We start from the raw sequence: 53,047 nt of genomic DNA, 5'->3' as shown, positions 1-53,047 counted from the left end.
TCCTTCGTCGTTGTGGCGTGAACAACCCCAGTGTCGACCCCGGCACCGGGGAGCCCACGAGGAGCGGAGGCCCCGCCCCTTCATCGCATCAGCGGTGACCGCCGGCGGAGGACGGGCGGCCCGGGCCGGCGGCGGGCTCGCCACCGCCGGAAGCGCTGTGGGCCGCGGCTGACTGCGAGCCCCACAGGACGCACGGTACGGTGGGCGAGCCGTCGGATCGTCAGATCGGGGCGTCAGATCACGACGGCGTTCTCGGCCCGCGGGCCCGTCCACCCCCGCGCGACGTCGAACTGGACCCACCGGCCCTCGACGGGCTCACGGGAGCCCTGCGCGACGATGTCCGAGTGGCGCGCGAAGACGTCGGCGCCGCCGTCCTGTGCGATGAGGCGAAGCCCTTCTCGGCCTTGAACCACTTCTCGCTACCCGTGGCCGTCGCCCTCCCTTAGGCCAGGTGGACGGGCCCGCGGGCCGGGCAGCGCGCCGAGCCTTCGCCCTGGTCGCCCGTCCGAGGGAAGCCGGATGCGACACATGGAAAACGCGCCGCAGGACGAGCCGGCCGGCAGTCATAGATCCACGGGAACAAAATCCCAATCCACGGGATCCAAATCCACGGGAACCGAACCCGCAACCGCGGCCAGCAGTGGCACGGTAAATCCGCGGAGCACGGAGAACGGGAATCCCTCCGGAAATCGGCCACCCCGTCGGGGCCGCCCGGGGGCCCGCCCACGGAGCTCGGGGGCCTACCGGGGCCGGACCGGGGCAGTCCCCCGATCACCGAGACCGCGTCGCTTCCGAGCGGGAGCACCCACCGCCACCGCCTCCCACCGCCCGCCGACCTGGCGCCGCACCGGGCCGGCCCGCCTCCATGCCAACCGCCACCGGCCTGACTACTGACGGGTCGCCTCGAAGGCGGCCAGGGCCTCCTCGGCGGTGACCGGGGCGAACGGCTCGAGGGCGGCGACCTCGAAGCGGGACAGGCGCAGGTACCGCTCGTCGGTCTCGGTCAGGGTCCAGCTGTGCTCGGTGCGGGCGGTCATCGGCTGACCGTTCTTGGCGATGCCCTGCCAGGCGAAGCCCATGGCGAGCTGGTAGGTCCGGCCCCGGCCGGGGGTCACGACCAGGTCGAGCACGTTGTGGTTGCTGATGTCGACCAGGCCGCAGGCGCCGTCGTACCAGGCCGAGACCTCCTCGAAGGTGTGCAGCACCCGGCCGTCGGAGAGAGTCATCGCCAGGTCGTCGGTGATGAGTTCGCGAAGCGGCTCGGCGTCCGGGGCCGGCCGCTCCAGCAGCGAGAGCCAGCAGCGAGAGCCAGTAGTGCAGGAAGGCGCGCACCCCGTTCCCGCCGTGGGCGTCGGCGAACGGCGCCTCGTGCCGCGAGAGCACCTGCTCGCCGAAGGTGCTGATGCGCGGCAGCCACTCGTCCGCGTCGTGCACCAGCTCGAAGTCGTAGCGGATCACGGCGGCACCGTGCAGGCTCGGGCCGCGGGTCTCGAAGTCGTGGGTGACGACGGCGCTCGCGACGGTGTCGCCGGTCCGGGTCAGCTCGAGGCTGCGCAGGTGGTGGGCGTTGGCCTGGCCCGGGTAGGCCCGCGACAGGCCGTCCAGGTACGCCTGGCGGCCGCTGACGTCCGGCAGGCCGCTCTCGGGCGCGCGGCGCAGGGTGAACTCGGGGGTGAGCAGCTCGACGTGGTGGGCGAGCGGCTTGGGCTCGGTCTCGTAGCAGGTGTACCAGCGGTGCACGACGGTCCGCACGCGGTTGCGGTAGGAGGCCTCGGTGAGGGCGGTGCGTAGCCGGTCGAGGGCGGTGGTCTCGGACATGGGCGGCGCTTTCGGTGCGGAGGAAGCGGGCGGATGTCCATTGCGTGTACACACATACGATAGTTAGTGCGTGCGCACACACGCACCTCGGTGCGGGGAGCGGCTCGAGTCGGGCCGACCTCGACCACCCGGCGAGAGCCGTGAACGGAACCCGGGAGCGTCGGCACCGGCCGCGCCCCGTCGGCGGATGCCTCGCCAGCACCGGCCGGACCACCGACAACTGACCTGCGACCAGGCCGACGTCACGCGTTCGAGTTCAACAGTGCGGCAGTGATTGGGGAGTGCCGGGCATGGGACGATTGGTGCCGGGCATGGGACGATTGCACCATGAAGGTGATCGACTTCGTCCTCAATGTGATCTGGTTGGTTCTCTGCGGCATCTGGATGGCCATTGGTTATGCCATCGCGGGAATTGTGTGCTGCGTGCTTATTATTACCATCCCGTTTGGCGTGGCGAGTTTCAGGATTTCGGGCTACGTGCTGTGGCCGTTCGGGCGGACCACCGTGGCACGGCCGGACGCGGGCGTGCCGTCGCTGATCGGCAACGTCATCTGGTTCGTCTTCGCGGGGTGGTGGTTGGCGCTCGCGCACATCGCCACCAGCATCCCGTTGTTCGTCTCCATCGTCGGAATCCCGTTCGGGTGGGCGAATCTGAAGCTGATCCCGGTCTCGCTGATGCCGCTGGGCCGGGAGATCGTCCCCAGTGATCGGGGGTTCGCCGGCCGCTGAGCACGGCCGGCGGCACCGGACGACGTGCCGGCGGCGTGCCATGACGGCGCGTCAATCGTCGAGGGTGGCGCGGACCTCGGCGGCGAGGGCGAGGGGATCGCCGGTCGGGGTGGTGGGGTAGGGACCGGTGCGGTGGGCCCAGGCGTCGTCGTGGGCGAACCAGTCGATCGGAGCCGGGGGCGTGCCGGTGGTCAGGGCCGCGTCCAGGGTGGCGAAGTAGGCGGCCCAGCGCGGTGCGTACAGGTCGCGGACCAGGCCGGACCACTCGCGGTTGGCGTAGTCGTGCACCCCGGCCTCGCTGGGGGTGCGGCCGGCCCAGGTGGTCAGGATCGAGCGGGCGTCGTACTCCAACTGGTCGCGCTCGGCCGGGGTGGCGCCCCAGGAGCGGGCGGCGGCCAGCCAGGGGCCGAGCAGGAAGCGCGGGTCGGCCGAGACCAGCCGGTCCAGCAGCGCCTCGTCCGCGTTCCACCGCGCCACCAGGGCGCGGAAGCCGGCCAGGTCGCGGGCGCCGTACGCGGTGGCGATCGCGGGCAGCAGCACCCGGCTCCGGTTGGTCAGCGCCTGCCGGGCGACGTCCACCAGGTCGTAGCGGTAAGCGTCGGTGGCCCGCAGCTCGGCGGGGGCCCGGAGCAGCTCGTCCAGCGCGTCGCGCACGGTGGCCGGGTCGTAGCGCAGGACGGGCGGGCTCCAGCTGGCGGCGGAGGTCGCGGTCAGGCTCGGCCGGGCGGTGAAGAGGCTGTCCTGCGGCTCGCTCCAGGCGCCGGACGGCAGGCTGTACGGCCCGCGGCGGAGCAGCTCCCAGGCGGCGGCGGTGTGCGGGTCGGCGCCGCCGTAGCGGCGGGCGGCATACCGGGCGAACCAGTCGGCGGGGTCCAGCCCGCCGGGCTGCCAGGCGAGTTCGGTGAACAGCTCGAAGCCGGCCGGATTGCCCCCGGTGCCCTCCGGCAGGTAGGCGAGGCCGGCCAGCCGGCTGCCGGGCCGGCCCAGCCACTGCGGGAACCGGGCCGCCCACACCCCGGCGTTGGCGCCCAGACTGGTGTGCCCGCCGAAGTTGTCGATCGCGCCGAAGGCGTACGGGGTACCGTCCCACTGGCGCTCACGGTCGAGCGTGTCGTAGCGGTCGGACAGGCCGTCCAGGACCAGCAGCCGGCTGCGGTCGACGGCTGCCAGCAGGGCGGGCGCGGGGTTGTCCTGCCAGCCGAGGATCGCCCAGACCGCGCCCCGGTGGGCGGTCTCCAGCGCATCCTGCACGGCGCGGGCCGCCGCGCCCAGGTCGACGCCCTGCTCCCGGCCGCCCTCGTGCAGCGGGTCCATCTTGTAGACCGTGCTGTCGCCGAACGCGGCCCGCTGGGCGGCGTAGTACGCGGCGGCCAGCCGACCGAAGACCGGGCCGGCCGGGTCCAGCCAGTCGGGGCGGTGGAAGCCGACCCAGTCGCCCTGCGGGATGGTCCGGGCGCCGGGGTTCCGGGCGGCGAACCCGGGCGGCACGGTGCCGTAGAAGCCGGGCAGCACCGGGGTCATGCCGAGCGCGCGGAGCCGGTCGGCGACCTGGCGGCCGAGCGCGGCCCGGGCGCGCAGCAGTTGTTCGGAGACCGGGCCGCCGAAGCCGCTCAAGTTCTGCAGCAGCCACCAGCTCTGGTGCGCCGGCGCCGGGATCCAGGAGCGCAGCTCGTTGGGGCGGTAGCCGAAGCCCTGGAGCGCCCGGTAGTACGGGTACTCGGCGCCGACCTGGACGAAGACCTCGTTGACGCCGTGCAGCGCGAGCAGGTCGATCTCGTGCTGGTAGGCGGCGAGGTCGCGGTAGGCGCCGGAGTAGCCGGCGTCGGTGTCGTTGAGCGCGTAGCGGTGCGGCACCGCGGCCGAACGGGTGATGGTCCCGGGCACCGCGGGCAGGGTGGCCGGCAGTCGTCCGGTGCTCTGACCGGGCCAGCCGAGGTCCACCCCGGCGACGTGCGCCAGGTACCAGCCCACGCCGGTCAGCAGGGTGGCCGGCGTGGTGCCGGTCACCCGGACCGCGCCCGCCGGGCCGGAGAGCGTGAAGAAGTCCGCACCGGTCGGCCCGGCGGCGGCCGGGACGAGGGTGAACTGCGCGGCACGGTCGGGCAGCAGCCGGGCCAGGCTCGCCGCGGCCGGGGCGACGTCGAAGGCGGCGTCCGCCCGCGCCGGGGTGGCCAGGCTCGCACCGAGCAGGGCGGCCAGGGCCACCGGGACGAGGGCGGCGGGTCGGAGCGGACGGCGGTGCGGCATGCCGCCCACCCTGCCGCCCGCCGCGCCGGGGCGGCTCCGGCGCGCGGCGGGCTTCACCTCGCTGTACCAGAGCCGCCCCCCGATCAGCGGACAGACCGATCAGTGGACGGACCGATCAGCAGCTCAGCCGATGGTCAGCAGGATCGGGTTGGTGAGCGCCGCCATCGGACCCCAGGGCAGGTCCGGGCCCATGGTGTTGCCCTGACCGGGAGTGCCGTCGCTCCTCGGGTGGCGCACCTCGGCCCGTACGTAACCGGCCAGCGAGGCGGTGGTGCGCCAGACCACCGTTCCGCTGCCACCGGCCGGCAACGACTCCTGGTGCAGCTGCCCCTCGTCGGCGACGAACCGCACGGTGCCGTTCGGCACTCCGGAGACCACCAGCCGGACGTCCACCGGCGCGTCGGCCGGGACGGTCAGCCGCTCACCGATGCCGGCCTGCCGGCCGTTCCCGGCGGCGGTGAACTCCAGCCGCACGGTGGCGGATTCGGCGATCCAACTCCGCCCGGCGCGCAGCCAGGCGACGATCTGGTCCCGCGTCAGGTCGTCGGCCGGCACCACGTTGTGCGGCAGCCCGATCACCTGCGGCACGCTGTGCGCGTCACTGTTGCCCAACGCCGGCAGCCAGGGTCGGCCGTGGCGCAGGTCCTCGGCCAGCCGGGAGTCCCAACTGTCCACCGCCGACTCGTCGTCGTGGGTCCACGGGCCGTTCCAGACCTCGACCGCGTCAGCGCCCTGGTAGCCGAACTCCCACTGGCAGGCGACGTACGGGCAGTACGGGTGGGCCGGCACCACCAGGCCGCCGCCGCCCTGTACTTGGCGGACGAAGCGCGGGTAGGCGTCGTCCCGGGCGCGGTAGCGCCAGTCGATCCAGTCGCCGGGCGGCAGGCCGAGCGCCAGCCAGTGGCCGTTGCGGGTGGTGACCTCCTCACCGGTGATGATCAGCAGGTCGGGGCCGGCGAGCGGGCCCCAGATCCCGTGCGAGGCGGGGGTGTTGTGGTCGGTGGAGACCATGAAGTCCAGCCCGGCGGCCCGGGCGCCGGCGGCCACCTCGGCCGGCAGCCGACGGCCGTCCGAGTAGACGGTGTGCAGATGGCAGTCGCCGCGGTACCAGGACCGGCCCCGGCCACGGGCCCGGTCCGGCGGGCAGTGCGGGGTGAACTCCGGCCCTGGGTCGCCGAACCGCAGGGTCACCTGGACCCGGTAGTCGAACGGCGGTCGCGGCGCCCAGCGCCGAGCCGGCCCGCAGCAGGGTCCGACGGTCCAGCAGCGGGGTCGGCTCGGGTAACTCGTCGGATGGGTGGTGCAGGCAGTCCTCGTTCGCGCACATGGCGACCTCCCGCTCGGCGCGGCGGCCGGCGCCCGGGCGGCACCGGCCCTCGCGACAGGCCTTCCCACGGGAGGCGACCCCGCGGTGAACCGCGGGCGAGCCGCACCCGCACGGGGCCCCTCGGGCGGGTGACGGCGTCAGGCCGGACCGACGCCCAGGTGGGCCAGCTCCGGAACGGTCCGGGTCGGCAGGAACTCGGTGACCTGGTAGCTCGCCGCGCCGGCCTCGGCGAACGGGTCGGTGGCCAGGATCGCCTCCAGCGTCGCGCGGTCGGCGGCCTGGGCCAGGAGCACCCCGCCGACCCGCGGCACCTGGCGGCCCGAGGCGAGGATCACCCCCGCGGCGTACTGCTCGTCGAGCCAGCCGATGTGCTCGGGCAGCAGCAGGTCGATCTCGTCCAGCGGAACGGTGTAGGTCAGGGTCACGACGAACATGTCAGGAGGTCTCCGGGAACTCCGGCCTGGTGGGGCCAACCGAACGGGACCGGACGGCCGGGGTCACCGGCGGCCCGCCATCCGCTCCAGGCGGGCGATCCGCTCGGCCATCGGCGGGTGGGTGGAGAAGAGTCGGGTGCCCGCCTCACCACGGCGGAACGGGCTGGCGATCATCATATGACTGGCCGTCTGCAACTGCGGCTCGGGTGGCAACGGCAGCCGCTGGGTGCCGTCCTCGAGCTTGCGCAGCGCGCTGGCCAGGGCGAGCGGATCCCCGGTGATCCGCGCGCCGTCGGCGTCCGCCTGGTACTCCCGGGAGCGGCTGACGGCCAGCTGGATGAGCGTGGCGGCGAGCGGGCCCAGGATCATGATGGCAAGCATGCCGAAGAGCCCGGGTCCGTCGTCGTCCTCGTTGCGGCCGAACGGGATCAGCCAGGCGAAGTTCACCAGGAACATGATCACCGAGGCCAGCGCTCCGGCCACCGACGAGATCAGGATGTCGCGGTTGTAGACATGGCTCAGCTCATGGCCGATGACGCCGCGCAGCTCGCGCTCGTCCAGCAGCTGCAGGATGCCGTCGGTGCAGCAGACCGCGGCGTTGCGCGGGTTGCGGCCGGTCGCGAAGGCGTTGGGCGCGGGCGTCGGGGAGAGGTAGAGCCGGGGCATCGGCTGCCGGGCCGAGGTGGAGAGCTCGCGGACGATCCGGTAGAGCCAGGGCGCCTCGATCTCGCTGACCGGGCGGGCCCGCATGGCCCGCAGCGCCAGCTTGTCGCTGTTCCAGTAGGCGTAGCCGTTGGTGGCGAGTGCGACCACCAGGGCGACCAGCAGCCCGGTCCGGCCGAAGAAGCTGCCGATCACGAGGATCAGTGCCGACAGCCCACCGAGGAGTACGGCGGTCCTCAAACCGTTGTGCTGGCGGTGCACGGCAGCCCCTCCAAGTGGTGCGGTGGGAAGCCCTCTGCTCACATCCCTCTGTCCTGGTCAACGGTGGGATGCCGGGTCCTGGTTCCCTTGTCGCACGCGGCCGGGCGACCCGCAGCCCGGCGCGGAGGCGTCCGGGCTCAGAACAGGCTGCCGCTCACCACCCGCAGGACCAGCTGCGGGGCGACCGAGAGCACCACCGCCACGGCCGCGGTGAGCGCCAACGTGCCGCTCAGCGAGACCGGCAGCCGTCCCGTGGTGACCGGCGTCGCCTCGGCGGTCGGCTGCTCCGCCGGGGTGAAGAGCTTCGCCAACCACAGCAGGTAGTAGTACAGCGCGATCACCACATTGACGGCCATGACCACGGCCAACCAGCCCAGTCCGGCGTCCACCGCGGCCCGGAAGACCACCACCTTGCCGAACAGGCCCACCACGCCCGGCGGCAGCCCGGCCAGGCAGAGCAGGAAGAAGGCCAGCGCCAGCGCCGCCCAGCGGTCCCGGGCGAAGAGCCCCCGGTAGTCGTCCAGCCGGTTGGCCGCGCTGGTCCGGCCGACCAGCGCGGCGACCCCGAACGCCCCCAGGTTGACCAGCCCGTAGATCAGCGCGTACGCGACGGTGGCGCCGAGCGGGTGGTCCGTCCCGGCGTACCCGGCCGCCGCCAGCGGCACCAGCAGGTAGCCCGCCTGGGCGACCGAGGACCAGGCGAGCAGCCGGACCGCGCCCTGCGCCGAGTCGGACCGCTGCCGCAGCGCGGCCACGTTGCCGGCCGTCATGGTGACCGCCGCCAGCACCGCCAGCAGCAGGCCCCAGGTGTGCCCGTACGGACGGAACGCCAGGTTGGTGATCAGCGCCAGCCCCGCGAAACCCGCCGCCTTGCCGACCACCGACAGGTAGCCGGCCACCGGCAGCGGCGCGCCGGTGTAGGTGTCCGGCACCCAGAAGTGGAACGGCACCGCGGCGACCTTGAAGGCGAAGCCGACCAGGGTCAGCATGGCGCCCGCCTCCGCCAGCGGCTTCAGCTGCCCGGGGACGTGCCCGAGCCCGTCGGCGATCGCGGACAGGTGCAGGCTGCCGGTGGCCGCGTAGACGAAGCTGACGCCGAGCAGCATCACCGCGGTCGCGGTGACCGAGGAGAGGAAGAACTTCAGCGCCGCCTCGCCGCCGCGCCCGTCCCGCTTCAGGGCGACCAGCGCGAACGAGGGCAGCGAGACCACCTCCAGCGCCACCACCAGGGTGGCCAGGTCCCGCGAGGCGGGCAGCAGCGCGGCCCCGGTGGCGCTGCTGAGCAGCAGGAACCAGTACTCCCCCGAGGGCAGCCGCTGCTCGTCCACGGTGTGCACCGACAGCAGCGCGGCGATCAGCGCGCCGCCGAGCGCCAGCAGCTGGAAGACCAGCGCGAAGTGGTCGGCGACGTAGCTGCAGCCCGCGGTGCCGGTCGGGCCGGGCACGCCGGGCACGCAGAAGGTGGCCCGGGTCCGGCCGGTCAGCGGCAGCAGGGCGAGCAGCGCCAGCACCAGCCCGGCCGCGGTGAGCGGGCCGAGCAGCCGCTTGCGGGCGGCCGGCAGGAACAGGTCGGCGACCAGCACCACCAGCGCGGCCAGCGCGGCGATCAGCGGCGGGGCGATCGCCACCCAGTCGACCGACTGGATCAGCGAGCCCTGGTGCGCGGCGGCGAGGAGGGTGGTGGAGTTCACGGCGGGCTGCCCCAGGAGTTGGTGGCCAAGGGTCATGGACGTCATCGGTCAGCCGCTCCCCAGCAGGCTGCGCACGGCCGGGTCGGACAGGCCCAGCAGCAGGGCCGGCCAGAGCCCGGCCAGCAGGGTCAGCGCGGCCAGCGGGGTCCAGCTGACCGCCTCGTAGCCGCGCAGGTCGGCGACCTCGGGGACGGCGGTCGGCTCGGTCGGATCGCCCATGCAGACCCGGCGGACCATGACCAGCAGATAGGCCGCGGTCAGCAGGGTGCCCAGGCCCGCGCAGACCATGAAGGTGAGGAAGGCCGGCCGGGAGAGCCCGGCGGCCGGGTCGAACGCGCCGAACATCGCCAGCACCTCGCCCCAGAAGCCGGCCAGCCCGGGCAGCCCCAGGCTGGCGACCGCGGCGAAGGCGAGCAGCGCGCCGAACCGCGGCGCCCGCCCGTACAGCGCGCCGCCGCTGCGGCCGGCCAGGGTGTCCAGGTCGGCCGTCCCGTACCGGTCCTTGAGCGCGCCGACCAGGAAGAAGAGCAGGCCGGTGACCAGACCGTGGGCGATGTTGGCGAACAGCGCGCCGTTCACCCCGACCGGGGTCAGCGAGGCGATGCCCAGCAGCACGAAGCCCATGTGGCCGACCGAGGAGTAGGCGATCAGGCGCTTGAGGTCGCCCCCGCCGCCCGGCCGGGCCAGCGCCAGGCAGGCCAGTGAGCCGTACAGGATGCCGACCGCGGCGAGCGCGCCGAGGTAGGGCGCGAGGGTCGCGGCGCCGCCCGGGACCACCGGCAGCAGCACCCGGACCAGCCCGTACGTGCCCATCTTCAGCAGCACGCCGGCCAGCAGCACCGAGCCGACGGTCGGGGCCGAGGTGTGCGCGTCCGGCAGCCAGCTGTGCAGCGGCCAGGCCGGCGCCTTGACCGCCAGGCCCAGGCCGATCGCCAGCGCGGCCAGCACCTGGGTGGTGTGCGACAGGCCGTGGCCGTGCGCGGCGGCCAGCGCGGTCATGTCGAAGGTGCCCGCCTTCAGGCCGACCAGCAGGAAGCCGAGCAGCATCAGCGCCGAGCCGAGCAGCGTGTAGAGGATGAACCGGTTGGCCGAGGCCACCCGGGCACCGCTCCCCCAGCGGGCGATCAGGAAGTACATCGGGATCAGCACGATCTCGAAGGCCAGGAAGAAGAGCAGCAGGTCGAGCACCGTGAAGGTGGCCAGCATGCCGACTTCCAGCAGCAGGAAGAGACCGGTGAAGGTCCGGGCCGAGGGGGCGTCCGGACCGCCCGGCCGGCGCCGCAGCGAGTAGACCGCGCAGAGGAAGGTCAGCAGCGCGGTGAGCACCACCAGCGGCAGCGAGATGCCGTCCACTCCGAGGTGGAAGCGGACCCCGATGGCCGGGATCCAGGAGACGTCGGTGACCGCCTGCATCCGGGACGGGCGGGCGTGGTCGAAGCCGGCCGCCAGCACCACGGCCAGCACCAGCACCAGGCCGGTGACCAGCGCGTTGAAGCCCAGCGCGCGACGCTCCTGGGTCTCCCGGTCCGGCCCGAACGCGGTGGCCGGGGCGAGCGTGACGGCGGCGCCGAGCAGCGGCAGCAGCAGCAGGGCGATGAGGACCGCGTTCATCGGGGACTCCCTGGGCTTGCTGCGGTGGACGGACGGACGGGACGGCGGTTCGGCGGGCGGGTCATGTGCCGACCGCCACGAAGACCGCGAGCAGGACGACGCCGGCCAGCAGCGCGCTCAGATAGGTCTGCGCGTTGCCGGTCTGGCCGCGCCGGACCAGCCAGCCGAGCACCCTGGCCGCGCCGCCGGAGGCCTGCACGTAGCCCTCGACCACCTCGCGGTCCAGGAACGTCACCAGCTGCGCGGCGCCGGCGACGGGCCGGACGAAGAGCAGGTGGTAGAGCCGGTCGACGGCGAAGCCGTGCTGCGCCGGGCGGTAGAGCGGGCCGAGCAACAGCCGGCCGGGGTCGGTGGTCACCGTGGCTCCGGCGGCGGCCCGGGCGGTGGCCGAGCGGCGGACGGCGTACGTGACCAGCCCGCCGGCCAGCGCCAGGCCGGTGCCGGCCAGCGCGGTGGCGAGCGAGGGCCGCAGCGAACCGCCGTCCAGCAGCGCGGGCAGCCAGTCGGGGCGCAGGCCGGCAACGCCGAAGCCGATGGTCGGCACCGCCAGCACCCAGAGCGGCCAGCGCATGGCGTGCGGCTCGGCCTGCCCGGCGGCGACCTCGTCGAGCTCGGGCGAGTAGGGCGCGCCCGGCTCGGCGGCGACCTCCACGGTGGGCCGCGCGGCGGTCCGGGCCGGGAACGCGAGCAGCCAGAGCCGGGTCGCGTAGGCCGCGGTGAGCAGCGCGGTGAGGCCGGCCGCGATCAGCACCGTCCAGCCGGCCGCGACCGGCACCGCGCCGGCCGGGCCGACGCCGTTGGTCAGGGCGTCGTGCCGAGCCGCGTGCTCGGCCGCACCGAAGACCGCCTCCTTGCTGAAGAAGCCGGAGAACGGCGGCAGGCCGGCCAGCGCGACCAGGCCGATGCCGAGCGTCCAGCGGGCGTCCGGCACCCGGTCGCGCAGGCCGGGCAACCGGGACATCGCGGAGAGCGAGTTGGTGTGCGCGGCGTGGATCAGCACGCCGGCCGAGAGGAACAGCAGCGCCTTGAACGCGCCGTGGCTGACCAGGTGGAACACCGCCGCCTCGCGGTCGCCGCAGGCCAGCGCGCCGGCCATGTAGCCGAGCTGACCGACGGTGGAGTAGGCGAGCACCCGCTTGATGTCGTCCTGGGCCAGCGCGCAGAGCGCCGAGCCGATCATGGTGACCGCCGCCATGACGGCGAGCACCATCAGCGCGGCGCCGGAGAGCAGGAAGACCGGGAGCAGCCGGGCCACCAGGTAGATGCCGGCCGCGACCATGGTGGCGGCGTGGATCAGCGCGGAGACCGGGGTCGGGCCGGCCATCGCGTCCGGGAGCCAGGTGTGCAGCGGGAACTGGGCGCTCTTGCCGGCCACCCCGGCCAGCAGCAGCAGCGCGATCAGCGTCGGGTGGGCCAGCTGCCCGTGCGCCGCGGCGGCCAGCACGCCGCTGATCCGGAACGTCCCGGCGTCCTTGCCCAGCAGGAAGAGGCCGAACAGGAACGGCACGTCGCCGAGCTTGGTGACCAGGAAGGCCTTCAGCGAGGCGGCCCGGGCGTCCGCGGTCTCCCAGTGGTGGCCGACCAGGAAGTACGAGCAGATGCCCATGATCTCCCAGCCGACCAGCAGCACGATCAGGTCGCCCGAGTAGACCACCAGGAACATCGCGGCGGTGAAGAGCGAGACCAGCGCCGCGTACGACGGGTAGCGCGGGTCCTCGCGCAGGTAGGCGGTCGAGTAGACCTGCACGCAGGTGGCGACCAGGCCGACCAGCACCGCGATCAGCGTGCTGTAGCCGTCCAGGTAGAGGCCGAGCGAGAGGTCCGGACCGCCGGTCGGGGCGAGCCGGGTGGCCGCGTCCAGGGTGTGGCCGGTGCCCAGCTGCAGCGCGGTGGCCAGTGCCAGCACGGCCGCCGCGGCGACCGGCAGGATGGCCAGCGGACGGGCGAAGCCGGGCGCCCGGCGGCCGGTGGCCAGGATGGCGGCGGCGCCGAGCGCGGGCAGCGCCGGGACCAGCGCGGGGAGCGCGATGTTCACGAGACGTCCTGGCCCTTCGACGCTGCGGCGGGTTCCGGATCCAACGCCGGGACCTCCGCGGCCCGGTCGCCGAGCGCGGTGATCCGGTCGACGTCGGCCGTGCCGCGGGCCCGGAAGAGCAGCAGCACGATGGCCAGCCCGAGGCCGATCTCGGCGGCGGCGATGGTGATGGCGAAGAGGGTGAGCACCTGGCCGGCGTGCAGCGAGTCGCGCAGCCAGGCGTCGAAGGCGACCAGGTTGAGGTTGACCGCGTTGAGCATCAGCTCGACGGACATCAGGACGAGGACGGCGTTGCGCCGGGCGAGCACGCCGTAGACGCCGATGCTGAACAGCAGCGCGGCGAGGACGGCGGGGTAGGCGAGATGCATCGGCGGTCAGCTCTCCTGCTTCCGAGGCTGCGGCTGGCTGCCGGGGCGGGGGGCGACGATCGGACGGCTGGTCCGCAGCCGGCCGGGGCGGGGCCCGGAGGTGTCGGACTTCCCGGTCCGGGAGAGCACGATCGCGCCGACCAGGGCGGCCAGCAGCAGCACCGAGAGCGCCTCGAACGGCAGCACCCAGGTCCGGAACAGGGCGACCCCGGTCGCCTGGGCGCTGCCGCCGCCCGCGCCCAGGTCGATCCAGGACGTCCGGAAGGCGTCCACCACCACGGTGACCAACGTCCCGGCGGCGGCCAGCGCCACACCGAGGGCGACCCAGCGGTTGCCCGAGTCGGCGTCCGGCGAGCGCCCGATCGGCGCCTTGGTGAGCATCAGTCCGAACAGCACCAGGACGACCACCGAGCCCAGGTAGATCAGCACCTGGACCCAGGCCACGAACTCGGCGGTGAGCAGCAGGAACTCGACGGCCAGCCCGCCCAGCGCGACCACCAGCCAGAGCGCGGCGTGCACCAGCTGGCGGGTGGTCACCGAGATCAGCGCCGAGCCCAGCACGGCCAGGCCGACCAGGACGAAGACGATCTCGACGCCGGTCGGTGAGAGGAATCCCCGGCTCGCGGGCGCGAGCGAGCCGGTGGCGAGCAGCAGCGCGCTCACGCGGCGTCACCTCCGGCGGCGGCGGCCAGCTTGTCGGCGGCCTTGCGGGCGACCGCGATCTCCTTGGGCTCCTCGGCGGCGGGGTCCAGCGCCGGCGGCGCCGGGACGGTCCACATCCACTCGCGGAGCTTCTCCCGTTCGTGGGTCAGCTCCAGGATGTCGGTCTCCGCGTACTCGAACTCGGGCGACCAGAAGAGCGCGTCGAACGGGCACACCTCGATGCAGATCCCGCAGTACATGCAGAGCGAGAAGTCGATGGCGAACCGGTCCAGCACGTTGCGGGTGCGGGCCCGGGCGTTCGGGTCGACCGCCGGGAGGGTCTCCTTGTGCGAGTCGATGTAGATGCACCAGTCCGGGCACTCGCGCGCGCAGAGCATGCAGACCGTGCAGTTCTCCTCCAGCAGCCCGATCACGCCGCGGCTGCGCGGGGGCAGCAGCGGTTGCGCGTCCGGGTACTGCGCGGTGACGGACTTCCTGGTCATCGTCCGCAGGGTGACGGCGAGGCCCTTGGCCAGGCCGGAGCCGGGGAGGTTCACTGGGAGATCGCCACCTTGATGATGCCGGTCAGGGCGAGCTGGAGGAGCGCGAGCGGGATCAGGCCGGTCCAGGCGAAGCGCATCAGCTGGTCCTCGCGCAACCGCGGGTAGGTGACCCGCAGCCAGATCACCAGGAACGCCAGGGCGAAGGTCTTCAGCAGCATCCAGAGCCAGCCCAGGCTCGCCGCCATCGGACCGTGCCAGCCGCCGAGGAAGAGCACCGAGGTCAGCGCGCAAAGCACCAGGATCCCGGCGTACTCGGAGAGCAGGAAGAACGCGAAGCGCAGGCCGGTGTACTCGGTGTACGCACCGAAGATGATCTCGGAGTCGGCCACCGGCATGTCGAACGGCGGGCGCTGCAACTCGGCCAGGCCGGCGGTGAAGAAGACGAAACCGCCGATCAGCTGCCACGGGACCCACCACCAGTGGAACTCGTTCAGCAGGCCGGGCAGCGAGAGGGTGCCGGCCGCCATCGCCACCGAGGCGCCGGCCAGCAGCATCGGCAGCTCGTACGACATCAGCTGGGCCGCCGTGCGCAGGCCGCCGAGCAGCGAGAACTTGTTGGCCGAGGCCCAACCGGCCATCAGCGAGCCGAGCACGCCAATGCCCATCACGGCGAGCACGAAGAAGATCCCGGCGTCGATCGACTGGCCGACGAAGCCGTGCGGGCCGACCGGGATGGCCAGCAGCACCAGCAGGTACGGGAGCAGGGCGACGGCGGGGGCAAGCTGGAAGACCCGGCGGTCGGCACCGGCCGGGACGACGTCCTCCTTCTGGGCGAACTTGACGCCGTCGGCGACCAGCTGGGCCCAGCCGTGGAAGCCGCCCGCGTACATCGGGCCGAGCCGGCCCTGCATGTGGGCCATCACCTTGTGCTCGGTCTGACCGATGACCAGCGGGAGGGTGAGCATGACAACGAGCGCGGCGACGCAGCGCAGCAGCATGTCGAGCAGGTTCACGCGCTGTCTCCGTCCTGGGGGGTGGTGGGCTTCTGGTCGTCGGACTCGCTCGCGGGCGCGGGGGAGGTCGGTTCGGCCGATCTCCCGGGCGCGGGGGCCTCTGCCGGCGTGTGCCACGGGGCATCCGAGCTCCGGGCCCGACGCGGCCGTTCCACCGCCGGCTCCGCCGCCTCGGCCGGGGCCGTGGCGGTCCCGCCGGCGGGCGCGGTCGCCGCCTGGCTGGCCGAACCCTCCGTGATGCTCCGGGTCCGCCGCGGCCGGTCCGCCCGCACCGCGGGCCCACCCTCCGCGCCGGCCGCCGCACCCGCCCGGGGCGTCCGGGCGCCGCGGGCCGGCCGCTCCGCCACCGGCGGCAGGGTGCCCTTCAGCGGACCCCACTCGTTCGGGTCCGGCACCCCGGCCGGCTGCATCTTGCGCCGGGCCGGCCCGTCCCCGTGGTCGCTCTCGCCCGGCTCCTTGGCGCCCGGCCACGCCTTGGCGACCCGCGCCGCGAGCACGAACTCCTTGCGCAGCGGGTGCCCCTCGAAACCCTCGGGCAGCAGCAGCGGCACCAGGTGCGGGTGGCCGGTGAAGCCGATCCCGAACATCTCGTGGGTCTCCCGCTCGTGCCAGCCCGCCCCGGGGTAGACGCCCGCCGCGGTCGGCAGCACGGCGGCGTCCCGCGGCACCCGGGTGCGCAGCAGCAGGTGCCGCACGCCGCCCGGGCCCTCGCCGACGCCGGCCAGGTGGGCGCAGACCGCGAAGCCCCCGGCGAGCTCGTCCACCGCGCTCAGCCAGTCGAAGTAGGCCAGCCCCAGCCCGTCCCGGGCCGCGGTGAGCGCCTCGATCCAGTGCTCGGCCGGCACGTCGACGGTCAGCAGCCGGTACGCCTCGGTGGCGGTCGCCCAGGGGCCGATCGCCGCGGCCGCGCCCTCGGGCGTCAGCACGCCGGGTCCGGTGCTCGGTGGAGTGCTCACTGGACGCCTCCCGGACCGGGCACCAGCGGCCGGCGCAGCGCACCGACGGACGGGCCGGCGGGCTGCGCCGCGTACCGCTCGGGCAGCGACTCGGCCGCGATCTTCTCCTGCAGCTTGAGGATCCCCTGGAGCAGCGCCTCCGGCCGCGGCGGGCAGCCGGGCACGTAGACGTCGACCGGGATGATCTGGTCCACGCCCTTGGTGACGGCGTAGGAGTCCCAGTACGGGCCGCCCGAGTTCGAGCAGGCGCCGAAGGAGATGACGTACTTCGGCTCCGGCATCTGCTCGTAGAGCCGCTTGACGGCCGGGGCCATCTTGTCGGTCACGGTCCCCGAGACGATCATCAGATCGGCCTGCCGGGGGCCGGGGGCGAACGGGATCACGCCCATCCGGATGAAGTCGTGCTTGGCCATCGAGGCGGCGATGAACTCGATCGCGCAGCAGGCCAGCCCGAAGTTGAAGCACCACAGGCTGTACCGGCGCCCCCAGTTCAGCACCACCTTGACCGGATCCGGCGCGAACCGGGCCAGCGGCCCGATCCGGCGCGGTTCCAGCGCGCCGGGGCCGGGGCGGGCGGCGTCGGGCATGCCCAGCGGGATCGGCCCCGAGGCCCCGGGCGTACCGTGCGAGTGGGTCACGTCCATTCCAGAACGCCCTTCTTCCAGGCGTAGAGCAGCCCGACCGCGAGGAAACCGAGGAAGACGAACATCTCCACCAGCGTCCCCGCGCCGTACCCCGCGGCGGCGAACACGGTCGCCCACGGGAAGAGGTAGATCGCGTCGACCGCGAAGATCACGTAGAGGAAGGCGTAGACGTAGTAGCGGATCTGGGTGTGCGCCCAGTCCTCACCGACCGGGTCCACGCCGCACTCGTAGCTGAGCAGCTTCTCCGGCGACCAGACCACCGGCCGCAGCAGCCGGTTGGCCGTGAAGGCCACCGCGACGAACAGCACACCGACCACCGCGAGCAGCCCGACCGCCGCGTAGGCGTCGAAGTAGCCGCCACCCGCCGCGGGATCGGCCGCGAGGGCAGCGATCACGGGCCCCTCCATGCGTTCGCCTCCAGATCGGCCGCGCCGTGTCCCGGGCCTGCGCACCGGCCTGGTTCACCGCGGGTCTTTACACATCCATAACCTCGTCTATGGCGTGAGTCTAAGTCCCCGGCCGCTCCGCACCGGAACCCCGCCCGCTCCGCAAGACGGCCGGTGGACACCCCCGCGGTCCCGGAGCCGGTGCCGGGCCCCCTGCGGAGGTGGGGTTAACCCCCGCCGAAGACGGGACCCTACCCCAGTGCGCGAGGCCGGGCCGAGCGGTCAAGCTGGTGCCCCACCCCTGGTAGCGACGAGGACGGACGGCAGGCATGAGGCCCTTCGGCGAGGCACCCCCCGGCGGCCCCGCGGCCGCGCGGCAGCAGACGGCCGAGCCGCCGTACGGCGCCCGGCTGTGGCGCCAGGTGCGCCATCTGCTGCTGAACCTGCCGGTCGGCATCCTCTCCTTCGTCTTCACCGTGACCGGCCTCGCGGTCGGGGCCGCCCTCGCGGTGACGGTGGTCGGGCTGCCGCTGTTCGCCGCCGGGCTGGCCGGCTCGCGCGCCCTCGGCAGGCTGGCCCGGGTCCGGGCGCGGGCCTCGCTGGGGGCCCGGGTGGCCGATCCGGAGCCGTTGCGGCCGGCCCGGCCGGGCGTGGTGGCCTGGGTTATCGCCTCGCTGACCGACGGGCTGAACTGGCGCTCGGCGCTGTTCTCCGTGCTGATGCTGCCCTGGGGTGTCATCAGCTTCTCGGTCGTGCTGGTCTTCCTGGTCATCGGCTGGCCGGCGCTGCCCTGGGTGGCGCGCTGGCTGGGGGCGGTGAACCGGCTGTTGGTGGAGCAGCTGCTCGGGCCGAGCCGGCTCTCCGAGCGGGTCCGCGAGCTGGAGGACGACCGTGGTGCGGTGGTCGACACGGCCGCCGCCGACCTGCGGCGGATCGAGCGCGATCTGCACGACGGCGCCCAGGCCCGGCTGGTCGCCCTGGCCATGGACCTCGGCCTGGCCAAGGAGAAGCTGCTGGACACCGAGCTGACCGGCGAGCAGGCCGCCGCCGCCGAGATGGTCGGTGCCGCGCACGGCGAGGTCAAGCTGGCCCTGCAGGAGCTGCGCGATCTCGCCCGGGGCATCCACCCGGCCGTGCTGACGGACCGTGGGCTGGACGCGGCGCTCTCCTCGGTGGCGGCCCGCTGCACGGTGCCCGGCGGGGTGAGCGTCAGCGTGGAGCTGCGCGGCCCCGACGGCACGGTGGAGCGGCCGGACTCCGCGGTCGAGGGGATCGCCTACTTCACCGTCAGTGAGTTGCTCACCAACACCGCGAAGCACGCCGGCGCCACCAGCGCCACGGTCGAGGTCTGGCGCTCGGCGGACCGGCTGATGCTCCAGGTCGGCGACGACGGCCGGGGCGGCGCGGTCGGGCCGGACGGCGAGTTCCGGCCAGGCGGCGGGCTGGCCGGCCTGGCCGAGCGGGTGCGCGCGGTGGACGGCGTCTTCCTGGTGGAGAGCCCCGCCGGCGGCCCGACCACGGTGACGGTCGAGCTGCCCTGGCGCACCCGTGCCCCGCGCGGCGCCGCCCATTGAGCCGAGCCGGCGGACGGCGGACGGTCAGGAGCTGCCGAGCGTCCCGAGGGTGACCTCGGCGGTCTGGCCCTGCCCGTTGCGGGTGTAGTTGACACTGACCTTGTTGCCGGGCTGCAGCGAGGCCAGCGCGGTGCTCAGCGAGCTCAGCGTGGTGATCGGGGTGCTGCCGAGCTGGGTGATCACGTCGCCCGCCTGGAGCCCGGCCGAGGCCGCCGGCCCGCCCGAGGTGGTGCTGACGACCACCACTCCGGCCGGCTTGAAGTCACTGCCGATGAAGGTCCGGGCGACGATCCCGAGCGCCGCCCGGCCCGAGTTGGTGACCTTGCCCTGCTTGATCAGCTGGTCGGCGATGTTGGTGATGGTGACGCTCGGGATGGCGAAGCCGATCCCCGGGGCCGCGCCGCCGCCCAGCTCGGGCTCGGTGGCGGCCAGGGTGTTGATGCCGATCACCTGGCTGGCCAGGTTGACCAGGGCGCCACCGCTGTTGCCGGGGTTGATCGCGGCCGAGGTCTGCACCATGTTCCCGATGGTGGCGCCGGGCGAGCCGCCGCCCTGCGGCTCCGAGACGGTCCGGCCGACGGCCGAGACGATGCCCTCGCTCACGCTGCTGGACAACCCCAGCGGGCTGCCCATGGCCAGGGTGATCTGGCCGACCTCGACCTTGTCGCTGTCCCCGAACGCCGCCGGCCGCAGCCCGCTCGGCGGGCTGCTCAGCTTGACCACCGCGAGGTCGTCGTCCGGGTAGCTGCCGACCAGCGTGGCGTCCAGCGTCTTGGTGCTGTTGGCCAGGGTCACCTGGAAGCTGCTGGCGTTGCCCACCACGTGCGCGTTGGTGACGATGTCGCCCTTGTCGTCGTAGACGATCCCGGAGCCGAGCCCGGAGCCGGTGGTGATCTGCACCACCGAGGGCAGCACGTTGCCGATGACCCGTTGGTAGTCGTTCTGCAGCTGGTCGCTGACCGCTGGTCCGCCGGAGTCGGCGGCCGCGGGCGTGGCGCTGGTCGACGCGGAAGAGGACGAGGTCGAGGACGCGGTGCGGGTGCAGCCGCTCACCACCAGCACCGCCGCCAGCACCGCCGCGGCCGGCAGGGCGGCCCGGCCGGCGCGCGGCCGGCACCCGGCCGGTGGCCCCCCGAGCGGCCCCCCGGGCAGTCCCTCGGCGGCCTTCGGACCGGTCGGGCGGGGGCCGGCCGGGATCGGGCGGGTGTGGTCCTTCGTGGGGTGCACCTGAGCTGCCTCCGGTTCCGTGCGAGCGGACGGCCACGGCGCCCGGCAGGCCGAACGGGCGCGCGAACGCGCCACAGCGGGACACCAGGCCAAGTTTTGCCAGCATTCCACCCGTATGTCCGTTTGGACGGCAATGGCACGCCGACGGGCGGCGGACCCGGAAGGGAGTGCCTTCCCGGTCCGCCGCCCGTCGTCCGGTCCGGCGTCCGGGCCGCCGGCCGGTCCGTCAGCGGCGCTCGGGCACCGCCGTGCCGTAGGCCGCGTCCAGTGCGTATACGCAGCGGTCCTTGCTGCTGGCGAAGACCCGCCCGCCGACCGCGACCGGAGACCCGGTCAGCTCGCCCTTGGTGCCCAGCTCCCAGCGGAGCCGACCGGTCGCCAGGTCCACCGTGTGCAGCGAGTGGTCCCGGCTGCCCAGGTGCACCAGGCCGTCGGCGGCGGCCGGCGTACCGACGATCTCGCCGCGCGCCGCGTACCGCCACAGCTCGCGCCCGGCCCCCGTCTCGAAGGCGTAGAGCGTCTCGCCGCTGGCGATCAGCGCGGTGCCCCCGGAGACCACCACCGGCTCGGCGCCCTGCCGGCTGGCCGTCCGCGCCTGCCAGCGGACCCGGCCGGTCGCGCCGTCCAGGGCGTACAGGGTGCCCAGGTAGTCGGCCACGTAGACGGCCGGTGCCGGGGAGTCGTCCAGCGTCGGCGGGGTGAAGAGCACCACCGGTGCCTCGAACCGCCACCGCTCGACGCCGGTCACCGCGTCCAGCGCGTAGACCTTGGTCCCCGCCGTGACGTAGAACAGCCCACCGCGGGCGGTCGGGCGGGACGGCACGTCCTCGCCGACCGGGAACGCCCAGTGCAGCCGCCCGGTCCGCGGATCGGCGCAGTGCAGCCGCCCGCCGCCGTAGTAGCAGAGCGCGCCGGCCACCAGGGCCGGCCCGGACTGCGGGTTCTCGTAGTCCTGCTGGGCGTCGCCGGCCTGCCACAGCTCGGCGCCATTGGCGGCCGAGCGGACCTGCACCCCGCCGCCGCGCACGCCGCAGCAGAGCACCCCGTCCGCGACGTCCAGCGAGTAGACCCAGCCGTCCAGCGAGGTGCGCCACAGCTCGCCGCCGTCCCGCATGTCGACGGTGTAGAGGTGCGGACCGTCGGCGGCGTGCAGTCGGCCCGCGCCGACCGCCACCGCCCAGGCGACGTCCCGGGTCTTGTAGCGGCGCCGGCCGGAGGCGATGTCCAGCGCGTGCACCTCGAAGCTGGAGATGAACAGGGTGCCGTCGGCGGCCACCGGGGTGCCCCAGACGTCGTTGGACATCCGGAACCGCCACGGCCGCCACGGCCCCTGCACCGTCGCCCCCGCCGAAGGGGTGGCCGAGGGGATGGCGGGTGGGATGGCGGGTGGGGTGGCCGGTGGGGTGGCCGGTGCGGCGTGCGCGGCCGTCCGCCGGACCCAGTCCGTCTCGGCCGGCGCCGAACCGCCGGTCGCCCTGTCAGGCTCCGGGCCGTGCGCCTGCGGGCCCGGTCCTATCCGCACCGAGGCCCCCGAGAGCCGGATCTCCTCGCCCACCGGTTCGCGCCGGTGCCGCCGCGCGGCGCCCAGCTTGGCGGTGGAGACCTCGCCGTCCAGCGCCGAGCCACCGCCCGTGGGCCGCGCGCTCGGCGGGCCGACCTGGTGGCCGCCGCCCAGCGTGCGCGGATCGACCGGCTCGGGCCTGCGCGGCGGCGCGGCCGACCGCCACCCGGCGTCCGGCCCGGCCGCCAGGTACGGATCCGGGACGCCACCGCGCCCGGTCGGGGCCGGCGGCCCGGGCGGCATCGCGGGCATCGGCGGGGCGGCCACCGCGGCCGAAGCCGCCGGCGCAGGGGCGACCGCCCGTGCCCCGGGCAGCTGACGACCCCGCCGCTTGCGCTCGATCAGGTCCAGCGCGACCGGCGGCAGCCAGTCGCCGCCCTCCTCACCGGCGTCGTCGCGGGAGAACAGGTGCGGCGCCAGCTCGGCCTGGATCTGCGCCGGCGTCGGCCGGTGCTCGGGCGCCGGCCGCATGCAGGCCCGCACCAGGTCCACCAGCTCCACCGGCAGCCCCGACAGGTCCGGCTGTTCACGCAGCAGCTTGAAGACCGTCTCCACCGGGTTGCCACCGTGGTAGGGCGGGTGCCCGGTGGCGCAGAAGACCAGCAGCGAGCCGAGCGAGAAGACGTCGCTCGCGCCGGTCACGCTCCGGCTGTCCTTGGCCTGCTCGGGCGACATGTAGGCGGGGGTGCCGACCGCGACGTTGGTCATGGTCAGCCGGGTGTGCGAGACCCCGGCGGCGATCCCGAAGTCGATCACCCGCGGGCCGTCCTCGACCACCAGCACGTTCGACGGTTTCAGGTCACGGTGCACCAGACCCGCCGCATGGATGGACTGCAAGGCCTCGGCGATCCCGGCGACCAGCCACCGGGTGGCGTCCACCGGCAGCGGCCCGCAGGCGTCGACCAGGTCCTCCAGCGAGGGCGCCGGCACGTACGCGGTGGCCAGCCAGGGCACCGGGGCGTCCGCGTCGGCGTCCACCACCGCGGCCGTGTAGAAGCCCCCCACGGTCTTCGCCGCCGCGATCTCCCGCGCGAAGCGGACCCGGAACAGCTCGTCCTCGGCCAGCTCCCCGCGGACCGTCTTGATCGCCACCCGCCGGCCGGACGCGGAGCGTGCCAGATAGACCAGCCCCATCCCACCGGCGCCCAGGCGTCCGAGCACCTCAAAGGGCCCGATCCGTCTCGGATCCTGCGCCGTCAGCTGGTTCACTCGGCTGCCACCTCCCCGTCCGCGCGCCACCCGTTCGGGGGCCGGAGACGATTGTCCAATGCCCCCGCCGTCTGAGCCAATCTCCCCCTGCCGGGCCGGGGGCCGTGTCGCGCCAGGGTGGCCGGTTCCCGCTGTCGTGCCGTCGATTCGGTCCGGTTCGGCACCAACTGACGCCTCCTCGCCGTTCACCGCATTCACGCGGAAGGCTACGGAGAGCTACCCGACCTGACTTCAGTCCACCCGCCGTCACTCTGTGCCGTCATCAGCACACGGGGGGGCTTCGAAATATCGCTATCCGAGCCCCATTACCACCCCCGGCCGGACTAATAGTCGCATCACCGAATCGCGCCATGATCGGTGCGCGGTAAGCTGACGGCATGACAGGACAAGTTCGCACCGTCGACGGTCGCGTCGCCGGGCGACGCGGACAGGAGACGCGGCAGAAGCTGCTCGACTGCCTCCGCGAGATGCTCAGCACGTCGCCGTACCGGGACGTCAAGGTCATCGACGTCGCCCGTATGGCAGGTACCTCCCCCGCGACCTTCTACCAGTACTTCCCCGATGTCGAGGGCGCCGTCCTTGAGATCGCTGAGGAAATGGCCAAGGACAGCGTCGAGCTCAAAGCGCTCGTCGATGGAAAGTCCTGGGCAGGAAAGTCCGGCACCACCACCTCCGAAGAACTGGTGGACGGATTCCTTGCCTTCTGGCGCAAGAACGATGCCATTCTGCGAGTGGTCACACTCGGTGCCGCGGAAGGGGACAAGCGGTTCTTCAAGATCCGCATGACGGTCCTCAACGCGGTGGCCAAGCCACTCTCGGATGCCATCAAGGACCTCCAGGCCAAGGGCCAGGCCGACAAGGCGCAGGACGCCGCGGCGGTGGCCGGTTCGCTGATCTCGTTGCTCGCCTCGGCGGCCGAGCACCAGAAGGCGTTCACCTCCTGGGGCGTCAAGGTCAAGGACCTCAAACCCACCCTCGCCCCCCTGGTCTACCTGGGCGTCACCGGCAAGAAGCCACCCAGATAGCCACCCCTACGACCACGCAGTACCTGTGCTCGCGCGTGCCCCCGGCCTCCTGTCCGGGGACGTCGGGCGGCGGCCGTGTCCTCGGGGGAGGTTCGCCGACGTACCGCAAACGCGCGGCCGAGAACGCCTGTGGGCGGGACCCGGAAGGGGTCCCGCCCACACTGCCGTCCGGCTGCTCAGGGGCAGCGGACGACCTGGCCGGCGTAGGCCAGACCGCCGCCGAAGCCGAAGAGCAGCACCGGGTCACCGGTGACCAGCTCGCCGCGCTCGACCAGCTTGCTCAGCGCCAGCGGGATCGAGGCGGCCGAGGTGTTGCCGGAGTCCACCACGTCCCGCGCGATCACCGCGTCGGGCGCGCCGAGCTTGTTGGCGATCGCGTCGATGATCCGCAGGTTGGCCTGGTGGGCCACGAAGCCCTTGAGCTCGCTCGGGTCCAGCCCGGCCCGCTCGCAGGTCCGCCGGGCCAGCGGGGCGATCTGGGTGGTGGCCCAGCGGAACACCGACTGGCCCTGCTGGCTGATCACCGGCTGCCAGCCGGTGATGGTCACCGCGTCGTTCTTCTCCGGTTCGGAGCCCCAGACCACCGGCCCGATGCCCGGCTCGGCACCCTCCGGCTGCGCCTCCACCAGGGCGGCCCCCGCGCCGTCCGCGAAGATCACGCAGGTGGACCGGTCGGTCCAGTCCACGGTGTCCGACATCCGCTCGGCACCGATCACCAGCGCCCGGCGGGCCGCGCCGGCCCGGATCGCGTGGTCGGCGGTGGCCAGCGCGTACGAGAAGCCCGAGCAGACCGTGTTGATGTCGTAGGCGGCGGGCGAGGGGATGCCGAGTCGCGCCGCCACCGCGCAGGCGGTGTTCGGGCTGCGCTCGACGGCGGTGCAGGTCGCCACCACCACCAGGTCGATCTCCCGGGCCGACCGTCCGCCGGCGGCCAGCGCCTTCTGCGCCGCCTCGGTGGCGAGGTCGACGAGCGTCTCGCCCTCGGCGATGTGCCGCTGCCGGATGCCCACCCGGCTGCGGATCCACTCGTCGTCCGTGTCGACCAGCTTGGCCAGGTCGTCGTTGGTGAGGACCTTGGGAGGCTGGTAGTGGCCGAGCGCCACAATGCGGGAACCGGTCATGCTGCCACTCAAACGGTTACTCACGCGTTAACTGCTCACGGTCGGTGACAGGATCCGGCCCCGGATGCTGTAGGGCCTGCACAACAGGCCTTGCGCGGTAAGGGCTACACCGCGAGCGAGGCGGCGTCCCCCATCGCGATCACCGGGTGCGCGGCCGGGTCCAGCGCCCTGAGCAGCGAGATCATGTCAGGTTCGGCCAGCGAGACGCAGGCGTGGGTCGGGCCGCCGTGGTCGACGTGCAGCCAGATCCCGCCGCCCTTGTCGGTGCCCTGCGGTTCGCGCGGGTCCAGCGGGGAGGTGCCGGTCACCCGGTTGTAGTCGACCGCCACCACGTAGTCGAAGGAGCCGGCCAGCGACTCCCCGTCGAAACCGGTCCCGGTGGCCACGAAGCCGCTGTCCTGGTGGTACGGGAGCCGGCTGCCCGGGTCGGCCTTCAGGCCGCCCGCGTCGCTGAGCGTGAAGACCCCGATCGGGCTGCGCAGGTCGCCGGCGGTGTGGTCGGCCGTCCAGCCCGCGTCACCGTTGTGCGCGGCCCAGGTGGGGCCGGGGCTCCAGCGGCCGTCGGGGGTGCGGCTCCACAGCGTGACCGCGGTGGTCGAGGAGTCCCTGCCGGCCCCGGAGGCCAGCACCACCTGGGTGGTGTCGGCGGGTATTCGGGCGAGGAAGGACGCGCCGAGCCCGGGAATCGCCGGTTGGCCGCTCGGCTGGGCGGCCGGCGACGGGGACGCGGAGGGGGTGGCGGCACCCGCCGCGGGTGACGGCAGGTCAGGGGTGCTCCGGGGCAGCGCCTCGGCCTGGCCGCCGGTCAGGCTGCCCGGGCCGACCGTGAACCAGCCCGCCGCCGCGGCGACCAGCACCGCGACCGTCCCGGTCAGCGCCCCGCGGCGGCGGCGCGACCTGCGGCGACGGCCCCGGGACTGCGCCCGGGAGCCCGGAACGGCGGCGCCGCCGGGCCGGCCCGCGGAGGCGGGACCGGCACTGCGACGGCGCTTGGCGGAGGAGCGATGGGATCCGGACATGCAATCGATAGTCGCAAATCCCGCGGCAGTTGAGAAACCACCGAACCCTAAATCGGGCTGAAGCAGGGGCGCGGTCAGAGCCGCATCGCCTGCGGGGTCTCCCGGCGCAGCAGGTCGGGGCCGTCGTACTCGCGGATCACCTCGTAGCGGGTGTTGCGCTCCACCGGCCGGAACCCGGCGTCCCGGATCAGCTCCAGCAGGTCGTCGCGGCCCAGCTTGTTGGGCGTGCCGAAGTTGTCCGCGTCGTGGGTGATCTTGTACTCGACGACCGAGCCGTCCATGTCGTCCGCACCGTGGCTGAGCGCCAGCTGGGCGGTGGTGACACCGTGCATCACCCAGAAGACCTTGACGTGCGGCACGTTGTCGAAGAGCAGCCGGGAGACCGCGAAGGTCTTCAGCGCCTCGGCACCGGTGGCCATCTCGGTCCGGGCCATCAGCCGGTTGCGGACCACGCCGTCCTTGGAGTCGTGGAAGTCGTGCTGGTAGCGCAGCGGGATGAAGACCTGGAAACCGCCGGTCTCGTCCTGCAGTTCGCGCAGCCGCAGCACGTGGTCGACCCGGTGCCGGGGCTCCTCGATGTGCCCGTAGAGCATGGTGCACGGGGTCTTCAGGCCCTTCTGGTGGGCCAGTCGGTGGATCCGCGACCAGTCCTCCCAGTGGGTCTCGTGGTCGACGATGTGCTGCCGGACCTCCCAGTCGAAGATCTCCGCGCCGCCGCCGGTCAGCGACTCCAGGCCGGCGTCGATCAACTCGTCCAGGATCTCCGAGGCGGAGAGACCGCTGATCTTCTCGAACCAGTGGATCTCGGTGGCGGTGAAGGCCTTCAGCGAGACGTTCGGCAGCGCCGCCTTCAACTCCCGCAGCGAGCGCGGGTAGTAGCGCCAGGGCAGGGTCGGGTGCAGGCCGTTGACGATGTGCAGCTCGGTGAGCGAGTCCACCTCCATCGCCTTGGCGAGCCGGACGGCCTCCTCGATCCGCATGGTGTAGGCGTCCTTCTCGCCCGGCTTGCGCTGGAACGAGCAGTAGGCGCAGGAGGCGGCGCACACGTTGGTCATGTTGAGGTGGCGGTTGACGTTGAAGTGGACGACGTCGCCGTTCTTCCTCGTCCGCACGTGGTGTGCCAGACCGCCCAGCCAGGCCAGGTCGTCGCTCTCGTAGAGGGCGATGCCGTCCTCGCGGGTCAGCCGCTCGCCCGCGTAGACCTTCGCCTCCAGCTCGCGCTTGAGCCCTGCGTCCATGCGGTGACCCGCCTCCTCGTCCTTCGATCCGATGGCCGCGGTCTCGGGTCCGCGGCCGGATCCGAGACTACGCCTACCCCGCGAGCAGCTCCGACAGCAGCGCGGGTTCCAGGTTGCCGCCGCTCACCACGGCGGCGAAGACCCGGCCGCCGAGTTCGCCGGCCCGGGACAGGTAGGCGGCCGTGGTGACCGCGCCGGAGGGCTCGGCGACCAGCCGGCCGCGCCGGGCCAGCACCGCCACCGCGGCGCGGATCTCCGCCTCGCCGACCGTGACGACATCGTCCACGTAGGCCTGCAGGTGCTCGAAGGGCAGCGCGCCGACGCTCGGGGTGCGCAGGCCGTCGGCGACGGTCCGGTAGGTGTCGGCCACCGGCCATATGACGCGCTCGCCGGTGCGCAGGCTCGCCTGCGCGTCGGCCGCCAGCTCGGGCTCGACGCCGACCACCCGGACGCCCGGCGTGGTGAGCTTGATCGCGGCGGCGACGCCGCTGATCAGGCCGCCGCCGCTGACCGGGACGAGCACGGTGTCCAGCTCGTCCGGGGCGTCCTCGCCGATCTCCAGGCCGACCGTGCCCTGCCCCGCGATGATGTACGGATCGTCGTACGGCGGCACCCAGACGTACCCGTGCCGCTCCGCCAGCTCGCTCGGCACCGTGTCGCGGTCGTCCGGCGCGACCAGCACCACCTCGGCGCCGAACGAGCGGGTGTTGGCGACCTTGACCGCCGGCGAGGTGTCCGGCATCACGATCACCGCCTTGATGCCGAGCAGCCGCGCGGCGTACGCGACGGCCTGCGCGTGGTTGCCGCTGGACTGGGCGACCACTCCGTGGGCCCGCTCCTCGCCGCTCAGCACGGCCAGCCGGTTGTACGCCCCGCGGATCTTGAAGGCGCCGGTCGGCTGCAGGTTCTCCGGCTTGAGCCAGAGCCGCCTGGTGCCGTCGGCGGCCCACGGACAGGGCATCAGCGGCGTCCGGACCGCCACTCCGGCGATCCGCCGCTGGGCGGCCCGCAGCTCCTCCAGACCCACCAGTGCCATGGCGGCCCTCACTCTCCCGCGTCGAGGGGCAGTTCGCTGACCCGGTTCTCCCACTTGGTGGAGAGCACGACGGTGGTCCGGGTGCGGGCCACCCCCTTGGTCCCCGAGAGCCGCTTGACCACCGACTCCAGGCCCTCCACGTCGGAGACCCGGACCTTGAGCATGTACGAGTCGTCGCCCGCGATGAACCAGCAGTCCTCCACCTCGCCGAGGTCCTTCAGCCGGTGCGCCACGTCCTCGTGGTCGGCGGCGTCGGTGAGTTGAAGGCCGATCAGGGCGGTGACCCCGAAGCCGAGCGAGGCCGGGTTGACGGTGGCCCGGTAGCCGGTGATCACGCCGGCCTGCTCCAGGCGGTTGATCCGGTCCGTGACGCTGGGGCCCGACAGGCCCACCAGGCGGCCAAGTTCGGCGTAGGAGGCTCGTCCGTTCTCCCGGAGTGCCTGGATGAGCTGTCTGTCGACCGTGTCCATGTACCGTCCGCGTCCTTCCGAACCTAGCCAGAGCCAGAGATCATTATCCGGAATCCAAGGGCCCGCGTACGGAGCAACCCGGATATCGCAGAGAACATACTCTCCCCTGACGGGTCCGCCTACGCCCCGTCCGAGCGGGCCGCACCCAACTCGCCCTCCCAACGCCGGTAGAGCCGGTGCGGGACGCCGACCGCGTCCAGCACCCGGCCGGCCACGAAGTCCACCAGTTCCCGGGCGGTGGAGCCGCCGGCGTAGAAACCGGGCGAGGCGGGCAGCACCACGGCGCCGGCCGTGTCCAGCTCGACCAGGTGGCGCAGCGTCACCCCGTCGAGCGGCGTCTCGCGGACGCAGACCACCAGCGGACGGCGCTCCTTGAGGGTGACGGCGGCGGCACGTTGCAGCAGATCCTTGCTCAGGCCCAGGGCGATCCCGGCCACCGCGCCGGTGGTGGCGGGGACCACCAGCATCCCCTTGGCGGGGTACGAGCCACTGGACGGGCCGGCCGCGAAGTCACCGGCGGCCCAGTACCGGACGTCGGCCAGGTCGACCTCCGGCGCGTCGGGGGTGACCTCGGCGTCGGCCCCGGCCAGCCAGGCGGCCAGGTCGGTGCGCCAGTGCGCGTCGCGGAACGCGATGCCGGTCTCGTCCAGGATGGTCAGCCGGGCGGCCCGGCTGACCACCAGGTCCACCGCCTCGCCCGCCGCCAGCAGCGCTCGAATCACCGAGGCCGCGTACGGCGTGCCGGACGCGCCGGACACCCCCACCACCCAGGGACGTCTCGGTGCCCTCTGTTCCTTGCTCATACCTCGCACCCTAGAGCCTGCGACGCGGGAGGATGGCGGGGTGACTTCTCCGTCGGCGCCGTTCCTGATCGACCTCACCCACCAGCTCACCACCGGCATGCCGGTCTACCCCGGCGACCCCGAGGTGGCGCTGCGGCCGGTGCTGACCACGGACACCGCCGGGGTGAACGTGCTCCGCGTGCACCTCGGCTCACAGTCCGGCACCCATGTGGACGCGCCCTACCACGTGGACGTCACCTGGCCGACCCTGGACGGTCTGCCGCTGGAGCTGTTCACCGGGCCCGCGGTGCTGGCCGACCTGCGGGCGCTGCCGGCCCGGACCGCGGTGACCGCCGATCAGCTGGCCCCCGCGCTGGCCCGGGTGGCCGCTCCGGGCACCGTGCTGCTGCTGGCCACCGGCTGGCCGCGGTTCTGGGGGACGGACCGCTACCTGGCACACCCCTACCTCAGCCCGGCCGCCGCCGAGGCGATCGCCCGGGCGGGGGTGCGGACCGTCGGGGTGGACGCGCTGAGCGTGGACCGCACCCCCGACCCCGGCGCGCCCGACGGCGCGCCCGGCGGCCTGGCCGGGGCGGCGGCGGAGCCGGCGCTGGCCGCGCACCGGATCCTGCTCGGCGGGCCCGAGGGCGGGGTGATCGCGGAGAACCTCACCGACCTCACCCCGCTGCTGGAGGCCCAGGCCCGCGACCGCCCGATCACGGTCAGCCTCTTCCCGATCCGGCTGGCCGCCGCCGACGGCGCCCCGATCCGCGCGGTGGCGACGGTCGGCGGCTAGCCGCAAAGGTCTAGACCATGCCTAGGGGCACCCGCTAGGCCGACCCCTCGTGGGGGAGATCACCGGTGTGGTCGAGCGGCTCTGGCGCTACCCCGTGAAGTCCACCGCCGGGGAGCGGCTGAGCGAGGTCGCCGTCGACGGGCGAGGGCTGGCCGGAGACCGGCTGTACGCGGTGCGGGACGGCGAGGGCCGGTTCGGCTCGGGCAAGAACACCCGGCGGTTCCGCCGGATGGACGGGCTGCTGCGGCTCGGCTCACGGCTCGGCACCCGGCCCGACGCGCCCGTCCTGCTCGACCCGCTCGGCCGCGCGGTCCCCGACCCGACCGCCTTCCTCCGCGCCTACCTGCGGCGCGCCGACGTCGAACTGGCCCGCGAGGACACCGTCTCGCACTTCGACCAGCTGCCGGTCAGCGTGCTCAGCACGGCCACCCTGGACTGGGTCCGCGAGGCCGTGCCGACCGCGTTGATCGACGAACGGCGGTTCCGTCCCAACATCGTGCTCCGCACCCCGCCCGGGAGCAGGCCGTTCGTCGAGGACGACTGGCTCGGCCGGGAGGGCCGGCAGTCCTCGGGCGCGCGACTCGCCTTCGTCCGGGCCAGCGAGCGCTGCGCGATGACCGGCACGGCCCAGCCCGGCCTGCCGCACGCACCCGAGATCCTGCGCGCCGTCCCCCGCTGGCACGACGGCCGGCTCGACGCACTGGCCACCGTCACCGCCCCGGGCCCGCTCAGGGTCGCGACCGCCTGGTGCTGGGCTAGCGGCCGGCCCTCAGGGCTTCTGGCGGACCAGGCAGAACGGGTGGCCGGCCGGATCGAGGTAGACCCGGAAATCGGTCTCGGCGTCCTTGCGCACCGCCCCCAGCGCGAGCACCCGCTCCTCGGCGACGTCCAGGTCGGCGACCGCGACGTCCAGGTGGAACTGCTGCGGGTGCGCCGGATCCGGCCACATCGGCGGCCGGTAGTCCTCCACCCGCTGGAACGCCAGCACCGTGCCCCCGGGGGTGTGCACGGTCGACCACTCCTCGTCCAGCTCCCAGCGCGGATCGGGCCGGTCCACCTCCCCGCCCAGCACGGCCGCGTAGAAGTGCGCCAGCCCCGCCGGGTAGTGGCAGTCCAGGACGATGCTCTCCAGGCTCCCGATCATGCCGCCCTCTCCTCACCCTCCGAACCCTCCGACACCGGCCAGCTCCAGGATCCGCCGGACCGCGCCGCCGGGCCACCGGCCCGGCGTCAGTAGGCCACGCCGACGGCCTGCCCGACGGTGGCCGGATCGTCCAGGCAGGCGAGCAGGGTGGCGGCCAGGTCGGCGCGCCCGAGCACGTGGCCCCGCCGGACGTTGCCGCCGATCTCCCGCCGCACCCCGCCTCGGCGCGGCCGGTCGATCAGCCGGGGCGGGCGGACCACCGTCCAGTCGGTCCCGCTCGCCCGGATCAGTTCCTCCATCCGGGTCAGGTCCAGGTGGACCTCCCGGAAGACGCTGTTGACCAGCGGGTTCACCAGCAACCGGTAGAGCGGCGTCTCCCCCGGCGCGGGCGGCGCGACCGGCGCGGCGCTGACCGCGACGAAGCGCCGCACGCCCTCGTCCGACAGCGCGGCGAGGATCGCGCGGACCCCGGACGAGGTGACGTCGCTCGCCGCCCGTCCGTGCGGCCCGAGCACGCTGATCGCGGCGTCGGCGCCGCGGACGGTGGGCCGCAGTGCCGCCGGGTCGGTGATGTCGACGGTCCGCACCGAGAGCCGGGGGTGCCGGACGGTGAGCCCGGCCGGGTCGCGGACCACCCCGGTGACCTGGTGCCCGGCGTCCAGCGCCTGCTGGACCAGCTGGACCCCGGTCCGTCCGGTGGCCCCGAAGACCGTGAGTCGCATGGCGACCTCCAGAGTGCTCACGCCCCAGGATCCGCGCGGCTCAGCCGGCCCGCAGCCCGCGCAGGGCCAGGTCGAGCAGCGCGAAGACGAACAACGAGATCCCGACGAAGCCGTTGGTGGTGAAGAACGCCCGGTTCAGCCGGGACAGGTCGCCCGGCTTGACGATCGAGTGCTCGTAGAGGAACGCGCAGACCACCACCGCGAGCCCCACGTAGAACGCCGGCCCGGCGTGGGTGAGCACCCCGTACCAGGCCAGCAGGGCGGTGGTGACGACGTGGCAGGCGCGCGCGCCGTACAGCGCGGCGGCGATGCCGAAGCGGGCCGGCACCGAGCGCACCCCCTCGGCGCGGTCGGCGGCGACGTCCTGACAGCCGAAGATCAGGTCGAAGCCGCCGATCCAGACGCCGACCGCGAGCCCGAGCACCACCGCGTCCCAGGACCAGCTGCCGGTGACGGCCAGCCAGGCACCGACCGGTCCCATCGCCTGGGCCAGGCCGAGGATCGCGTGCGGGAAGTCGGTGAACCGCTTGCCGTACGGATAGACCACCATCGGCACCACGGCCACCGGCGCCAGCCACAGGCAGAGCGGGTTGAGCAGGGCCGCGGCGCCGAGGAAGACCAGCAGCGCCACCCCGGAGCCGGTGTAGGCGGTGCGCAGCGAGACCGCGCCGGTCACCAGCTCGCGGGTGACGGTGCGCGGGTTACGGGCGTCGATCTCCCGGTCGATGATCCGGTTCGCCGCCATCGCGAAGGTCCGCAGGCTGACCATGGCGACCGTGACGATCAGCAGGGTCGCCCAGTGCACCCGCCGGTCGGCCAGGAACATCGCGCTGAGGGTGGCGATGTAGGCGAAGGGCAGGGCGAAGACCGAGTGCTCGATCAGCACCAGGCGCAGGAAGGCCTTGGCCTTGCCCGGCGGCGGGGTCTCGATCAGGTCGGCGGTGGCGCTCACAGCCCGTACTCCGTCCAGCGCTTGGTGACCAGTGCGGCGGTGGCCGGGTCCGAGCTGACCATCTCCGGCCAGCCGCCGTCCCGGGTGTAGCCCTCCTCGGGGAGCTTGCGGGTGGCGTCGATGCCCGCCTTGCCTCCCCAGAACTGCTGGTAGGAGGCGTGGTCCAGGTGGTCCACCGGCCCCTCGACCACGGACAGGTCGCGGCTGTAGTCGACGTTGCCGAAGGCCCGCCAGGCGACCTCCTGGTAGTCGTGCACGTCGCAGTCGGCGTCCACCACGATGATCAGCTTGGTCAGCGACATCATGTGCGCGCCCCAGATGGCGTGCATCACCTTCTGCGCGTGCTTCGGGTACTTCTTGTCGATCGAGACGATCGCGCAGTTGTGGAAGCCGCCGGCCTCGGGCAGGTCGTAGTCGACGATGTCCGGGATGATGATCTTCAGCAGCGGCAGGAAGAACCGCTCGGTGAACTTGCCCAGCGGGCCGTCCTCGGTCGGCGGGCGGCCGACCACGATGGACTGCAGGATCGGCCGGCGGCGCATGGTGACGCAGTCGATGGTGAGCGCCGGGAACGGCTCCTGCGGGGTGTAGAAGCCGGTGTGGTCGCCGAACGGACCCTCCGGCAGCTCCTTCCCGGGCTCCAGCCAGCCCTCCAGCACCACCTCGGCGTCGGCCGGCACCTGGAGCGGGACGGTCTTGCAGTCCACCATCCGGACCCGCTCGCCGGCCACGAACCCGGCGAACAGGTACTCGTCGATGTCCCCCGGCAGCGGCGCGGTGGCCGCGTAGGTGACCGCCGGCGGGCAGCCGAAGGCGATCGCCACCGGCAGCCGCTCACCGCGCTTGGCGGCCACCGCGGCGTGGTTGCGGCTGTCCTTGTGGATCTGCCAGTGCATGCCGATGGTGCGCTTGTCGTGCCGCTGGAGGCGGTAGAGGCCGAGGTTGCGGACCCCGGTGTCCGGGTCCTTGGTGTGGGTCAGGCCCAGGTTGAAGAACGAGCCACCGTCCAGCGGCCAGGTGAAGAGCGCGGGCAGGGTGTCCAGGTCGACCTGGTCGCCGGTGAGCACCACCTCCTGCACCGGGGCCTCGGTCGGCTTGACCCTGCGCGGCGGCACGTGCGCCATCGAGGCGAGCTTGCCGAAGGCGTCCCGGAACCCGGTGAAGCCCTGCGGCAGCTCGGGCTTCAGCAGGCCGGAGATCTTCTCCGCGATGTCGTCGGGGGACTTCAGGCCGAGCGACTTGGCCAGCCGGCGCTCGGTGCCGAAGACGTTCATCGCCAGCGGCATCGTCGAGCCCTTGACGTTCTCGAAGAGCAGGGCCGGGCCCTTGGCCTTCTGCACGCGGTCGACGATCTCGCCGATCTCCAGGTACGGGTCCACCTCGACCTTGATCCGCTTGAGGTCGCCGTCACGTTCCAGAGCCCGCAGAAAGGAGCGGAGATCGTCGTATGCCATGCCAGCCAGTATCGGCCACCCGGTGGTCCGCCCCGGAACAGGTCCCCCCGACCGCGACGCCGGCGGCGTGGCAGGTCACCTAACCCGGACGGCCTACCGTGGCTGATCAGCTCAGACGCCCGCTTTTGGCGCATCCCTACGAGTCCGCCCGGCTCGCGGAGCCGCCCGGACAGCCCGCTCGACGATCTCTCCGGCCCGCTCGGCCGGCGGCTCGGCGAGCCGGCCGGAAACCGTGCGAATCGGCCCTGAACTGGGCAATCACCCCGCTGTGCGGCCGCGGGCGGACTCCTGGCGGGCATCCTTCAAGAGGCCACCGGACTTTCCGTGGAGGCTGCCTCGAGGCCGGGCTCCGAGGTGCCCGGCTATGAAGGTCCCACATCTATTCCTGCCTGACCTTGTACGGAACCGACGCCGAAATGAGGTACGGCATCCTCGTAATGTCGTAGGTGACGAAGCGAATCGCAGCCGGGGCTCCAGAGCCGACACCGACTGCTCGGACACTCGCCTCACACCTTGGAGTTCGAGATGACGGTGTTGCACGAGGCCCCCACGGGGGAGGACGGTCCCGGCGATGCCCGTGGTCGGGTCGCGGAGCTGCACGAGCTGCGGGAGCAGGTCAGGCGCGGCCCCAGCGAGAAGGCCACCGAGGCGCAGCACGCGAAGGGCAAGTTGACGGCTCGTGAGCGGATCGAGCTGCTGCTGGACGAGGGCTCGTTCCACGAGGTGGAGCCGCTGCGCCGGCACCGGGCCACCGGCTTCGGCCTGGAGGCGAAGAAGCCGCACACCGATGGCGTGATCGTCGGCTGGGGCACCGTGCACGGCCGGACGGTCTTCACCTACGCGCACGACTTCCGGATCTTCGGCGGCGCGCTGGGCGAGGCCCACGCGCAGAAGATCCACAAGATCATGGACATGGCCATCGCGGCCGGTGCCCCGCTGGTCTCGCTGAACGACGGCGCCGGTGCCCGGATCCAGGAGGGCGTCACCGCGCTGGCCGGCTACGGCGGCATCTTCCAGCGCAACACCAAGGCCTCCGGCGTCATCCCGCAGATCAGCGTGATGCTCGGCCCGTGCGCCGGCGGCGCGGCCTACAGCCCGGCGCTGACCGACTTCATCTTCATGGTCCGCGAGACCTCTCAGATGTTCATCACCGGCCCGGACGTGGTCCAGGCGGTCACCGGCGAGAAGATCAGCCAGAACGGCCTCGGCGGCGCCGACGTGCACTCCGCGGTCTCCGGCGTCTCGCACTTCGCCTACGACGACGAGCAGTCCTGCATCGAGGAGGTCCGCTACCTCCTGTCGCTGCTGCCGCAGAACAACCGCGAGATGCCGCCGTCCACGCCCAGCGAGGACCCGATCTCCCGGCGCTGCGAGGCGCTGCTGGACCTGGTCCCCTCGGACGGCAACCGCCCCTACGACATGCGCAAGGTGATCGAGGAGATCGTCGACCACGGCGAGTTCCTGGAGATCCACGAGCGTTGGGCGACCAACGTCATCTGCGCGCTCGCCCGGATCGACGGGCACGTGGTCGGCCTGATCGCCAACCAGCCGCAGTCCCTGGCCGGCGTGCTCGACATCAACGCCTCCGAGAAGGCCGCCCGCTTCGTGCAGATGTGCGACGCCTTCAACATCCCGCTGATCACCCTGCTCGACGTCCCCGGCTTCCTGCCCGGCGTGGACCAGGAGCACGGCGGCATCATCCGGCACGGCGCCAAGCTGCTCTACGCCTACTGCAACGCCACCGTGCCGCGGATCTCGCTGATCCTGCGCAAGGCCTACGGCGGCGCCTACATCGTGATGGACTCCCAGTCCATCGGCGCCGACCTGACCTACGCCTGGCCCACCAACGAGATCGCGGTGATGGGCGCCGAGGGCGCGGCCAACGTGATCTTCCGCCGGGACATCAACGGCGCCGAGGACCCCGAGGCGATGCGGGCCCAGAAGATCAAGGAATACAAGAGCGAGCTGATGCACCCGTACTACGCGGCCGAGCGCGGCCTCGTGGACGACGTCATCGACCCGGCCGAGACCCGCACGGTCCTCGCCTCGGCGCTCGCCATGCTCCGCACCAAGCACGCCGACCTGCCCAGCCGCAAGCACGGCAACCCGCCGATGTAGCCCCCCGCGGGCCGACCACCCGGTCGGCCCGCGCCCGGCTCCGGCCCTTCGACCACACCATCAGCAGGGGGAGAGAACACACCATGAGCATCGCTGCCGAACCACTCGTCAAGATCACCCGCGGCTCCCTCACCGTCGAGGAGCTGGCCGCCCTCACCGCCGTGCTGACCGTCCGCGCCGCGGCCGCCCAGCAGGCCACCCAGGCCGTCGCCTCGGTCGAGCCGATCGCCCGCTGGAGCCGGCTGGAGCGCCGCCCGGCCTACTTCTCGCCGGTCAGCTGGCAGCAGGCCGCGTAACACCCCCGGTCACGGGAGGCAGCCGCTTCTCGAACCAGTGGTCGTTGTACGGGTCGTCGTGGTACCGCGGGATCTCCCGGTAACCGTGGCGGGCGTACAGCGCCCGGGCCTCCACCAGGTCGGCCCGGGTGCCCAACCGCAACACCGTCATCCCGCGCTGCCGGGCCGCCCGCTCCACCTCGGCCAGCAGCCGGGCACCGCCGCCGAGCCCGCGCGCCCCGGGGCGGACGTAGACCTTGGTCACCTCGCCCAGCGCCGGTCCGAGCCGGCGCAGTCCGATGCAGCCGCTCACCGCGCCGCGGTGGCGGGCCAGCAGCAGGACGGCCAGCCCCTCGGCCGGCTCGGCGGCCAGCGCCGCCGCGACCTCGTCCGCGCCGGCCGGACGGCCGTGGTAGCGGGCCACCAGCTCGGTCAGATAGGCGCGCAGCACCGCCCGGGCCTCCGGGTGGTCGACCTCCGTCGGCTCGACGGACCACTGCGCCGCGGTCGGACGGGAACTCTGTGATCGGTTCATGACGCCATGCTGCCCCGGGGGTGCGCCCCGGGGCAGTCGAATTGTCCGGCCGAATGATCAGATCAGGCGGCGACCAGGCCCGCCGGGCGGGCGGCGTGCATCACGCTGAGGTTGCGGGCCAGCCGCTGCGGGTCCTGGTCGAGCCAGAGCCGCAGGGCCGCCCCGAGCATCGCGCTGCCCGAGCCCAGCCGCACCCCGGTGGCCAGCGCGACCTGCGCCGCCGCCGGGACCAGCAGGTCGGCCAGCGGCGCCGGCAGCCAGACCGTCAGCGCACACGGCGCGGGCTCGGCCAGCGCCGCCAGCAGGCCGTAGGCGCGGGCCGTCCCCTGCAGGGTCGGCAGCACGTCCAGCAGCCCGTCCGCGACCACCTCCGACAGGTCGTGCCGGTGGCCCTGGGCCAGCCAGCGGAGCCGCTCCCGCTCCGCGACGGTGATCCGGATCTTGAGCATGATCTCTTCGCTGTCCATGGCGCGGCCTCCTCACTGCCCCTGTCCCCTGGGGCAGAGCTGCCCCAGCCTCCGCAGCCGGCCGGCTTGCCCCGACCCGGGATCACCTCACCCGACGCCGGCGTACGAGTGCTTGCCCGTGATGAAGATGTTGACGCCGTAGTAGTTGAAGAGGAAGCAGGCGAACGCCAGCAGGGCCAGGTAGGCGGCCTTGCGGCCCTTCCAGCCGGCGGTGGCCCGGGCGTGCAGGTAGCAGGCGTAGATCACCCAGGTGATGAAGGACCAGGTCTCCTTCGGGTCCCACTCCCAGTACTTGCCCCAGGCGGCTTCGGCCCAGATCGCGCCCGCGATGATGGTGAAGGTCCACAGCGGGAACACCAGCGCGTTGATCCGGTAGGAGAGCTTGTCCAGGCTCGCGGCGGACGGCATCCGCTCCCAGATCGAGGCGGCGGTGTTGAACGGGCCGGTGGTCCCGCCGGCCGCGATCCGCTTGTCGTAGGCGTCCTTGCCCAGGTAGAGGGCGGTGGCCACGAAGCCCGCGTGGAAGGCGCCGCCGCAGATGATCGCGGTGGTCACGTGGATCGCCAGCCAGTACGAGTGCAGGGCCGGAACCAGCTGCTCGGAGTCGGTGTAGAGCACGCTGGTGGCCAGACCGAGCGTCAGCGTCGAGGTCACCACGGCGGGCAGGCCCATCCAGCGGACCGGCTTGCCCATCACCAGCAGCACCAGGTACGCGCCGACGATGGTGAAGGAGAAGGCGCAGGAGAACTCGTACATGTTGCCCCACGGCGGGCGCATCACCGAGAGGCCGCGGGCGAGCACGCCGCCGCCGTTGCACAGCGCGCCGAGGACGGTCAGCGAGACCGCGATCCGGCCGGCCAGGTCGCCCTTGGCGCTGGTGCCGGCGGCTCCCGGACCGTCCACCCCGAGGCCGTCGTCGTCCCGGCCGCTGGTGACCACGATGGCACCCTCGCCGGCCAGCTTGGTGCGGGTCAGCGTGGTGGTGCCGCCGCTGGCCGAGGCGACCGTGACGGTGACCTTCTTGGCCGCCTTCTCCGCCTCGGCCTTGGCCCCGATGGTGGCGGTGGCGGCGGTCTCGGCGAGCGTGGCGCCCTGCGCGTCGGAGCGCTGGGCGACCGCGCCCTTGCTGCCGAAGGTCCACTCGAAGAGGTGAGCGAACATGGCCAGCATGTAGACGAACATCGCCGACCAGATCAGCTTGTTCGACAGGTCGGCCAGATGGGCGTTGACCCCGGTGACGTTGCTCACCGTCTACTCCTTCGAGTCCGTGTCGGCGGGATGGGCGGGGGCTGCCGTGCCGTCGGGGTCCGACGGCACGGGTGCTTCGGGTTGCTGATCGGGATCGGCTTGGGAAGGCCCGTCGTCCCCGACCGAGCCCTCCCGGGCGTCGGCCGAGCCCTCCCGGGCGTCGTCGTCCGGCTCCTCTTCGTCGAGGTCCAACGCCGGCGCGTCGTCCTGCAGGTCGACGGCGAGTTCGGCCAGCTCCTCGGCGATCCGCGCCGACTCGCTGCGGGCCAGACCGGCCAGCTCGACCAGGGTCCGGCCGTCCGGGCCGACCACCGCGCGCACCCAGATCCGGCGGCGCTGCACGAAGAGCGAGCCGATCAGGCCGAGGATGGCGAGCACCGCGCCGGTCAGCGCGATGTCGTTGCCGGGCCGGTGCGAGACGCTGAAGGTCGCCCACTGCTTGTAGCCGTCGAAGGAGAGCGTCCCGTAGCCGTCCGGGAGCTGCCAGGCCTCACCCGGCGTCATCTTGACCTTGGCGATGCCGCCGTCCTGCTGCATCTGGGTCAGGTGCGTCAGGTCCAGCTCGTAGATGTTCTGCGGGGTCCCGGAGTCGGTGCCCAGGTCGCCCTGGTAGCCGGTCAGGATCAGCGCCGGGTTGGCGTCGCCCGGGAAGAGCGAGACCGGCCCGGTGGTCGGCCCGAAGTTGGCCGGCGCGGTCGGCAGGAAGAATCCGCTGAAACCGAGCTGGACCTTCTTGCCGTCCTTCTCCCCGTAGTCGGCCACCTTGATCACACCGGTCGAGGTGAGGTTGTTGTCCTGCGGCAGGAAGGGCACCGCGTCGTGGAAGACCACCTGGCCGGCGGCGTTCTTGACGGTGATCACCGGGGCGTAGCCGTGGCCGATCAGGTAGACCTTGCTGCCGCTGATCTCCAGCGGGTGGTTGACCTGGATGTCGCCGGCCTTCAGCTTGGTCGGGTCGGCGCCCTGCCAGTAGTGGATGTGCGCGGTGAACTCGCGGGCCTCGCCGATCTGGTCACCGGTGGTCTGGTACACGGCGGTGAAGCCGTCCAGGTTGAACCCGAACGGGTCGAGGTCCTCCGGACCGTAGAAGGCGGAGCCGGTGAAGTCGTCCAGCTGGGTCACCGTGTTGGTGTAGCCGCCGCCCTCGATCACCAGCTTGCCGCCGGTGCCGCTGGCCAGGCTGGCCCAGGCGAAGCCGGCCAGCAGGGCGAAGAGCGAGAGGTGGAAGAGCAGGTTGCCGACCTCGCGCAGGTAGCCCTTCTCGGCGGCGACCGCGTCGCCGGCCAGGTGGGCGCGGAACCGGCGCTTGCGCAGCAGCCGGTGCGCGGCGGCCACCGCGGTCTGCGGGTCCGCGTCGGTCTGCCAGGCGGCGTAGACCGGCATCCGGGTCAGGTTGCGCGGCGCGGCCGGCGGCGCGGCGCGGATCACCCCGACAAACTGCCAGGTGCGCGGGATGATGCAGCCCGCCAGCGAGATGAAGAGCAGGATGTAGATCGCCGAGAACCAGACCGAGCTGTAGACGTTGAAGAGCTGCAGCTTGTCGTAGAGCGGGGTGAGGCTCCTGTGCCCGGCCTTCCAGGTCTGCACCTTGAGCGAGTTCTCGCTCTCCTGCGGGATCAGCGAGCCGGGGATGGCCGCCAGCGAGAGCAGGAAGAGCAGGATCAGCGCGACCCGCATCGAGGTCAGCTGGCGCCAGGTCCAGCGCAGCCAGCCGAACAGCCCTATCCCGGTCGGCCCGTCCGGCTCGACCGGGGCGCTGCTCAGCCGCTCGGCGGACTCCTGGTCCGTCGCGGGCTTGAGTTCGGTGTCACTCACGGTCAGAATCCGATCGAATCTTGCGGGACGAGGTACTGAAGCTGGTTCACCATGGACTGCCAGGCGCCGGTCACCAGCAGCAGCCCGACCGCGACGAGCATGCCGCCGCCGAGCCTCATCACCCACTGGTAGTGGCGCTTGATCCAGCCGAAGGCGCCGATCGCGCGGCGGAACGCCAGGGCCGCCAGGACGAACGGTACGCCCAGACCCGCACAGTAGACCGCCATCAGGAAGGCGCCGCGCCAGGGGCTGGCCTGGTTCATCGACAGCATCTGCAGCGCGCCCATGGTCGGGCCGATGCACGGGGTCCAGCCGAGCCCGAAGACCATGCCGAGCAGCGGGGCACCGACCAGCCCGACCACCGGACGGCGGTGCGAGCGGATCTCCCGGGTGCTGAAGCCGGGCATCAGGCCCATGAAGGCCAGGCCCATCAGGATGGTCAGCGCGCCCATCACCAGGTTGATGGTGTGGCTGTACTCGCGCAGCGTCTGTCCGAAGAAGCCGAACAGGGCGCCGCCGGAGACGAAGACGGCGGTGAAGCCGAGCACGAAGAGCGCCGAGCCGAGCAGCATCCGACCCCGCCGGGCGCCGCGCGCGTCGGCCAGGTCGGCGGCCGAGAAGCCGGTGACGTACGAGAGGTAGCCGGGGACCAGCGGCAGTACGCAGGGCGAGAAGAACGAGACCAGGCCGGCCGCGACGGCGACCGGGATGGCCAGCAGCAGCGGTCCGCTGACCACCGTCTGGTTGTTCTCGCCCAGCGCCAGCAGGGCCGAGGTCACGAGCTCTTCTCCGCCAGCACCGGCGTGAGCATCGACTCCAGGTCGCCCGGCGGCAGCGCCCGCAGCGCACGGGCGGCGAGCCGGCCCTCACGGTCGATCACGATGGTGGTCGGGATCGCCTGCGGGTTGAGGCTGCCCTTGGGGAACTTGAGGATCTGGGTGCCGTCCGGGTCGTAGATGCTCGGGTAGGTGATCCCGTTGTCCTGCTCGAAGACCCTGGCGTTGGTCGGGTCGGTGTCCCGGGTGTTGATGCCGAGGAACTGGACCCCCTGCGACTGGTACTTCTGGTACACCTGCTCCAGCCCCTTGGCCTCGGCCCGGCAGGGCGAGCACCAGGAGCCCCAGATGTTGAGCACGACGATCTTGCCCTTGTAGTCGGCGAGCGAGACCGGCTTGCCCTCCAGGTCGTTCCCGCTGATGGCCGGGGCCGGCTGGCGGTCGGCGGCCGCGACGGTGTCGATGCCGTCGGCACCCATCACGAAGCCGGCCTGGGAGGTGGCGCCGGAGTCGGCGCCCGTGGAGCTGCACCCGGCGAGGGTCAGCACGGCGACCGCGGCGGTGATGGCCGCGGCCAGACGAAGGCGCGAGGAGGACCCCCCGGCCGAAGGCTGGGTGGGGGTCTCCGGGGCCGAGAACGGGGGGAGCGGCGTACCAGACATGTGAAAAGTTTCGCATGTGACTTTGGGGGGCTTTAGGGGGGTCCGACCTTGCGAGTCGGACCCCCTCTGAGCTGCGGGTGTAAAGGCCGGATCAGTGCCGCCTCAGGCCCGTCGGGCCTTATCCGGCCAGTTCAGGCCCCGAAGCTCTTCGCCACCGGCGCGTCGCCCCTGCGCCCCTTGCCGACCAGGTGGGCCGGCAGCAGGTCGCGGGCCGGCTCGCGGTAGCCGATCGAGACCAGCTTGTCCCCCTCGTACGTGAAGCTGGTCAGCGAGGCCAGCGAGCACTGCCGCTTGCGCGGGTCGTGCCAGAGCCGGCGGCGCTCGGCGAACGAACGGGCCGTCCAGATCGGCAGCTGGTGGCTGACGCAGACCGCCTCGTGCCCGCGCGCCGCGTCCCGGGCCGCGGCCAGCGCGCCCATCATCCGGACCGCCTGCTCGATGTACGGCTCCCCCCAGGACGGGCGGAACGGGTTGGTGAGGTACCGCCAGTAGGCCGGGTTGCGCAGCGAGCCGTCGCCCACCCCGAAGGTCTTGCCCTCGAAGACGTTCTCCGCCTCGATCAGCCGGGGGTCCACCGCGACGTCCAGGCCGTGCACGCCGCCGATCGGCGCGGCGGTCTCCTGGGCCCGCTCCAGCGGCGAGGCGACCACGTGGGTGATGTCGCGGTCGGCCAGGTGGTCGGCGACCCGCTCGGCCATCTGCCGGCCCAGCTCGGAGAGGTGGAAGTCGGGCAGCCGCCCGTAGAGCACGCCCTCCGGGTTGTGCACCTCACCGTGCCGCATCAGGTGGACGACGGTGGTCTCGTTGGCGCTCATCGGTGCGGGTTCCTCAGCTCTCGTGGGGGCGGGCCTGGGCGGCGGCCTGGGCGGCGGCCGGCAGCGCGGCGGCGATCCGCTCGATCGCGCGCTCGTCGTGCGAGGCCGAGACGAACCAGGACTCGAAGGCGGACGGCGGCAGGTAGACCCCGTCGGCGAGCAGGCTGTGGAAGAACCCGGTGAACCGGAAGGACTCCTGACGCTTCGCCGACTCGTAGTCCGTCACCGGCTGGTCGGTGAAGAAGACCGAGAACATGTTGCCGGCCTTCTGCAGCCGGTGCGCCACGCCCTCCTTGGTCAGCGCCTCGGTGACCAGGCCGGAGACGGTGTCGGCGACCTTGTCCACGGTGGCGTAGACCTCGTCGGTGCAGCCGCGCAGCTGGGCCAGCCCGGCCGCGGTGGCGATCGGGTTCCCGGAGAGGGTGCCCGCCTGGTAGACCGGACCGGCCGGCGCGAGGTGGGCCATCACGTCGGCCCGGCCACCGAAGGCCGCCGCCGGGAACCCGCCACCCATCACCTTGCCGAAGGTGAGCAGGTCCGGGGCCCAGCCCTCGTGCGCGGCCTCCAGGCCGTACCAGCCGGCCTTCGAGACGCGGAAGCCGGTCATCACCTCGTCCGAGACGAAGAGCGCGCCGTTCTCCCGGCAGAGCCGGGCCAGGCCGGCGTTGAAGCCGGGCGCCGGCGGCACCACGCCCATGTTGCCGGGCGAGGCCTCGGTGATCACGCAGGCGATCTCGCCCGGGTGCGCGGCGAAGGCCCGCTCGACGGCGGCCAGGTCGTTGTAGGGCAGCACCAGGGTGTCGCCGGCCTGGGCGCCGGTCACCCCGGGGGTGTCGGGCAGCGCGAAGGTGGCCACCCCGGAACCGGCGGCGGCGAGCAGCGCGTCCACATGACCGTGGTAGCAGCCGGCGAACTTGATCACCTTGGCCCGGCCGGTGAAGCCCCGGGCCAGCCGGATCGCCGACATGGTGGCCTCGGTGCCGGACGAGACCAGCCGCACCTGCTCCACCGGAGCCACCCGGGCGACGATCTCCTCGGCCAGCTCGACCTCGCCCTGGCCGGGCGTGCCGAAGGAGGTGCCGCGGGCGACCGCCTCCCGGACGGCGTCCAGCACGGCCGGGTGCGCGTGGCCGAGGATCATCGGCCCCCAGGAGCAGACGAGGTCGACGTACTCGCGGCCGTCCGCGTCGGTCAGGTAGGGGCCGGTGCCGGACACCATGAAGCGCGGCGTGCCGCCCACCGCGCGGAAGGCGCGCACCGGCGAGTTCACCCCGCCGGGGGTGACCCGCGACGCGCGGTCGAAGAGCGACTGGGACTGAGGTGCTTCATAGGGGTAGCTCACGAGAACCCATCCTCTCAAACCACGCCGCTCTCAAATCGTGTCCTTTACCTCTGCATGTCGGAGCCGATCATCTGGAACGATGATCCGTGTGCGCCTACCGCAGGATCGTCCCGCACACTGGAGGGGTAACACTCGTCTCCAGCGCGCAGTACTGCCGGTCACGGGCAGCCGATGTGGCACGCCCGTACGACATGGTGAGCATGGCGTCGTACACCTGTTCTGGTGTAGAGGTTGTGTGAACGCGGCGGGGGTGCGGCGACGGGGTTGTATGGACATACAGCCGCGGGTGGGCGGACAGCGGCAACGGGTGGCATAACGGGAAAAGAGGACTTCCGGCTGGACACCGGAGGTCCGGGGGTCTGTCGATTCCGGCGAATTCCGGTGAGGATGGTCCGAGTGTCCGAGGCGCAGGACGGCTTCGAGGAGGCCGCGGCGACGGGTCCGGGTCACGGCAGGAGGGCTGCCGGGTCCGGCGAGAGGGGAAGGCGGGGTGAGGGACGGGTGGGGGTGACCTACAAGTACTTCGGTGCGCCCGACCGCGCGACCGCCGCGAGAGTCCCCACCGCGCTCGGCCCCGGCGGCCTCGGCCTGGACGCCGGCGAACTCGGCTCGCTCGGCCGGCTCGGGGACCTGATGGAGACCAGCGGCTCCCCCAACGGCCACCTCTCCACCAAGATCAAGCCGGAGACGATGAGCGCGATGGTGCTCACCGGCATCCAGGGCGTCCCGCTGCACCAGGTCCCACCGCTCGAACTGGTCGTCCTGCACCCGGACTACGCCGTCGTCCAGCTCCCGCACACCGTCGTCGAGCCGCTCCGCAAGGCGGACGTCACCGAACTCGGCGCCGCCGCCTTCATCTGGTCCACCGTCCCCGACCGCCGCGGCCCGCGCGACGCCTTCGTCATCTACACGATGCTGCACGAGTGGCAGGACTTCGCCAACCGGCTGCACGACGCGGGGCACCAGCTGTACTGCCTGGTGTGGCCCTGACCGGCCCCACCCTGACGATCGGTCAGCCTTGGCCGTGGCCGGCGCACTTCGCGGCGGCTGCCGTGACATCACAGGTCGCGCGACCAGTCGCCTCGTCCGAACGGGTGGAGTAACGGCGAAAAGGGGCGGGCTCGGGGAGGGGCGACCGGAACATCGGTCGCATGCGAAAGACACCGCGCCCCCGAAAGACCCTGCACACCCTCGGCGCCACCGCCCTCGCCGCCGTCGCGAGCCTCAGCGCGGCCGCCCCCGCGCGCGCCGGCCCGGTGCTGGAGCACCGGCACTGGGCCTGCGAGGTGCCCTACTCGGGCGAGTTGGAGTGCGGTCCGCCACTGGTGGTCCCGCCCGGAGCCCACCTCTGGGTCGGCGAGGAGACCGACGGGCCGACCGTCTTCACCGTCCACACCGGCGGGGACGACCGGCGCACCCGGGTCGGGTGGGGTGAGATGTGGGGCCCGGGTACCGCCAGGCTGTACGACAACAACGGCTCGGAGCCGGTCCTGGTACACGTCACCGAACACGCGGACGCCCCCGGGGAGTGCTGCGGCACCCGGTTCGGGTGGGGCTCCTACGAGGTCCGGCGGTAGCGGGCGGGAGTCCCGGCGCGCGCGGCGGGTGGACCGGCGCGCCGGGGGTCTCCGAGCCGGGTCAGCTGGGCAGGTAGACGATCCCGAGCTTGGTCAGCTGCCAGAGCTGGCCGGCCGCGCCGGTGTCCGGGGCGAGTTCGACGACCGGGTTGCCCTGGCCGTCGACGTCACCGCTGAGGGTGGCCACCTGGCCGGGCGCCTGGGAGTCGGCGAGCTTGTACTCCCCACCGCCGGCCGGCTCGACGATCCACTGCTGGTTCCCGCCGCCGTCGCAGGCCCACTGCTCCAGCCGGGTGCCGGTGGTGGTGGCGGCGCCGGTGGCGTCCAGGCACATGCCGCGGTTACCGCTGAAGGCCAGCAGGTAACCGCCGCCGGGCTTGGCCTCCATGACGAACGACTGGTTGAGGCCGCCGTCGGCCGGATACGTGATGGCGAGTCGGCCGTTGGTGCTGTCGCCGTAGGTCCCGCCGCCCGAGAGGTCGAGCACCTTGCCGTTGGCGGCGTTGGTCAGCTGGAACCAGGCGCCGTCCTGCGGCCCGTCACCGAAGGGCTGACCGGCCGTCAGCGGCATGATCGACGTGCCGTCGGACTGGTTGAGCGTGCAGTAGGCCTCCTGCTGGGCGGGCTCGTCGAAGAAGCTGCCCAGGCAGGCCCCCTCCCCCTTGTACCCCGCCACCCGCAGGTGGAAGGACTGCCGGATCTCGTCCTCGCAGAGCGAGAGGATCCCGATCGAGTAGTCACAGCCGTTGCGGGTGTTCTCCGAGAGGTCGATGACGTCACCGTTGGTGTACTCGTACGGCGAGGTGGTCCACTCCGCGCACACCTCGTGGCCGTAGGAGACCCGGCGCTGGTCCAGGAAGCGCACCCCGGGGACGGCCTCGGCCGCCTGGCGCAGCGCGTCGTCGAAGGTCGGCACCACCCAGTTGTGCCCCCAGGCCAGGTCCTCGGGGAACGCCGGGCAGCCCTGGGCGACCTTGGTGAGGTAGTCGTCGCTGCGGATGTCGGGGGTGATCGGGGTGAAGTAGGACTGGAAGACCAGCTGGTAGTCACCGTCCGCGTAGCCGGCCTGGCGCATGGTCTGCCGGATGTCGGTGATCGCCGCGATCACCTTGGGGATCACCGCGGCGGCCCGCTGGGTGATGGTGGCGCTGCCGATGGTGTCCCGGCAGCCCTGGGACTTCGGGATCGGGAAGTACTGGCCGAGGCAGCTCTCCATGATCCCGCTGAAGTCGAAGTCGTCGTTGGCGCCGATCGTGATGACGACCATCTTGACGTCGTACTTGGTGGCGGTCTGGGCGAGCTGGACGTCCTGCTTGGGCTCGCCGAAGTCGCCGCTGCCGCCGCCGGTGATCTTCGCCAGCGTGGGGTCGCTGACCAGGTCGCCGGTCTGCGCGCCGGAACAGGCCAGGTCGATCGGGGTGACGTTGCTCAGGCCGGTGTCGAAGATCTCCGACTGCGGGTGCCGGTGACAGAAGTCCTTCGGCCCGTCCGTGCCGGGGAAGTAGCCGTCGTTGGTGTCGGTTCCGGCGCCCTCACCGGAGATGGCGCTGTCGCCCAGCGAGACGATGGCGCCCGGCAGGGCCGCCCGGGCGGTGGCGGCGGTGGCCACCGGCGTGGCGGCGCTGGCCCGGGGGGCTCCGGCGCCCAGGCCGAGGGCGGCGACCAAGGCGGCCACGGCGAGCAGGGCGGTGGGGGGACCCGACGACATTTTCCTGATCACGCATGACTCCTCGTGGGGTGGCGGAGTGGTGCTGTGAGCGGGTTCACATCGTAAGTACTGACAAGTAGTGCAACAAGGCTCATGACAAGGAAAGTTGAGTGACCCTCACATTGCTCGGTCCGTCCCGGGCAGCAAAAAGCCGCCGCCCGCGCGTCCCAGGAGGGGAGGCGGCGGGCGGCGGCGGGAGGCTCAGGCGTGCTGGTGCTCGTCGGCGTTGACGCAGGTGTTGCCGAAGGACGGGTTCAGCAGGCCGACCACGTCGATGCTGTTGCCGCACAGGTTGACCGGGATGTGGATCGGCACCTGGATCTCGTTGCCGGAGGCCACGCCGGGGGAGCCGGCGGCGACACCCTCGGCACCGGCGCTGGCCATGGCGGTCCCGGCACCCGCGGCCACGATGCCGACCACTGCGGCGCCGACGGCGGCGGCCTTCTTGATGCTCATGTGAGTCTCCTTGTTGCTGAGCACGATGCGTGCGCAATCACCAACGACTCACCCGGGACCAGGTTGCGCGGAGCCTTCGATCATCACCCGTTTACAGTCAGCCGGCGCCCGTCCACCCCGCGATTCGGCGCCAGGCGATCGGGTGATCGGGCCGGCCACCCGTTTCCGCCCGGGCCGGCGGTCGTTCTCCCATCGAAGCCGTTTCCACCTCCGACCCGGAATTCGGAAAAGAGACCCTCGTCATGTGCAAGTCCGCCCGCGGTCCCGCCCTCGGCGCAGCCGGCACCGCCGCCGCTGCCGCGCCGGTCGGCGGCGGCCCGTCCCCGGGGGTTCTTTCCGCCTGATCCGGGCCCGCGATTTCCCGGTCGGACCGCCCCGAGCATCGTCCGCGTGAGTGATGTTCGACGGTCGGCCGCAACCTCTCGGCCAGCATTCCGGTTTCGCCCGGTACCCGGGCCAAACCGTCTCGGAAAACCAATGGAGGGTTAACCCCAATGCGCAAGATCTCGAAGACGCTCGTCCTGTCCGCCGCCGCCGCGGGTCTGCTGCTCGGTGGTGCCGGTGTGGCCGCCGCCAGTGCGGGCGCCCAGGGCGTCGCCGCCGGTTCCCCCGGCGTGCTCTCCGGCAACCTGCTCCAGGTTCCGGTGCACGTCCCGGTCAACCTCTGCGGCAACACCATCGACGTGGTCGGCCTGCTGAACCCGGCCTTCGGCAACACCTGCGTCAACGCCGACGAGCACCAGCACGCCTGATCCCCCCGGCCGCCGACCCGGGCGGCCCACCGCGCGCCCGGCTCGCCCGAGCGCGCGGCACCCCTCTCTCGTTTTGATCCAGTAAGGAGATCGCCATGCAGAAGGCGAAGAAGATCGCCGTCCTGTCCACCGCCGCGGTCGGCCTCGTTCTCGGTGCCGCCGGTGCGGCTGCCGCCAGCGCGGGTGCCCAGGGTGTCGTCGCCAACTCCCCCGGCGTGCTCTCCGGCAACGGCATCCAGGTTCCGGTGCACGTCCCGGTCAACCTCTGCGGCAACAGCGTGAACGTGATCGGTGTCCTGAACCCGGCGTTCGGCAACGGCTGCGCCAACATCGACCAGCACCTCGACCCCGACTGCTGAGCAGCGGACGTCTTGTGAGCAGCGGCCCCGGACTCCGCGTCCGGGGGCGCTGCCGTCTCCGCGAAAGACCCCACATCCCTCTGGAAAGGACGCGCCTTGAACAAGAGCACCACCGGCGGCCTGCTGGCCGCGCTGGGGACGGCGCTGCTGCTGACCCCGGCCGGACCGGCCGCCGCGGCCACCCAGTTGCAGCCCACCCGGGTCGGGCCGGCCCTCGGCGCGCTCGGCTACGCCGTGGCCCCGGCGAAGGACCTCCGGCTGGACCCGTTCGCCCAGTCCTCGGCCGACCCGCTGACCAACGCCGTGGCGATCAAGCCGGACAACCCCGGGATGCGGCCGCTCAGCACCACCAGCCTGACCAACGGTCTGAGCAACGGCGGCGGCCCGAAGGACGTCCCGGTCGTCGGCCTGCCGCTCTCCGCCCTGCCCGGCTGAGCGGGGAGCGGCGGACGGCGTACGACGAAGGCCCGGTGCGGACGGACGCACCGGGCCTCGCGTGTGCCGCGACGTCAGCCCTGCAGGGCCGACGTGGCGGTGCCCAGGGGCACCGCGGAGGTGGCGGTGTCCAGCGGCGCCTCCTCGACGACCCCGTCGACCGTGGCCAGCAGGGACCGGGTCTGGTCGGCCAGCGTCAGGTGCCGGTCCGGACCGCCCAGCGTGGCCTTGGCCCCCGGCGCCACCGAAACCGCCCCGGGAATCAGCCGTGGGTCCAGGTCGCCGGCCGAGAGCGAACCGTCCTTCAGCTGGCCGTCCGCGCCGTCGACGAACTCCAGCGGGCGCCCCACACCGACCGCCGGACCGACCGCGTTGAGCGGGGAGCGCGGCGCGGCCAGCGCCAGGTCGCCCGGCCGCACGCCGTCCGCGGCGGCCGGCAGCGGCAGCGCGCCGTCCAGGCTGGGGCCGACCTGGCTGAAGCGCAACGGACGGACCACCTGGTCCGGCATCACCTGGTGGTGGTCCTGCGCGGCCGGCACCGGCGGCTGCACCGGCGAGGCCGGCAGCGAACCGTTGATGTCGCCGCCCAGCGGCATCATCAGGGCCTTCTCGGTCACCGTCGCCACCGGCAGCTGGAACGGGACCGACTTGGTGGCGAGCTGGTCCTCGACGCCCTTGACCTGTGCCGGGGTGGGCGACGTGGCGGCGAGCGCCGCCCCCTGGCCGGCGACCGCCGAGGCGCCGACCGCCAGCAACACCGCACCGGTCCGCTTGGTGAACTTCATCGTGTTCCTATCCGATCTTTTGAGAGCTTCCGGACAGCCGCCCCCGCTGACGAATACAGCCGAGGCCAATCTGCCTCAACGATCCGGGCTCCGGGGAGTGGGCAATGGTTAACCGGAATGGCGTAGTAATCGGATCGGACGACTGACCGCGAAAAGTCGGCGAGGAGTTTTTCCGAACCTGCCGCGTAACTTTCCGGGCCGCCATTCTTTGATATCGATGTCGCCGCACGACGACGGCCGGATCGGATGCCGGATCAGCCTGGGACCCCTGGATCCGCAGCGCGTGATCGCATTCCTGAATCCGCCGAAGAGAGCAGTGACGGAGGACCGGGCCATTCGTTGAACGTCTCGCCCGAGACGACTGCCCACCATGCCAGCCCGCAGAAAAGCATTTCAGAGAGGGAAATTTCTCATGATCAAGAAGACGCTCGCCGCGGTCGGCCTGGTCGCCGCCGCAGTCGCCTCTTCCGCTGCCCCGGCCGTGGCCATCGGGGACTCGGACGGCTCCGGCGCCTCGATGCAGGGCAACGGTGGCACCAACGTGACCGGCACCTGGGGCAACCACAGCCCGAACTTCCACTTCCTGGACAACCCGAACGTCTGCCTGCCCGAGGTCCACAACATCGCGGTCGGCGTTCTCGGCGTCGCGGTGCCGGTCGAGGTCCCGATCGCCAACAGCGGCGGCAAGCAGTACTGCACCCAGGGGCAGGGCACGCAGAGCACCGGTGACGGCGGCGTGTCCCACCTCGTCGGCTGATCTGCCGACCGCTATCTGAACCACCCGCAGCACCCGAACCACCCGAACCATCCGAACCAACTCGCAGAGGAATTGAAATGATCAAGAAGTCCCTCGCCGCCGCCGGTATGGCCGCCGTCGCCCTCGCCGTGACCGCCGCCCCCGCGCTGGCGATCGGCGACTCGGACGGCTCGGCCGCCTCCGTCCAGGGCAACGGTGGCACCAACGCGACCGGGACCGCGGGCAACCACAGCCCGAACTTCCACACCCTCGACAACCCGAACGTCTGCCTGCCCGAGGTCCACAACATCGCGGTCGCGGTGGTCGGCGTCGCGGTGCCGGTCGAGGTCCCGGTCCTGAACAACCAGCCGAAGCAGATCTGCAACGTGGGCCAGAACACCCAGAGCAGCGGCGACTCGGGCGTCTCGCACCTGATCGGCTGATCAAGCCCCCGCGGTACCTGACCCTCCAGAGCACGACCTGACCCAACGGAGCAGTACGTATCGGGGCCGGGGAGAACTCCTCCCCGGCCCCGACGCGCGCTTCGGAGCAACTCGGCGAACGGCGGCACCCGACCGGACGCCCAGTCAGACGAACCCGCCAGACGAACCTGTCAGATGAAAGGACCAATCCCATGGAGAGGACCCTCGGCCGGGCCGCGGCGTTCGCGGCCGGCGCCCTGATCGCGGTCGGCATCGCCGCCCCGGCCTACGCCCACGTCGACGCGGGCGGCCTCGGCGGCGGCGTGGCCTCCGCCCATCCGGTCTTCCTGGCCGGCGGCCACCTGGGCTTCGCGGACACCAGCAACATCCACGTGGTGGGCGCGCGCGGCGGCTGGGCCACCAGCACGGCGACCGGCGGCGGGGGCGGCGGCGTGATCTCCGTCGACGGCTGGCACCACTGACGCACCGTGAGGAGGGGGCGCCGGCCTGGCCGGTGCCCCCTTCGGCACGTCAGCAGTACTGCACTCAGGGGCCGGGCACGGCGAGCCCGGGTGACGGCGGCGTGTCCGTCCTCCCCATCCGGCGTACAGACCGCACCATCTGAACCATCCGCACCACCGACCAGTTTTCGGAGGAAGCAGAAATGATCAAGAAGACCCTCGCCGCCGGTATGGTCGCCGCCGCGCTCACCCTGGCCACCGCCCCCGCGGTGGCGATCGGCGACTCGGACGGCTCCGCCGCGTCGGTCCAGGGCAGCGGCGGCACCAACAACACGGGCACCGTGGGCAACAACAGCCCGAACTTCCACACCCTCGACAACCCGAACATCTGCCTGCCCGAGATCCACAACATCGGGGTCGGCGCGCTGATCGGGGTCGCGGTGCCGGTAGAGGTCCCGGCCCTCAACAACACGCCGAAGCAGATCTGCAACCAGGGTCAGGCCACCCAGTCCAGTGGCGACGGCGGCATCTCGCACCTGGTCGGCTGATCGGGAGTCCGGCCGCCGGTACGGGTCGGGGGGGGGGGGGGGGGCCCCCCCCCCCCCCCCCCCCCCCCCCCCTCCACCCCCCCCCCCCCCCTCCCCC

The 53,047-nt window shown here is 72.7% G+C and carries 54 protein-coding genes and 2 pseudogenes; 17 read left to right on the top strand and 39 right to left on the bottom strand.

Annotated features, from left to right (window positions below; all coding sequences use genetic code 11):
• Nucleotides 1-233: 233 nt before the first annotated feature.
• Nucleotides 234-430, bottom strand: a pseudogene (locus tag ACZ38L_RS11280) (cold-shock protein); the annotation flags it as partial.
• Between the two features lie 457 nt (nt 431-887).
• On the bottom strand, nt 888-1,226 hold the full coding sequence (locus ACZ38L_RS11275) for a hypothetical protein (protein WP_465691531.1): 339 nt from the start codon (nt 1,224-1,226) through the stop codon (nt 888-890).
• Nucleotides 1,227-1,242: 16 nt separating this feature from the next.
• Here ACZ38L_RS11275 and ACZ38L_RS11270 point away from each other — a divergent pair, with 16 nt between their 5' ends.
• Complete coding sequence (locus tag ACZ38L_RS11270) at nt 1,243-1,791, top strand: hypothetical protein (protein ID WP_465691529.1); 549 nt, start codon at nt 1,243-1,245, stop codon at nt 1,789-1,791.
• A 354-nt stretch (nt 1,792-2,145) separates the two neighbouring features.
• On the top strand, nt 2,146-2,547 hold the full coding sequence (locus tag ACZ38L_RS11265) for a YccF domain-containing protein (RefSeq protein WP_465691527.1): 402 nt from the start codon (nt 2,146-2,148) through the stop codon (nt 2,545-2,547).
• A 51-nt stretch (nt 2,548-2,598) separates the two neighbouring features.
• On the opposite strand, the gene ACZ38L_RS11260 is transcribed toward ACZ38L_RS11265, so the two are convergent.
• The 14 genes from ACZ38L_RS11260 to ACZ38L_RS11195 all read right to left on the bottom strand — a co-directional run bounded on the left by ACZ38L_RS11260 (nt 2,599) and on the right by ACZ38L_RS11195 (nt 17,349).
• Nucleotides 2,599-4,794: an alpha-N-acetylglucosaminidase gene (locus ACZ38L_RS11260; RefSeq protein ID WP_465691525.1), complete on the bottom strand. Its 2,196-nt coding sequence runs from the start codon at nt 4,792-4,794 to the stop codon at nt 2,599-2,601.
• Nucleotides 4,795-4,917: 123 nt separating this feature from the next.
• Nucleotides 4,918-5,985, bottom strand: coding sequence for a CehA/McbA family metallohydrolase (locus tag ACZ38L_RS11255; RefSeq protein WP_465691523.1), 1,068 nt, complete (start codon nt 5,983-5,985; stop codon nt 4,918-4,920).
• Between the two features lie 273 nt (nt 5,986-6,258).
• Nucleotides 6,259-6,555, bottom strand: a complete 297-nt coding sequence (locus ACZ38L_RS11250) for a YciI family protein (protein WP_465691521.1) — start codon at nt 6,553-6,555, stop codon at nt 6,259-6,261.
• Between the two features lie 63 nt (nt 6,556-6,618).
• A complete protein-coding gene (htpX, locus tag ACZ38L_RS11245; protein WP_396555574.1) occupies nt 6,619-7,479 on the bottom strand; it encodes a zinc metalloprotease HtpX in 861 nt (286 codons plus the stop codon).
• Between the two features lie 137 nt (nt 7,480-7,616).
• Entirely contained in the window at nt 7,617-9,206 is a 1,590-nt protein-coding gene (locus tag ACZ38L_RS11240; RefSeq protein WP_465691547.1) for an NADH-quinone oxidoreductase subunit N, read from the bottom strand.
• A 12-nt stretch (nt 9,207-9,218) separates the two neighbouring features.
• Nucleotides 9,219-10,781: a complex I subunit 4 family protein gene (locus tag ACZ38L_RS11235; RefSeq protein WP_465691518.1), complete on the bottom strand. Its 1,563-nt coding sequence runs from the start codon at nt 10,779-10,781 to the stop codon at nt 9,219-9,221.
• Between the two features lie 61 nt (nt 10,782-10,842).
• Nucleotides 10,843-12,816: an NADH-quinone oxidoreductase subunit 5 family protein gene (locus ACZ38L_RS11230; protein ID WP_465691515.1), complete on the bottom strand. Its 1,974-nt coding sequence runs from the start codon at nt 12,814-12,816 to the stop codon at nt 10,843-10,845.
• Nucleotides 12,813-13,184, bottom strand: a complete 372-nt coding sequence (gene nuoK, locus ACZ38L_RS11225; protein ID WP_465691513.1) for an NADH-quinone oxidoreductase subunit NuoK — start codon at nt 13,182-13,184, stop codon at nt 12,813-12,815. Before nuoK ends, ACZ38L_RS11230 begins: the two co-directional genes overlap by 4 nt.
• A gap of 6 nt (nt 13,185-13,190) precedes the next feature.
• A complete protein-coding gene (locus ACZ38L_RS11220; RefSeq protein ID WP_465691511.1) occupies nt 13,191-13,847 on the bottom strand; it encodes an NADH-quinone oxidoreductase subunit J family protein in 657 nt (218 codons plus the stop codon).
• On the bottom strand, nt 13,844-14,329 hold the full coding sequence (locus tag ACZ38L_RS11215; protein ID WP_465691545.1) for a 4Fe-4S binding protein: 486 nt from the start codon (nt 14,327-14,329) through the stop codon (nt 13,844-13,846). Before ACZ38L_RS11215 ends, ACZ38L_RS11220 begins: the two co-directional genes overlap by 4 nt.
• A 50-nt stretch (nt 14,330-14,379) precedes the next feature.
• Nucleotides 14,380-15,327 carry a complex I subunit 1/NuoH family protein gene (locus ACZ38L_RS11210; protein WP_465691543.1) on the bottom strand — a complete coding sequence of 316 codons (948 nt, stop codon included), beginning with the start codon at nt 15,325-15,327 and terminating at the stop codon, nt 14,380-14,382.
• Between the two features lie 11 nt (nt 15,328-15,338).
• Nucleotides 15,339-16,298 carry an NADH-quinone oxidoreductase subunit C gene (locus tag ACZ38L_RS11205; RefSeq protein ID WP_465691509.1) on the bottom strand — a complete coding sequence of 320 codons (960 nt, stop codon included), beginning with the start codon at nt 16,296-16,298 and terminating at the stop codon, nt 15,339-15,341.
• Nucleotides 16,295-16,942, bottom strand: coding sequence for an NADH-quinone oxidoreductase subunit B (locus ACZ38L_RS11200; protein WP_396555584.1), 648 nt, complete (start codon nt 16,940-16,942; stop codon nt 16,295-16,297). The genes ACZ38L_RS11205 and ACZ38L_RS11200 overlap by 4 nt, the downstream gene beginning before the upstream one ends.
• Nucleotides 16,933-17,349, bottom strand: a complete 417-nt coding sequence (locus ACZ38L_RS11195) for an NADH-quinone oxidoreductase subunit A (RefSeq protein WP_396555586.1) — start codon at nt 17,347-17,349, stop codon at nt 16,933-16,935. Before ACZ38L_RS11195 ends, ACZ38L_RS11200 begins: the two co-directional genes overlap by 10 nt.
• Nucleotides 17,350-17,657: 308 nt before the next feature.
• Between ACZ38L_RS11195 and ACZ38L_RS11190 the strand changes: the two genes are divergently transcribed.
• Nucleotides 17,658-18,902, top strand: a complete 1,245-nt coding sequence (locus ACZ38L_RS11190) for a sensor histidine kinase (protein ID WP_465691506.1) — start codon at nt 17,658-17,660, stop codon at nt 18,900-18,902.
• Between the two features lie 24 nt (nt 18,903-18,926).
• Here ACZ38L_RS11190 and ACZ38L_RS11185 read toward each other — a convergent pair whose 3' ends face one another.
• Both ACZ38L_RS11185 and ACZ38L_RS11180 read right to left on the bottom strand, forming a co-directional pair.
• Nucleotides 18,927-19,991, bottom strand: a complete 1,065-nt coding sequence (locus ACZ38L_RS11185; RefSeq protein WP_396557324.1) for a S1C family serine protease — start codon at nt 19,989-19,991, stop codon at nt 18,927-18,929.
• 364 nt (nt 19,992-20,355) lie between these two features.
• Complete coding sequence (locus ACZ38L_RS11180; protein WP_465691504.1) at nt 20,356-22,899, bottom strand: outer membrane protein assembly factor BamB family protein; 2,544 nt, start codon at nt 22,897-22,899, stop codon at nt 20,356-20,358.
• 377 nt (nt 22,900-23,276) lie between these two features.
• Here ACZ38L_RS11180 and ACZ38L_RS11175 point away from each other — a divergent pair, with 377 nt between their 5' ends.
• The gene (locus ACZ38L_RS11175; RefSeq protein ID WP_465691502.1) at nt 23,277-23,924 is read left to right on the top strand and encodes a TetR/AcrR family transcriptional regulator; all 648 of its coding nucleotides are present in this window, start codon (nt 23,277-23,279) and stop codon (nt 23,922-23,924) included.
• Nucleotides 23,925-24,100: 176 nt separating this feature from the next.
• On the opposite strand, the gene ACZ38L_RS11170 is transcribed toward ACZ38L_RS11175, so the two are convergent.
• The 6 genes from ACZ38L_RS11170 to ACZ38L_RS11145 form a co-directional block, all read right to left on the bottom strand.
• On the bottom strand, nt 24,101-25,045 hold the full coding sequence (locus ACZ38L_RS11170) for a beta-ketoacyl-ACP synthase III (protein WP_465691500.1): 945 nt from the start codon (nt 25,043-25,045) through the stop codon (nt 24,101-24,103).
• A gap of 104 nt (nt 25,046-25,149) precedes the next feature.
• Nucleotides 25,150-26,064, bottom strand: a complete 915-nt coding sequence (locus ACZ38L_RS11165) for a L,D-transpeptidase family protein (RefSeq protein ID WP_465691498.1) — start codon at nt 26,062-26,064, stop codon at nt 25,150-25,152.
• A gap of 74 nt (nt 26,065-26,138) precedes the next feature.
• A complete protein-coding gene (gene mqnE / locus ACZ38L_RS11160; RefSeq protein ID WP_396555598.1) occupies nt 26,139-27,302 on the bottom strand; it encodes an aminofutalosine synthase MqnE in 1,164 nt (387 codons plus the stop codon).
• Between the two features lie 73 nt (nt 27,303-27,375).
• The gene (locus tag ACZ38L_RS11155) at nt 27,376-28,338 is read right to left on the bottom strand and encodes a threonine ammonia-lyase (protein ID WP_465691496.1); all 963 of its coding nucleotides are present in this window, start codon (nt 28,336-28,338) and stop codon (nt 27,376-27,378) included.
• An 8-nt stretch (nt 28,339-28,346) separates the two neighbouring features.
• Nucleotides 28,347-28,808, bottom strand: a complete 462-nt coding sequence (locus ACZ38L_RS11150; RefSeq protein ID WP_035800738.1) for an Lrp/AsnC family transcriptional regulator — start codon at nt 28,806-28,808, stop codon at nt 28,347-28,349.
• 119 nt (nt 28,809-28,927) lie between these two features.
• Nucleotides 28,928-29,611 carry a UbiX family flavin prenyltransferase gene (locus ACZ38L_RS11145; RefSeq protein ID WP_465691493.1) on the bottom strand — a complete coding sequence of 228 codons (684 nt, stop codon included), beginning with the start codon at nt 29,609-29,611 and terminating at the stop codon, nt 28,928-28,930.
• A gap of 40 nt (nt 29,612-29,651) precedes the next feature.
• On the opposite strand from ACZ38L_RS11145, the gene ACZ38L_RS11140 reads away from it, so the two are divergent.
• Both ACZ38L_RS11140 and ACZ38L_RS11135 read left to right on the top strand, forming a co-directional pair.
• Nucleotides 29,652-30,386 (top strand): cyclase family protein, encoded by a 735-nt coding sequence (locus tag ACZ38L_RS11140; protein ID WP_465691491.1) that lies wholly within the window; start codon nt 29,652-29,654, stop codon nt 30,384-30,386.
• Nucleotides 30,387-30,435: 49 nt separating this feature from the next.
• Nucleotides 30,436-31,110 (top strand): annotated as a pseudogene (locus tag ACZ38L_RS11135) (MOSC domain-containing protein); the annotation flags it as partial.
• Between the two features lie 45 nt (nt 31,111-31,155).
• Here ACZ38L_RS11135 and ACZ38L_RS11130 read toward each other — a convergent pair.
• The 4 genes from ACZ38L_RS11130 to ACZ38L_RS11115 form a co-directional block, all read right to left on the bottom strand.
• Nucleotides 31,156-31,530, bottom strand: a complete 375-nt coding sequence (locus tag ACZ38L_RS11130; protein WP_465691540.1) for a VOC family protein — start codon at nt 31,528-31,530, stop codon at nt 31,156-31,158.
• An 86-nt stretch (nt 31,531-31,616) separates the two neighbouring features.
• Nucleotides 31,617-32,273: an NAD(P)-dependent oxidoreductase gene (locus ACZ38L_RS11125; protein ID WP_465691489.1), complete on the bottom strand. Its 657-nt coding sequence runs from the start codon at nt 32,271-32,273 to the stop codon at nt 31,617-31,619.
• Between the two features lie 19 nt (nt 32,274-32,292).
• Nucleotides 32,293-33,204 carry a menaquinone biosynthesis prenyltransferase MqnP gene (gene mqnP, locus ACZ38L_RS11120; RefSeq protein ID WP_465691487.1) on the bottom strand — a complete coding sequence of 304 codons (912 nt, stop codon included), beginning with the start codon at nt 33,202-33,204 and terminating at the stop codon, nt 32,293-32,295.
• Nucleotides 33,201-34,658, bottom strand: coding sequence for a menaquinone biosynthesis decarboxylase (locus ACZ38L_RS11115; RefSeq protein WP_465691485.1), 1,458 nt, complete (start codon nt 34,656-34,658; stop codon nt 33,201-33,203). Before ACZ38L_RS11115 ends, mqnP begins: the two co-directional genes overlap by 4 nt.
• A gap of 525 nt (nt 34,659-35,183) precedes the next feature.
• Here ACZ38L_RS11115 and ACZ38L_RS11110 point away from each other — a divergent pair.
• Both ACZ38L_RS11110 and ACZ38L_RS11105 read left to right on the top strand, forming a co-directional pair.
• Entirely contained in the window at nt 35,184-36,776 is a 1,593-nt protein-coding gene (locus ACZ38L_RS11110; RefSeq protein ID WP_396555614.1) for an acyl-CoA carboxylase subunit beta, read from the top strand.
• A gap of 83 nt (nt 36,777-36,859) precedes the next feature.
• Nucleotides 36,860-37,072 carry an acyl-CoA carboxylase subunit epsilon gene (locus tag ACZ38L_RS11105; RefSeq protein WP_465691483.1) on the top strand — a complete coding sequence of 71 codons (213 nt, stop codon included), beginning with the start codon at nt 36,860-36,862 and terminating at the stop codon, nt 37,070-37,072.
• On the opposite strand, the gene ACZ38L_RS11100 is transcribed toward ACZ38L_RS11105, so the two are convergent.
• From ACZ38L_RS11100 to hemL, 8 genes are all read right to left on the bottom strand, one after another.
• Nucleotides 37,050-37,586 (bottom strand): GNAT family N-acetyltransferase, encoded by a 537-nt coding sequence (locus ACZ38L_RS11100; RefSeq protein WP_465691481.1) that lies wholly within the window; start codon nt 37,584-37,586, stop codon nt 37,050-37,052. The genes ACZ38L_RS11105 and ACZ38L_RS11100 overlap by 23 nt on opposite strands.
• A gap of 62 nt (nt 37,587-37,648) precedes the next feature.
• Nucleotides 37,649-38,053, bottom strand: coding sequence for a hypothetical protein (locus ACZ38L_RS11095; protein ID WP_396555620.1), 405 nt, complete (start codon nt 38,051-38,053; stop codon nt 37,649-37,651).
• Between the two features lie 87 nt (nt 38,054-38,140).
• Nucleotides 38,141-39,301 (bottom strand): c-type cytochrome biogenesis protein CcsB, encoded by a 1,161-nt coding sequence (gene ccsB / locus ACZ38L_RS11090; RefSeq protein WP_465691478.1) that lies wholly within the window; start codon nt 39,299-39,301, stop codon nt 38,141-38,143.
• A gap of 3 nt (nt 39,302-39,304) precedes the next feature.
• Nucleotides 39,305-41,116: a cytochrome c biogenesis protein ResB gene (gene resB, locus ACZ38L_RS11085; protein ID WP_465691477.1), complete on the bottom strand. Its 1,812-nt coding sequence runs from the start codon at nt 41,114-41,116 to the stop codon at nt 39,305-39,307.
• 2 nt (nt 41,117-41,118) lie between these two features.
• Nucleotides 41,119-41,895, bottom strand: coding sequence for a cytochrome c biogenesis CcdA family protein (locus tag ACZ38L_RS11080; protein ID WP_465691475.1), 777 nt, complete (start codon nt 41,893-41,895; stop codon nt 41,119-41,121).
• A complete protein-coding gene (locus tag ACZ38L_RS11075) occupies nt 41,892-42,554 on the bottom strand; it encodes a TlpA disulfide reductase family protein (protein ID WP_465691473.1) in 663 nt (220 codons plus the stop codon). The genes ACZ38L_RS11080 and ACZ38L_RS11075 overlap by 4 nt, the downstream gene beginning before the upstream one ends.
• Nucleotides 42,555-42,685: 131 nt before the next feature.
• Nucleotides 42,686-43,369 (bottom strand): histidine phosphatase family protein, encoded by a 684-nt coding sequence (locus ACZ38L_RS11070; protein ID WP_465691471.1) that lies wholly within the window; start codon nt 43,367-43,369, stop codon nt 42,686-42,688.
• Nucleotides 43,370-43,382: 13 nt separating this feature from the next.
• Complete coding sequence (hemL, locus tag ACZ38L_RS11065) at nt 43,383-44,711, bottom strand: glutamate-1-semialdehyde 2,1-aminomutase (RefSeq protein WP_465691469.1); 1,329 nt, start codon at nt 44,709-44,711, stop codon at nt 43,383-43,385.
• A gap of 507 nt (nt 44,712-45,218) precedes the next feature.
• Between hemL and ACZ38L_RS11060 the strand changes: the two genes are divergently transcribed.
• On the top strand, nt 45,219-45,701 hold the full coding sequence (locus ACZ38L_RS11060; RefSeq protein WP_396555634.1) for a hypothetical protein: 483 nt from the start codon (nt 45,219-45,221) through the stop codon (nt 45,699-45,701).
• Nucleotides 45,702-45,862: 161 nt separating this feature from the next.
• Nucleotides 45,863-46,288 (top strand): hypothetical protein, encoded by a 426-nt coding sequence (locus tag ACZ38L_RS11055; RefSeq protein WP_465691467.1) that lies wholly within the window; start codon nt 45,863-45,865, stop codon nt 46,286-46,288.
• Nucleotides 46,289-46,349: 61 nt separating this feature from the next.
• On the opposite strand, the gene ACZ38L_RS11050 is transcribed toward ACZ38L_RS11055, so the two are convergent.
• Together ACZ38L_RS11050 and ACZ38L_RS11045 are read right to left on the bottom strand one after the other, a co-directional pair.
• Nucleotides 46,350-48,008, bottom strand: coding sequence for an RICIN domain-containing protein (locus tag ACZ38L_RS11050; protein WP_465691465.1), 1,659 nt, complete (start codon nt 48,006-48,008; stop codon nt 46,350-46,352).
• Nucleotides 48,009-48,197: 189 nt separating this feature from the next.
• Nucleotides 48,198-48,452: a chaplin gene (locus tag ACZ38L_RS11045; RefSeq protein ID WP_465691463.1), complete on the bottom strand. Its 255-nt coding sequence runs from the start codon at nt 48,450-48,452 to the stop codon at nt 48,198-48,200.
• A 494-nt stretch (nt 48,453-48,946) separates the two neighbouring features.
• Here ACZ38L_RS11045 and ACZ38L_RS11040 point away from each other — a divergent pair, with 494 nt between their 5' ends.
• The 3 genes from ACZ38L_RS11040 to ACZ38L_RS11030 all read left to right on the top strand — a co-directional run bounded on the left by ACZ38L_RS11040 (nt 48,947) and on the right by ACZ38L_RS11030 (nt 49,998).
• Nucleotides 48,947-49,204 carry a chaplin gene (locus ACZ38L_RS11040; protein ID WP_465691461.1) on the top strand — a complete coding sequence of 86 codons (258 nt, stop codon included), beginning with the start codon at nt 48,947-48,949 and terminating at the stop codon, nt 49,202-49,204.
• Nucleotides 49,205-49,299: 95 nt separating this feature from the next.
• Nucleotides 49,300-49,563 (top strand): chaplin, encoded by a 264-nt coding sequence (locus tag ACZ38L_RS11035; RefSeq protein WP_465691459.1) that lies wholly within the window; start codon nt 49,300-49,302, stop codon nt 49,561-49,563.
• A 96-nt stretch (nt 49,564-49,659) separates the two neighbouring features.
• Nucleotides 49,660-49,998 carry a hypothetical protein gene (locus ACZ38L_RS11030; RefSeq protein WP_465691457.1) on the top strand — a complete coding sequence of 113 codons (339 nt, stop codon included), beginning with the start codon at nt 49,660-49,662 and terminating at the stop codon, nt 49,996-49,998.
• Nucleotides 49,999-50,072: 74 nt separating this feature from the next.
• Here ACZ38L_RS11030 and ACZ38L_RS11025 read toward each other — a convergent pair whose 3' ends face one another.
• Nucleotides 50,073-50,783, bottom strand: coding sequence for a hypothetical protein (locus tag ACZ38L_RS11025; RefSeq protein WP_465691455.1), 711 nt, complete (start codon nt 50,781-50,783; stop codon nt 50,073-50,075).
• A 412-nt stretch (nt 50,784-51,195) separates the two neighbouring features.
• Here ACZ38L_RS11025 and ACZ38L_RS11020 point away from each other — a divergent pair, with 412 nt between their 5' ends.
• From ACZ38L_RS11020 to ACZ38L_RS11005, 4 genes are all read left to right on the top strand, one after another.
• The gene (locus tag ACZ38L_RS11020) at nt 51,196-51,540 is read left to right on the top strand and encodes a rodlet layer protein (protein WP_465691453.1); all 345 of its coding nucleotides are present in this window, start codon (nt 51,196-51,198) and stop codon (nt 51,538-51,540) included.
• A gap of 77 nt (nt 51,541-51,617) precedes the next feature.
• The gene (locus tag ACZ38L_RS11015) at nt 51,618-51,962 is read left to right on the top strand and encodes a rodlet layer protein (RefSeq protein ID WP_465691451.1); all 345 of its coding nucleotides are present in this window, start codon (nt 51,618-51,620) and stop codon (nt 51,960-51,962) included.
• Nucleotides 51,963-52,153: 191 nt separating this feature from the next.
• Nucleotides 52,154-52,423, top strand: coding sequence for a hypothetical protein (locus tag ACZ38L_RS11010; protein WP_465691449.1), 270 nt, complete (start codon nt 52,154-52,156; stop codon nt 52,421-52,423).
• Between the two features lie 182 nt (nt 52,424-52,605).
• The gene (locus ACZ38L_RS11005; RefSeq protein WP_465691447.1) at nt 52,606-52,950 is read left to right on the top strand and encodes a rodlet layer protein; all 345 of its coding nucleotides are present in this window, start codon (nt 52,606-52,608) and stop codon (nt 52,948-52,950) included.
• Nucleotides 52,951-53,047: the final 97 nt, after the last annotated feature.

The sequence above is a fragment of the Kitasatospora sp. NPDC024654 genome (assembly GCF_055559155.1).
This window is presented reverse-complemented; position numbering and strand designations above follow the sequence as displayed.

Bases quoted from the DNA above. Each gene is read 5' to 3' on its own strand.
- ACZ38L_RS11130 (WP_465691540.1), bottom strand. From the start codon at position 31,530: ATGATCGGGAGCCTGGAGAGCATCGTCCTGGACTGCCACTACCCGGCG.
- nuoK (WP_465691513.1), bottom strand. From the start codon at position 13,184: ATGCATCTCGCCTACCCCGCCGTCCTCGCCGCGCTGCTGTTCAGCATC.
- ACZ38L_RS11200 (WP_396555584.1), bottom strand. From the start codon at position 16,942: ATGGACGTGACCCACTCGCACGGTACGCCCGGGGCCTCGGGGCCGATC.
- ACZ38L_RS11110 (WP_396555614.1), top strand. From the start codon at position 35,184: ATGACGGTGTTGCACGAGGCCCCCACGGGGGAGGACGGTCCCGGCGAT.
- ACZ38L_RS11075 (WP_465691473.1), bottom strand. From the start codon at position 42,554: ATGTCTGGTACGCCGCTCCCCCCGTTCTCGGCCCCGGAGACCCCCACC.
- ACZ38L_RS11010 (WP_465691449.1), top strand. From the start codon at position 52,154: ATGGAGAGGACCCTCGGCCGGGCCGCGGCGTTCGCGGCCGGCGCCCTG.
- ACZ38L_RS11070 (WP_465691471.1), bottom strand. From the start codon at position 43,369: ATGAGCGCCAACGAGACCACCGTCGTCCACCTGATGCGGCACGGTGAG.
- ACZ38L_RS11275 (WP_465691531.1), bottom strand. From the start codon at position 1,226: ATGACTCTCTCCGACGGCCGGGTGCTGCACACCTTCGAGGAGGTCTCG.
- ACZ38L_RS11165 (WP_465691498.1), bottom strand. From the start codon at position 26,064: ATGTCCGGATCCCATCGCTCCTCCGCCAAGCGCCGTCGCAGTGCCGGT.
- ACZ38L_RS11190 (WP_465691506.1), top strand. From the start codon at position 17,658: ATGAGGCCCTTCGGCGAGGCACCCCCCGGCGGCCCCGCGGCCGCGCGG.
- ACZ38L_RS11005 (WP_465691447.1), top strand. From the start codon at position 52,606: ATGATCAAGAAGACCCTCGCCGCCGGTATGGTCGCCGCCGCGCTCACC.
- ACZ38L_RS11215 (WP_465691545.1), bottom strand. From the start codon at position 14,329: ATGACCAGGAAGTCCGTCACCGCGCAGTACCCGGACGCGCAACCGCTG.
- ACZ38L_RS11260 (WP_465691525.1), bottom strand. From the start codon at position 4,794: ATGCCGCACCGCCGTCCGCTCCGACCCGCCGCCCTCGTCCCGGTGGCC.
- ACZ38L_RS11150 (WP_035800738.1), bottom strand. From the start codon at position 28,808: ATGGACACGGTCGACAGACAGCTCATCCAGGCACTCCGGGAGAACGGA.
- ACZ38L_RS11020 (WP_465691453.1), top strand. From the start codon at position 51,196: ATGATCAAGAAGACGCTCGCCGCGGTCGGCCTGGTCGCCGCCGCAGTC.
- ACZ38L_RS11270 (WP_465691529.1), top strand. From the start codon at position 1,243: ATGAGTTCGCGAAGCGGCTCGGCGTCCGGGGCCGGCCGCTCCAGCAGC.
- ACZ38L_RS11040 (WP_465691461.1), top strand. From the start codon at position 48,947: ATGCGCAAGATCTCGAAGACGCTCGTCCTGTCCGCCGCCGCCGCGGGT.
- ACZ38L_RS11115 (WP_465691485.1), bottom strand. From the start codon at position 34,658: ATGGCATACGACGATCTCCGCTCCTTTCTGCGGGCTCTGGAACGTGAC.
- ACZ38L_RS11240 (WP_465691547.1), bottom strand. From the start codon at position 9,206: ATGACCCTTGGCCACCAACTCCTGGGGCAGCCCGCCGTGAACTCCACC.
- ACZ38L_RS11055 (WP_465691467.1), top strand. From the start codon at position 45,863: ATGCGAAAGACACCGCGCCCCCGAAAGACCCTGCACACCCTCGGCGCC.
- ACZ38L_RS11235 (WP_465691518.1), bottom strand. From the start codon at position 10,781: ATGAACGCGGTCCTCATCGCCCTGCTGCTGCTGCCGCTGCTCGGCGCC.
- ACZ38L_RS11095 (WP_396555620.1), bottom strand. From the start codon at position 38,053: ATGGACAGCGAAGAGATCATGCTCAAGATCCGGATCACCGTCGCGGAG.
- ACZ38L_RS11145 (WP_465691493.1), bottom strand. From the start codon at position 29,611: ATGAGCAAGGAACAGAGGGCACCGAGACGTCCCTGGGTGGTGGGGGTG.
- ACZ38L_RS11015 (WP_465691451.1), top strand. From the start codon at position 51,618: ATGATCAAGAAGTCCCTCGCCGCCGCCGGTATGGCCGCCGTCGCCCTC.
- ACZ38L_RS11100 (WP_465691481.1), bottom strand. From the start codon at position 37,586: ATGAACCGATCACAGAGTTCCCGTCCGACCGCGGCGCAGTGGTCCGTC.
- ACZ38L_RS11195 (WP_396555586.1), bottom strand. From the start codon at position 17,349: ATGGAGGGGCCCGTGATCGCTGCCCTCGCGGCCGATCCCGCGGCGGGT.
- ACZ38L_RS11045 (WP_465691463.1), bottom strand. From the start codon at position 48,452: ATGAGCATCAAGAAGGCCGCCGCCGTCGGCGCCGCAGTGGTCGGCATC.
- ACZ38L_RS11175 (WP_465691502.1), top strand. From the start codon at position 23,277: ATGACAGGACAAGTTCGCACCGTCGACGGTCGCGTCGCCGGGCGACGC.
- ACZ38L_RS11265 (WP_465691527.1), top strand. From the start codon at position 2,146: ATGAAGGTGATCGACTTCGTCCTCAATGTGATCTGGTTGGTTCTCTGC.
- mqnE (WP_396555598.1), bottom strand. From the start codon at position 27,302: ATGGACGCAGGGCTCAAGCGCGAGCTGGAGGCGAAGGTCTACGCGGGC.
- ACZ38L_RS11210 (WP_465691543.1), bottom strand. From the start codon at position 15,327: ATGCTGCTGCGCTGCGTCGCCGCGCTCGTTGTCATGCTCACCCTCCCG.
- ACZ38L_RS11155 (WP_465691496.1), bottom strand. From the start codon at position 28,338: ATGGCACTGGTGGGTCTGGAGGAGCTGCGGGCCGCCCAGCGGCGGATC.
- ACZ38L_RS11035 (WP_465691459.1), top strand. From the start codon at position 49,300: ATGCAGAAGGCGAAGAAGATCGCCGTCCTGTCCACCGCCGCGGTCGGC.
- ACZ38L_RS11170 (WP_465691500.1), bottom strand. From the start codon at position 25,045: ATGACCGGTTCCCGCATTGTGGCGCTCGGCCACTACCAGCCTCCCAAG.
- ACZ38L_RS11105 (WP_465691483.1), top strand. From the start codon at position 36,860: ATGAGCATCGCTGCCGAACCACTCGTCAAGATCACCCGCGGCTCCCTC.
- ACZ38L_RS11025 (WP_465691455.1), bottom strand. From the start codon at position 50,783: ATGAAGTTCACCAAGCGGACCGGTGCGGTGTTGCTGGCGGTCGGCGCC.
- ACZ38L_RS11250 (WP_465691521.1), bottom strand. From the start codon at position 6,555: ATGTTCGTCGTGACCCTGACCTACACCGTTCCGCTGGACGAGATCGAC.